Origin of the sequence: Pontibacter anaerobius, from assembly GCF_026241195.1 — a bacterium.
In the GTDB taxonomy this organism is placed as follows: Bacteria; Bacteroidota; Bacteroidia; order Cytophagales; family Hymenobacteraceae; genus Pontibacter; species Pontibacter anaerobius.
This window is the reverse complement of sequence record NZ_JAPFQO010000015.1, coordinates 57,672-104,005: the sequence shown is the minus strand read 5'-3', so window position 1 is coordinate 104,005 and position 46,334 is coordinate 57,672. Positions and strand designations below refer to the sequence as shown.

The following is a 46,334-nucleotide window of genomic DNA, read 5'->3' as shown; positions in this document are numbered from 1 at the left end:
CTTTAGTGGCCTTTGATGCCGCCCAGCCCTAAAAAAGCCTGAAAGACACGCCACTTTAAAACCTGAAAATAATCCCAATCACGGCCAACTTCTGGATATACGTCACTATGACGTTTATCCAACCAACGGTAGTCGGATAAACGTAACCGGACTAACGAATATACTATATATTGGCAATAGTATAAAAGTGAATTTGCAGCTTCCTTAAAAACAAAAGCGGCTGACCTATAAAGAGCCAGCCGCTGCTAATAAAAACAATATACTTTAAATAAGCTTAGTGCGCCTGCAAACACTCGTGTAGGATTTCGGAGAAGCGGTAGACTTCCTCGAAGCTGTTGTAGAGCGGTGTAGGCGCCACCCGGATTACGTTCGGCTCGCGGTAATCCACTATAATGCCGGCCTCCATCAGCATGTTAAACAGTTTGCGGGCATCCTTCTTCACGAGCAGCGATATCTGGCAACCACGGGCATTCGGATCGCGAGGGGTAATCATCTCCATCACATCCTTTCCGGCGTGCACATCATCAATCAGGTACTCCAGGTAGCCGGTTAGCTTTAGGCTTTTGGCGCGCAGGTTGTCCATGCCGGCCTCGTCAAACAGCTCAAGCGAGGCGCGGTGTATGGCAAACGGTATGATCTGTCCATTGCTTACCTGCCAGCCTTCGGCGCCCTGCATCGGGATAAAGCCCTTCTTCATCTGGAATCGTGCCTGGGCGTCGTGGCCCCACCAGCCAGCAAAACGCGGCAGGTCCGGGTTGTTGCCGTGGCGCTCATGCACAAACACCCCGGAAGTGCCGCCCGGGCCAGAGTTCAGGTATTTGTAAGTGCACCACACGGCAAAGTCTACGCCCCAGTCATGCATTTTAAGCGGAGCGTTACCCGCCGCATGCGCCAGGTCGAAGCCTACTAGGGCACCAACCTCGTGGCCGGCTTTGGTAATGGCCTCCATATCAAACACCTGGCCGGTGTAGTAGTTTATGCCACCCATCATCACCAGCGCCAGCTCCTCGCCGTGTTCTTTTATATTTGCCAGGATATCCTCGGTGCGCAGCGTGTGCTCGCCCTCGCGCGGGAACAGCTCCACCACAGCCTCATCCGGGTTATAGCCATGGAAGCGCGTTTGCGACTCCAGCGCATACTGGTCTGAAGGGAACGCGCCGCCCTCGGTGATGATCTTAAAACGCTTGCCCTCCGGGCGGTAAAACGATACCAGCATCAGGTGCAGGTTCACGGTGAGCTGGTTCATGATCACCACTTCGCTTTCTTTGGCGCCCACCACGCGGGCAGCAGCAGGAGTTAGCAACCTATGGTAGTCAAACCAAGGCTCTTCGCCTTTAAAATGGCCCTCTACAGCCAGGTTCGCCCATTTATACATCTCATTGTCGATGTACATCTGCGCCGATTTAGGCTGCATGCCCAAGGAGTTGCCGCAGAAGTAAATGGCGTCCTGGCCGTTTACCTGCGGAAAATGAAAGCGCTCTCTGAAGTGGTAAAGTGGGTCTTGTCTGTCTTGTTCCTGCGCAAAGGCAAGTGTGTTTTGATAGTTCATGGTGTTGTGCGGGTGTGCTTTATACTTTAAGCCGCCGGGGCAGCTATAAATTGCTTTGTGCTGCTAAGATAAGCATTTGAAGGGATTATGCGCAGTGGGAGAGAGGCAAGCTTAAGCTGTTGCAGCCCAACAAAAAAGCCCGGCCAAAGTATGGCCGGGCTTGCTGTAAGTATAAACGCGCTTAAAACTCTGCGTTCTGCGGCGTTCTCGGGAAAGGAATCACATCGCGGATGTTGCCCATGCCGGTAACGAACTGTACCATGCGCTCAAAGCCAAGGCCAAAGCCAGCATGCGGGCAGCCACCGAAACGGCGGGTATCCAGGTACCACCACAGGTCCTCTTCGTGTATGCCAACGCCTTTCATGCGCTCAACAAGTATGTCGATACGCTCCTCACGCTGCGAACCTCCCACGATCTCGCCGATGCCCGGGGCAAGTATGTCCATGGCGGCCACGGTTTTGCCATCGTCGTTCAGGCGCATGTAGAAGGCCTTGATGTCTTTCGGGTAATCGGTTACGATCACCGGCTTCTTGAAGTGCTTCTCCACCAGGTAGCGCTCATGCTCGCTCTGCAGGTCAATGCCCCAGCTCACCTCGTACTGGAATTTCTTCTTCTTGTAGTGGTTTGAGTTCAGCAGAATGTCGATGGCTTCGGTGTAGGTAACACGCTCAAAATCGTTATTCACCACAAACTCCAGCTTCTCCAGCAGCGTCATCTCCTGGCGCTCGTTCTGCGGCTTGCTCTTGTCTTCCTCTACCAAACGCTGGCCCAGGAACTCAATGTCCTCGCGGTTATGCTCCAGCGCGTAGCGGATGATGTACTTGATAAATTCCTCGGCCAGGTCGGCGTTCATTTTCAGGTCGTAGAAAGCCATTTCCGGCTCAATCATCCAGAACTCGGCCAGGTGGCGCGTGGTGTTGGAGTTCTCAGCACGGAAAGTTGGTCCGAAAGTATAAATATCGCTGAAGGCCATGGCCGCCAGTTCGCCCTCCAGCTGCCCCGATACCGTCAGGTTGGTGGCTTTGCCGAAGAAATCCTCCTCATAGTTTACCTGCCCGTTCTCAGCAAGCGGCGGGTTGATCGGGTCCAAAGTGGTTACGCGGAACATCTCACCGGCACCCTCCGCATCCGATGCGGTAATGATCGGCGTGTGCATGTACACGAAGCCCTTCTCGTTGAAGAACCTGTGCACGGCAAATGCCAGGGAGTTGCGCACGCGGAACACGGCGCCGAACGTGTTGGTACGGAAACGCAGGTGCGCGATCTCACGCAAAAACTCCAGCGAGTGCGCCTTCTTCTGCAGCGGGTACGTCTCCGGGTCGGCCTTGCCCAGCACCTCTATACTTGTAGCCTGAATTTCGAAAGCCTGTCCCTTGCCCTGCGAGGCAACCAACTCGCCGGTTACGGCAATGGCAGCACCCGTGGTCACATCTTTCAGGGCTTCCTCGCTAAACTTCTCAGCGTCGGCTACTACCTGTAAATTATTTATCGTGGAGCCGTCGTTCACGGCGATAAAGCTCACATACTTATTCCCGCGCTTCGTGCGCACCCAGCCTTTCAGCAATACCTCTTTGCCTACCTCGGCCCCCTTTAGCAGATCTTTAACTTTTGTGCGTTGCATGTGTATGGTTGTTGTTACCTTACCCTGAAGGTACAGTTTATCCTCTAAAAATATAAATTAAAAATGATGCGGCAGTCTGCTACCCTTATACTTCTGGCTGCGGCCCGCCGGCTATACTTTAAAGCAGCAAAGTGGCGTTCTCTGCAAGTATGGCGGCAGCCACGGCTTTGTACTTTGGCCTGGCGAAAAGTGCTGCCATACTTGTAAAAGCATTGCGCTTAGGCCCTGCTACTTGCGATTTTTCGAAAATCCCTCAAAGTAACGATATTTTAACCTTTTTTGTAAATGCGAGTAAAATTATCCTAAATTTGGAAGTGCACAGAAAGGCACTGATTTTTCTCTGAAAACTATGCAGCGACTCGATTTAAGACAACTTTTATCCCAGAAGCTATCGCCGCAGCAGATACAATTTATCAAGCTGCTGCAGATACCTACTGCTGAGTTGGAGATGCGCATAAAAGAAGAGCTGGAGATAAACCCCGCCCTGGAAGAAGGCCGCGAGGAGCCCGCCGAAGAGTATAGCGAGTCTGATGAGTATGAGGAGGAGTATGGTAAGGATGATGACATCGACCTGAACGACTACCTAAATGATGACGAGGTGAGCGGCTATAAAATGCAGGGCGACCGTGGCGGTGATGATGAGGATAAGGAAATGCCTATCGCCATGACCTCTACCCTCACCGACTCGCTGCTGGACCAGCTGGGCTTCCTAGACCTGGACGACAAGCAGTATAACATAGGCATGCAGCTCATCGGCAGCATCGACCACGACGGCTATATCCGCCGTGACCTGCGCTCCATTGCCAACGACCTGGCCTTCTCGCAGAACATCGAGACCACTGAGGAGGAGATAGAGCAGGTGCTGCACCTGATCCAGACCTTCGACCCGGCCGGTATCGCCGCCCGCGACCTGCCCGAGTGCCTTTTGCTGCAGCTCGAGCGCCGCGAGCAGGATGCCACCACCATACTTGCCGAGCGCATTATCCGGCAGGCCTTCGATGAATTCACCAAAAAGCATTACCAGAAGATACAGAGCAAGTTCAATGTGTCGGAGGAGGAGCTGAAGCGCGCCATTGATGCCATCACAAGGCTGAACCCGAAGCCGGGCGGTGCCGGTGCCAGCCTGACACGCGTGCAGTACATCATCCCCGATTTTATACTTACCAACAACAACGGCCAGCTGGAGCTTTCGCTTAACTCGCGCAACGCCCCGGACCTGCGCATCAGCCGCTCCTACGCCGACATGTTCGACGCCTATGACAAATCGGATAAGAAGGACAAGAAACTGAAGGAGACGGTGACGTTTGTAAAGCAGAAGCTGGATGCGGCCAAGTGGTTTATAGATGCCATCCGCCAGCGCCAGAACACGCTGCTGCGCACCATGGAGGCCATTATCAAGTACCAGCACGACTTCTTTTTGGAGGGCGATGAAAGTGAGTTGCGCCCGATGATCCTGAAGGATATTGCCGAGGAGATCGGCATGGACATCAGTACCGTGAGCCGCGTGGCCAACAGCAAGGCCGTGCAGACGGAGTTCGGCATTTACCCGCTTAAGTATTTCTTCTCAGAAGGCATCGCCACCGATTCCGGCGAGGACGCCAGCAGCCGCGAGGTGAAGCATATCCTCAAAGAGATCATCGACAATGAGAACAAGCGCAAGCCGCTCTCCGACGAGAAGATTGAGAAACTGCTGAACGAGAAAGGCTACAACATTGCCCGCCGCACCGTGGCCAAGTACAGAGAGCAGCTGAACATACCAGTGGCCCGCTTACGTAAAGAACTGTAGCTTTAATTGCTAAATTGTTGGAGGGTTGAATTGTTTATTTTGGGGCAAGATGCGTGCAGATTGCGACTGAATACTTTTTAATTCTCTAACGCTATAACTTTCTAACTCTTTAACTGCTCTGTGAATCGTTCGCTCGCGAAAGCCCTATCGGTAGTATTTCACCCGCTGCTGCTGCCCACCTACCTTTTCGCCATTATACTTTACTACATGCCCGTATCCACGCTAACGTTGCCTATGCATGTGCGCTGGGTGGTGCTGGCCATGATCTTCTTCACCACCTTTGTGCTGCCTGCCGCAGGGGCCTTTGCCATGGTGCGCCTCGGCTACCTCGATTCTATGGAGATGGACAGGCGGGAGCAGCGTGGTTTTCCGCTACTGTTCACAGCTGTTTGTTACGCCGCCACCTCTTACCTGTTTTACCGGGAGCCTGCCTACGATGCCGTGTTCTACTTTGTGATGGGCATTATTGCCGCCTCGGTGTTTCTGGCCTTCGCAATATCGCAGTTCTGGAAGATTAGCGCGCATAGCATTGGCTTAGGCGGCACCCTGGGGCTGCTGCTGGTGCTGCATCAGCTAGCTCCAGAGGCCATGCTGATTTACCCGATCATTGCTGTTGTTTTTGTGGCGGGCGCAGTAATGTCGGCGCGTCTGGCGCTGCAGGCCCATACCCCCGCCCAGGTATACGCGGGCTTCGGAAGCGGCCTGCTACTGGCCCTTGGCTCATCGGTGGCGCTGTACTAAGACCTCGCGGCGTCCGAAGGTCCCGCCAGTGTCTGGTCGCAGTACCGGGTCCATCCACCCCTGCCCCCTTCTTTGTCGAGGGCCCCTACCCCAAAACAGGAGAGGGAGTCCGGTTCAAGTGGTATAGCGATGGCTATCGAAAACTGATCCCAGTCTGTCCGTTGAGCGCCTTTGGAGTTTTTCCGGTGACGAGCGGCAGCGAGGCATTGCGACGCAGGAGCAAAGGAAAAGCTCCCAGCGCGATGCGAGAAGACGAGCCCTCCCGGGCTGGAGGGAGCCAAGGCTGGAGATGAAACGATAGGCAAGCAAGACTGAGGATCAGCAGCAGCTAGCAAGGATAGCTTGGCTCAGGTTGCAGAAAGCAGCGACTAGACGAGGCAAGTATAAGTATGCGGACTAGGAAGTCCGCGGCAGAAAGGTTCCGGACAAGGATGTCCGGAACAGCGGGATAAAGTATAAATCGACAAGTATAAAAGTATAGCCAAAGCACATGTATGGCTTTTTAAGCCAGTTGCGTTACAAACTCAACACTATAAAAAGACACAAGTCTGATGACTTGCGCCAGAAAGGGGGAGTATAAACCGACAAGTATAATCCTCTAACACAACAACAATACCAGCCAATGCCGCGCGCCCCTTTACTCTTACCCCCATAATCAATACCTTTACTTACTGATCAAAACTAACCTTAGAACACATGAACTACGAGTGCCTTTTATATGAAGTGCAGGATGGCGTGGCCACCATTACGCTGAACCGTCCCGATGTTTTCAATGCCTTCAATGACCAGCAGAGTTACGACTTGCAGGATGCCCTGAAGCAGGTAAGCCGCGATGAGAATGTGCGGGTGGTGGTGCTGACCGGCGCCGGCAGGGCCTTCTGCTCCGGCCAGGACCTGAAAGCCATCGCCAGCGCCAGCAAGCGCGACCTGTCCGAATCGCTGGAGAAGCGCTATAACCCCATCATACGCGCCATGCGCAACCTGCCTAAGCCCATCATCTGCAAACTGAACGGTGTGGCGGCCGGTGCCGGCTGTTCTCTGGCGCTGGCCTGCGATATGGTAGTGGCCAGCACGGCGGCAAGTATGATCGAGGTATTCGTAAACGTGGGCCTGGTGCTGGATTCCGGTTCGTCGTTCTTCCTGCCGCGCGTGGTGGGCTCCTTGAAGGCTTTTGAACTGAGCACGCTGGGGAGCAAAGTATCGGCAGAGGAGGCGCTGCAGCTGGGCATGGTGAACAAGGTGGTGGCCCCGGAGGAACTGGATGCCGCCGTGGCCGAACTGGCCGCTCGTTATGCCACTGGCCCAACCAAAGCCATTGGCCTGATGAAGAAGATGCTGAATAAGTCCTTCAACTCTACTTTAGATGAAATGCTGGACTACGAGGCCTATTGCCAGAAAATAGCCGGCAACTCCGAAGACTATAAAGAGGGCGTGACGGCCTTTAACGAGAAGCGCAAACCCCAGTTTAAGGGGGCGTAGGTCTAACAGAAATTATACTTGTACAAGAGCCGGGCACCGCGTCCGGCTCTTTTTATTTATACTTTGTTAAACATTCTTCAGACTTACAGGCAGGCATCACGTATAACTAATTTAATTATTTTTATGTATTTTTAAATTTAGCTGTAATGATTATGCCCCGAATGCTACGCCTACTGCTGATGTGTTGTCTGATGTTGCTGGTGTTGCCTGCAAAGGCTCAAACCGCTTGCAGCGATTACCAGCTGCTGCGCGAAAACGCAAAGTATGAATTGCTGAGCTATAACCAAAGAGACAAACAAACCGGCCGCATGACCTATAACGTGACCAACGTAGACCGCTCTGGCGACAAGGTGGAGGCCACCATCCACAGCCAGGTGTATGACGATAAGGGTAAGCTTGCCACCGAGGGCGACTTTAAGGTAGGGTGTGAAAACGGAAGCATCTGGATGGACATGAACTCCCTGATGAACCAAAACCAAATGGGGGCACAACAGAATATGGAGATGACCATGGAAGGCGACAAAATGCTTTACCCAACCGGCCTGCAGGCGGGGCAGAAGCTGGAAGACGGCACCATAACCATGGAGATGAAAGACAAAGGCAGCGGGCAAAATATGATGACCATGGTGATGAAAGTGACAGACCGCACCGTGGAGGGCAAGGAAAGTATAAAAGTGCCGGCTGGTACTTATGAAAGCTATAAAATAAGATACAACACCGAAATGGAGAACCGGGCCATGGGCATGAAAATGCCGGGCATGCGCATGGAGACAGTAGAGTATTATGTGCCAGAAGTAGGCATGGTGCGCACCGAGACCTATCGCAACGGCAAACTGATGTCGTACACGGTGCTCAGTAAGATAGAGTAGTTGCCTTAGTCCATAGTTCACGTAAAAGCGGCGGCCCTGCACAGGACGCCGCTTTTGTTATTAAAGTATAGTAAGCTCCTAAAAGGAGTACCCGGCAGAGATGTTAAGCTGCGGCGAAGGCACAATAAAGATGGCGGAGTTCCGCTCGGCCACCAGCGCATGCCCGATAATGTTCTCCGTCAGCAAGTCGTCGGCACCTTTGGCCATTGCCACTTTCAGGCGGGCGCCTAAGGCCGCTGAAACTTCCATGGTAAACCCCTTACCCAGCATAAACTGGCTACCCAGTTGGTAATTCAGTTCCAGGGAGTTCTGGTACAGGCGTCCCACCGTGCTGCTGCCGGGGTCCTCGAAAGCTGTATTAAAAACGCCCTCCTCAAACACCATAAAACGGTACCCGAACAGCGGCCCATGGAAGAAACCGAGTGGCACCCCATCATGCTTCTTAGAAGTGTAGTAACGCTGGCTCATACGCATATGCACCCCGCCTGCCTTCACATCGTCAGGCAAAAAATCATCGCTCTTAAAGTACCCGCGGTACACATAGCTAATGCCAAACTCATTGGATATCCGCTCGGTGCGCATCTTCTCGTAAGAAAAGTATACCTCGCCGATCTGCAGCGGGTGCAGCTTTATAATGCGTTGCTGGGCAATATCTGTGGTGTACGTAGTGTCGCTGGCGTCCTGTGCAAAGGCTTGGGTAAATGGCAGCGCCAGCAGCAGCACCAGCCAGGTAATTCCGAAAACATACTTGCTTTTTCTCATGGCATGCTTATTTTGGTTGAGCTTAACAAAGTGGGTAAGAGGAGTATCTGCAATGATTTACATATAGTAGTATATTTATGTTTCATCTTTAAAAGATTAATTTTGTATGCGCGCAAGTATGCTTTTAAATATGCTTCTAACCAGTTGTTAAGGCTTTTAATAACTCCGTTTCTTGTAAGGCGTATACAATTTCTGGTAAAAGGTCAACACGTAACTCTACACACTATAACTATGAAAAAAATTGTTTCAACAGGACTGATATCCGGTGCCTTTTTATTTGGCGTAGTGGCTTGTAACCAACAGGAGGGCGCAGTAGAGGAGGCCCAGGAAACAAACGAGGCGATGGCCGAGGATACTGAAATGGAAGACCAGGCCCAGGAACTGTCTGACTTTATGACCAAGGCGGCCAGCGGCGGCATGATGGAGGTGGAACTAGGTAAAATGGCTCAGGAAAAAGCGCAGAACCAGCAGGTAAAAGATTTTGGCTCCAGAATGGTGACAGACCATAGCAAAGTGAATGAGGAGCTGAAGGCGCTGGCGCAGCAAAAGAACATTACCTTGCCCGACAGCATGGGCCAGGACCACATGGACAATGTAAAGGAGCTGCAGGATAAAACAGGCGCTGAGTTTGACCAAGCGTACATGGAATTGATGGTAAGCGACCACGAGGAAGATGTAAAGGCTTTTGAGGATGCCTCGAACAACCTGGAGGATGCCGAAGTGAAAGCTTTCGCTTCTAAAACCCTGACCGCCCTGCGCGAACACTTGCAGCAAGCTGAGCAGATAGACAGCACCCTGCAGGCAAAGCAATAAACACAGCGGTACAGCTGGTTTTCATAAAGTATCTGTAAGTCTTATCTTGCAGGTGCTTTACATATTAAACTGAAAATCTATGAGAAAGAGTATACGGAACGTTTTTGCCCTAATTGCATTGGTTTTTGTTACCGCCTGTGGCCCCGACGACAGCATTAGCCAAGCTGCCGAACAAAGTGTGGAGCAGTTTAAGGCTGCCGGAGTGAAGGAAGATATGGAGAATGACGCCTTGTTTGCTGCCGAAGCGGCAAGCGCAAGTATGCTGCAGGTGCAGTTAGGCGAGGCGGCCGAAGGCAAGGCTGTTAGCCCGGAGGTGAAGGGGCTGGCGCAGGAGATGGTTACGGCACACCAGAACATCCTGAACGACCTGCGTGATGTGGCGGAGCAAAGTAACTTTGTGTTGCCATCTACCTTAGGGGAATCTCACCACGAGGTTTACCAGGAGATAACCGATAAATCAGGCATTACCTTTGACCTGGCTTACCTGAAAAGTATAGCGGATCAGAACAAAAACATGGTAGACCGCTACAGCGATATGGCTAAGAACGGGCAGGTAATGGAACTGAAGCAGTACGCCAGCAAGCAGGTGCCGCTCCTGAAGCAACACCAGCAGGTACTGGAGAGGCTGCAGGATTCCCTGGACGAGCTATAAGTATAAAACCCCGCTCCCAATGTATAGGAGCGGGGTTTTATACTTTATCTGGAAGTATAGTGCTTAGCTTTTCGGAGCCTCCTCACTATTCTCATGGTAATGGCTGGTTTGCAGCTCCTCCTTCAGGAAGCGCGAAGTATAGCCTTTGCCTGCCGCGGCCACCTCTTCCGGTGTTCCGGACGCCACAATCGTACCGCCACCCTCGCCACCTTCCGGGCCAATATCGATGATCCAGTCGGCCACTTTTATCAGATCCAGGTTGTGCTCGATGATGAGAACCGAGTTGCCCTTGTCTGTGAGCTTGTGCAGTACCTCGGTCAGGTGCTCGATGTCCTGGAAGTGCAGGCCGGTGGTAGGCTCATCCAGAATGTAAAGTGTTTGGCCGGTATCTTTTTTCGATAGCTCGGTTGCCAGCTTCACGCGCTGCGCCTCACCGCCGGATAGGGTAGTGGCCTGCTGGCCAAGCGTGATGTAGCCCAGGCCCACCTCGTTCAGGGTCTGGATCTTGCGCAGGATGCGTGGTTGGCTCTCGAAGAACTCTACGGCCTGCTCCACGGTCATGTCCAGCACATCAGTTATACTTTTGCCTTTAAAGCGCACCTCCAGCGTTTCCCGGTTATAGCGTTTGCCCTTACATACTTCGCAGGGCACGTACACATCCGGCAGAAAGTTCATCTCGATGGTACGCATGCCCGCACCCTCACAGGCCTCGCAGCGTCCGCCCTTCACGTTAAACGAGAAACGGCCCGGCGAGTAACCCCTGATTTTCGCCTCCGGCAGCTGCGCAAACAAACTGCGAATATCGGTAAACACGCCGGTATAGGTGGCTGGGTTAGAGCGTGGCGTGCGGCCAATCGGCGACTGGTCCACCTCGATCACCTTGTCTATTTTATCCAGCCCTTCTATACTTTTGTAAGGCAGCGGCTCGCGTTTGGCCCTGAAAAAGTGCGTGTTAAGTATAGGGTACAGCGTATCGTGGATCAGGGAGGATTTTCCGCTGCCCGACACGCCGGTTACACAGATCATTTTGCCCAGCGGCAGCTCCAGCGCCACGTTTTTCAGGTTATGGCCAGTTGCCCCGATCAGCCTTAGCACTTCTCCGGTGCCCGGGCGCTTTACACGCGGCACGGGAATGCCGCGGCGGTTGCTCAGGAAGTTGGCAGTGGTGGTGCCGGCCTTCATCATCTCTTCCGGCGTGCCGGCTGTCACCACCTGCCCGCCGTGTATACCTGCCCCAGGGCCAATATCCACCACGTAGTCTGCCTGCATGATCATATCCTTATCGTGCTCTACCACAATGATGGAGTTGCCCAGGTCGCGGAGGTCTTTCAGGGCGTTGATGAGTCTTTCGTTGTCGCGCTGGTGCAGGCCTATACTTGGCTCATCCATGATGTATAAAACCCCCACCAGCTGCGTGCCGATCTGCGTGGCCAAACGGATGCGCTGGCTCTCGCCACCGGACAGCGTGCGCACCGGGCGGTGCAGGCTCAGGTAGTCCAGGCCCACATCCAGCAGAAAGCCGATGCGTTTGCGGATCTCCTTGAGTAGTTCCCGGGCAATCACGTTCTGGCGCTCGCTCAGGCGTTCCTCGAGCCCCTCAAACCAGGCAGCTAGCTTGTTTATGTCCAGAACGGAGAGTTCTCCGATGTTTTTGTTGTCAATCTTGAAATGCAGCGACTCCTTTTTGAGACGGTAGCCGTTGCACTCCGGGCAGGTGTTGGTCTGGGTAAAGTCCTCTACCCAGCTGCGGATATTGTCAGAGTCAGACTCCATCTGGTTTTTGAGGAAGTTGATGATGCCTTCAAACTCCACGATGTAATTGCCCTTTTTGGTCTTCACCTCCAGGTCTTCCTCCAGGCCGTAGAGCAGCACCTGCAGTACTTCCTCGGGCAGGTCTTTTATCGGCGTAGCCACCGATACTTTGAAGTGCTTGAACAGCGCCTCGATCTGCTTAAAGATCCAGATGTCACGGTACTCGCCCAGCGGGGCAATGCCGCCGCGGCGTATGCTCAGGTCTTTATCCGGTATCACCGATTCCTCTGTGATTTCCTGCACCTCTCCCAGGCCGTTACACACCGGGCAGGCACCGTAAGGTGAGTTAAAGGAGAAAGAGTTTGGAGCCGGGTCGTCGTAGGCAATGCCGGTGGCCGGGTCCATGAGGTGGCGCGAGAAGAAGTGCGTTTTATCGGCGTCCGCATCAAGTATGAGCACGGTGCCTTTGCCGTGCGTCAGCGCATTCTGGATAGAGCTGGACAAGCGGTACCTGTCTTCCTCCTTCACCACGATCTTGTCGATCACGATCTCGATGTCGTGGATCTTATACCTGTCCACCTGCATCTTCGGCTCAATCTCCACCAACTCTCCGTCAACGCGGGCGCGTATAAAACCCATCTTCCGGATCTGCTGAAACAGCTCGCGGTAGTGGCCTTTACGTCCCTTCACCACCGGCGCCAGCACCACAATGCGCTTGCCGTCGAAGTGCTCCAGGATGTGGCTCACGATTTGGTCGTCGCTCTGGCGCACCATTTTCTCGCCTGTTACATAGCTGTAAGCCTCTGCGGTACGCGCCCAGAGCAGGCGCATAAAGTCGTAGATCTCGGTGATAGTGCCTACCGTGGAGCGAGGGTTGCGGCTGGTGGTCTTCTGCTCAATGGAGATAACCGGCGAGAGGCCTTCGATCTTGTCCACATCAGGGCGTTCCAGGCCGCCCATAAATGAGCGGGCGTAAGCCGAGAAAGTTTCCATGTAGCGGCGCTGCCCCTCGGCATAGATCGTATCAAAAGCCAGTGAGGATTTGCCCGAGCCGCTGATGCCGGTAAACACCACCAGCTTGTAGCGCGGCAGCTTAATAGAGATGTTCTTCAGGTTATGTTCGCGGGCACCGTATACTTCAATCTGCTGGGCTTCCCCGTTCTGGGAGAAGGCAGTGGCAGCGGTGCCGGTCGTGGTTTCTTGCGCTTGGTTAAAAGCCATTCAGGAATGCTTGATTTTAAATAGCAAAGGTACAAAAATATCAGCGCTTTGCCGTTGCGGCGCGCCAACCTATCTTAACAGAAATACGGGGTAAATGGTTTAGCGTATGGTGGCTATACTTTAGTCTGTGTTGCCGTAGCTGGAGGCCTGTTTTTCGTGCAGCTCGTCGTGCAGATGGCTGGTATGGGCGTAACCCTCACGTTGGGCCTTGATAACCTTTTGCTTCTGGAAGTACCTGTAAAAACTGTAAATGGTCAGGGCGACTCCCACAGGCATCATAATAATGCCGATAACCTCCATATACAAGTGCTGCGAGAGTTTAACCGCTGCAAAACCGCCACCTATAATAGCAATCGCTGTGCGCAGGTAAGCCATCAGGGTGCGCTCGTTGGCGAAGATGGTGCGCTGCATGGCCATCTGGGCGCGTATCTCGGTGTTCTTCCTCTCCTGCTTCTTCAGCTGCTTTTTCAGTTTTCTTATCTCTTCCTGTTCTGAGGCCGACATAGTGGTGTTTTTTGCAGGAATATACGGAGGATGCACGACAGGGTATGGGCAATGCCTAGACCAGGCCATCTACGCCGTCGTCTTTGTACTTTTCTGAACTGGCATGTGCCCGCTCGTGCTCGTGGCTGGTAGGGCAGTAATCCTGATGGTGCCCTTCAATGATTTTTTGCTTGTACCTGTACCTTAGAAAGCTGTAGATGGCCAGAATAACACCAACAGGTATAAGTATGGAGCCGATAACCTCCAGGTAAAGGTCATCCGAGAGTTTGATTGCAAAGAAACCTCCCACAGACACTGTCATAGCCGTGCGCAGGTAGGCCATCAGGGTGCGCTCGTTGGCGAAGATGGTGCGCTGCATGGCCATCTGGGCGCGTATCTCGGTGTTCTTCTTCTCCTGCACCTTCAGCTTTTTTTTCAGCTTCTTTATCTTCTCTGTATCCGGGCTCAGCATATTAGTTTATACGAATGCCATACTGATGGGGATAATAGACAAGGGTATTTATGGCCTGGGGCAAGGTAGCCGGGGCGGTAAAAGTACAAAGTGGCTGGTGGCGCTGCTGGTGAGGAAATGCTGTAACGGCAGTCCTTCCTTTTATATGGTAGAATCGATGAAAAAAATATTCATTTAAGGATATACGCCTGATTGAGATGAGATAATATCTGTATATATTGCTTTGTGCATAAAGGCGTTCAAAACAGGGTGCTAGCACAGTGTCTCCGCATCAAACCAACTACTACCAATAACCTGATGAACCGATTTTGTCTCTTTGCCATACTTGTTGTAGGGCTGCTTATGGCTGCAGCCGGTGCGCAGGCACAGCAGAATCCAGACAAGCTCGTTACCGCTACCTATAACAAGGTGCCGCTGCGGACTGTTCTGTCAGGTTTGCAGGAGCGGCACGGGCTAAGAATATTTTACCAGGAAGAGTGGCTGGATAACGTAGCGGTATCACAGTCCTTCCAGGACGCCCCGCTGCCTTCAGCACTCTGCAAGATCCTGGCCCCCGCACAGCTGTTCCCTATCTTTTACGACCGGCAGACAGTGGTGCTGGTGCCAAGGCTAAGCTCTGATGCAGACGACGACGACTCAGCAGGCAATGTTGCCTTAGCGGAGTCTGCTGCTTCGAAATCAACAGCCAGGATGGTAACCCTGAGCGGCCACGTGCGCGAGGCCAAAACCAAGGAGCCGGGGATAGGTGCTACAGTGCTGATAGAAGAGTTGAAAAAAGGCACTGTTACAGATGCAAAAGGGTACTACACTTTCTCCGTTCCGGCTGGAAACTATACTTTAGAGGTGAGAACCGTGGGCATGGTAACCGACAGGCGCAAACTGAAACTGCAGCAGAGCAGGATCGTGGATGTAGAGCTCTTTGAAGTGACAAAAGAGCTGCGCGAGGTAGAAGTATCGGCTGTGGCGCCCGACCAGAACGTGAAGAGCCTGGACATGGGGGTTGCCCGACTCAGCATAAGAGATGTGAAAACGGTGCCGGCTTTCCTGGGTGAAGTGGATGTGGTGCGGAGCGTGCTGGCCATGCCGGGCGTAACGACAGTAGGCGAGGGGGCTACCGGCTTCAACGTGCGCGGCGGCAGCATAGACCAAAACCTGATCCTGCAGGACGATGCGCCTCTGTTCAATTCTTCGCACCTGTTCGGTTTTTTCTCTGTCTTCAATCCTGACATGGTGAAAGACGTGACACTCTACCGCGGCGGTATCTCTTCGAGGTATGGCGGGCGCGTATCATCGGTGCTGGACGTGAAAATGAAGGATGGCAACAAGCAAGCTCCTGTTGTTAGTGGTGGCATCGGGCTGTTGTCCAGCAGGCTGATGGTGGAGGGCCCTATCGTGAAGGACAAAGCCTCGTTTGTATTGGGAGGCAGAGGGGCATACCCGAAACTGTTGCTAAGGTATGTGCCGGATAAATCGGTGCGGGAAAGCGATGCATACTTCTACGATTTCAATGCGAAGCTGAGCTATGTGCTCAGCGAGAAAGACCAGCTTACGGTATCCGGCTACCTGAGCCGCGACAGTTTCAGATTTGGGGCCGACACCACTTATGCCTGGGGTACGGCCACCGGCACGGTAAAGTGGAACCATACTTTCAATAACAAGCTGCTCTCAACAGTTACGGCTGTGGCCGGAGACTACAAGTATGGCGTAAGCGCTGAAACGGCCCCCTACAACTACTCCCTGGATTCTAACATCAGGTACAAGCTTCTGCAGGCCGACCTGGGCTACGAGCCTTCTGCTCAGCATAAATTAGGCTTGGGGTTCGCGGTTACCTCGTACAATCTTAATCCTGGAGTGCTTAAACCTGGGTCAGAGCAGTCCAGCCTGGCGCACATCAGCATGCCCTCGGAAAAATCCCTGGAAACAGCTGTGTACCTGGACCATGAGTACACGATAAGTCCGGGCATATCGGTTTCCTACGGGTTGCGCTACTCCTCCTACTTTAACCTGGGGCCTGGTGATGTATATGTGTACAACCCGGAGGTGCCGAGGCGTGCCTCCAGCATCATCGATACGCTGCAGTTTGCTGACGGAGAGCTGATTAAGCGATACAACTACCTGGAGCCCAGGGCTGCCCTGCGTGTGGCGCTGGGCGAGAACAGCTCCGTCAAGCTGGGGTATAACCGCATGGTGCAGTACATCCACCTGATCTCCAACACAGCGGCGGCCTCCCCAGTGGATATCTGGAAAGCCAGCAACCCCTACCTGAAGCCGCAGGTTGGCGACCAGGTGGCGCTGGGCCTTTTCCAGAACCTGGAGGAAAACAGCATAGAGCTATCGGCGGAGGGCTACTACAAGAAAATGCACAACCTGGTGGAGTACAAGGACGGGGCGCGCCTGCTGCTGAACAACACGCTGGACGCAGATCTGTTGCCGGGCGACGGGAAGGCCTATGGCCTGGAGCTGATGGTTCGCAGGAAAGGGAAGAAGCTTACAGGCTGGGCCAGCTATACTTTCTCACGGTCGTTACGGCAGGTTAACGGGCCAACGGAGGAGGAAAAGATCAACAAAGGCAGTTTCTTCCCATCCAATTACGATAAACCCCACGACTTTACCATGGTGCTGAACCAGCAGCTGAGCCGACTGATAAGCCTCTCCGCTAACTTTACCTACAGCACGGGCAGGCCCATTACCTATCCGGAGTCCGTCTCCAAAATCGGTGGGCTGCTGATGGTAAACTACAGCGAGCGCAACCAGCACCGCATCCCGGACTATCACCGCCTGGATGTAGCCCTCACCATTGATGGCACCAACAAGCGCAACGTGAACAAGATAAGCAGTTGGACATTCTCTGTGTACAACCTCTATGGGCGCAAAAACCCATACTCCGTGTTCTTTAAGCCAATCTATGGCGGCACCATACCGCAGGCGTACAGGCTTTCTGTAATCGGGTCAGCTGTGCCGGCCATCACTTACAACTTTAAGATAACAAGATAATGCGGGAGAGAATGAAACGGAAGAACTGGCTTTGGGCGCTGGTGCTAACGGTGCTAGCCCTGCCAGCATGCGTAGAGCCTTTTGAACTTGAGACAGGTTCCGAAAGAAAATCGCTTGTGGTGGACGGCATGATCACAGACCAGAACAGGCCAGACCTGAACAAGGTAGCGCTCTCCTGGACTGCGCCCTTTAACGGAGACGACAAGACTGTGCTGACGCAGCCGGTTTACGGGGCAGAGGTGATGGTCAAGGATGCCCGGAACAATAATATGTTGCTAACCGAAGGCGAATACGGTGTTTATACTTTGCCTGAGAGTGAGTTCAAGGCCCAAATTGGGGAGAGCTATACTTTATACATCCGGCTGCCAGACGGGCGGGAGTATGAATCTAGGCCGGAGTTGCTGGTGCCGGTGCCACCTATCCAAGACATTAAGTATGAGTTCAGAGAGTTCATCAACGTGGTGGAGAATGCGGCAGGCGCCCTTGTGGAGAAAAGAACCGTGGGCTTTGATGTGAAAGTGCAGACACGGGACCTGGAGGAGCGTGGTAACTTCTACCGCTGGGACACGGAGGGCGTGTTCGAGTACTTTTCAGACACCGAGGATCGCATAGATTATTATACAAAAAAGCCACTTCCGGGCTTATGCTGGTCTAACAAAGGCAGTATCAACACGAAGATTGCCACCGCCGATGACCGCCTGGTGAACGGAAGGCTCTTTGAGCATGCCATAGTTGTGGTTCCGGCTGATATCCCTACTAAGTACCGCGTAAAGGTCCGGCAGTATTCGCTTACGGCAGAGGCTTACGAGTTCTGGCGCCTCTTTAATGAGCAGCAGTCCAGTGTGGGCAGCATCTTCGATCCGCCTCCGGCCCAGATTAGGGGAAATCTGTTCAGTACAACTAATCCGGAGGAGCAGGTGATAGGCTATTTCGGGGCCTCATCCCTGACAGAGCGTTACATCGTGATCCCGCGTTACCTCTATGCACCCTTTCCGGGCCTGACATACACTGTTCCGAAGGGCGATTGTCGCTATCTGGGCTTGTACCCTAACGTAACAGACCAACGGCCGAAAGGATTCTAATGGCTTCCTTCACCCAATCCTTCATCCTGACTCTTAAACAAACAATGCGAGCTACACTAAAACAGCTTATACTTTTACTGCTGCCCCTACTAAGTCTGACGGCCAAGGCGCAGCAGGCATCCGGGGTGCAGCAAGTGCAAGTGCTTTTGGCTGACGAGCAGGTAAGGGTGGTGCACAGCCAGCCATACTATGCCGCAGGCGAGCGCCTTTGGTTTAAAGCCTTCCTGAATAAAAGCTCATCAACACCCCCCAGCAGGGCTTTGTATGTAGAGCTGCTGGATAAGCAGGAGAAGCTTATACTTAGGCAGCGGCTCATGCTGACGGCAGGCGTGGCTTCCGGCGATATATTGCTTCCGGAAAACCTTCCTTCAGGTGCTTATACGTTGCTTGCCACCACTAATTGGATTCGGAACTACAGCAAAGGCCAACAGTATCGCGAGCAGCTTTTAATCGTGAATGCGCGCGAAGTGCAGGGATTGCGGGGTGAGCTAACAAGCCAGGAAAATAAGCCGATGCATGTGCAATTCTTCCCGGAGGGAGGCAGTCTGGTGGCCGGTGTCGATTCTAAAATGACGGTTGCCGTTACAAACATGGCAGGTGTTGGGCAGGTGGCCAGCGGAAGTATAACAAGCTCAGAAGGCGATACAGTGGCCTCTTTCAGGACAGATGATACCGGGCTGGCTTTGCTGAGATTTAAACCGGAGGGGCAGGAGCAATACCAGGTGCAGGTACAGGCACAGGGCTACTCACCAAAACAAGTAAATTTTCCTGAAAGCAAACAAAACGGTTTAGCGCTGGCGGTGGAGAGGCAAGCGGAAGATGAACTGCTGGTAAGGGTCACTAATCCCTCCTCCTGGCGTTATACTTTGGTGGCAGAGGCTGGTGGTAAAGTATACTTTTCAAAGCAGGGTAACTCCAGTGAAGTCGTGGTGGTGCCTTGGCAGGCCAAAGCAGGGGAGGCGGTGAGGCTGCTACTGCTCAACCCGGGAGGTTTAGTCGAGGCAGAGCAAAAGGTACTGAGGCATCAGGGTGCAGCTACGCTAAGTATAACTCCTGACAGGCAGCAATATAGCCCAAGGCAGTTGGTAACTGTGGCCATCCAGGCGGCTAACGGACCAGGAAAACCTGCTGAAGCAGACTTGGCAGTGGCTGTTACAAGTATAAAACCCGGCTTTGCGATGCCGCTGGCGACACATTCTGCTGCCTGGGGCGGTGCAGAAGACGGACAGGCGTTTGTGTCTGTTCCGGACCATGAGCTCTGGGAAAGGTTAGTGTCTGGTAAAACGGATATGGTTTACAGTCATGAATCCCTGGTGGATGCATTTGTAAAAGAGGGCATTGACGAACCGTATGAGGGCACCGACTTCAGCACTGCAATTGATACAGCCTTTGTACAGGCACTCCCCGAGAGTGTGGTAAACTATGCGCTGCAGCATCAGAACAGAGAAAGAGTGAACGAGGCCTATGGGCTGACAGAGCCTCATGCCACCGCGCCGGTTGCAACGCTTCCCGCAGACAGGGTTTACAGGCTGGACGAATACGTGACTTTTAACAGTGTAGAGGAAGCTATACGGGAGGCAACCACCAACCTGAGACTCAGCAAAAAGAAGGATCGCTATGTGGTGCGGCTGCTTTACGTGAGGCCTGGGGTCAAAAGGATGATGAAAGGGGAGCCCATTTACCTTATAGATGGCGTGGTGGTGAAAAGCATGGAGGAAATCCTGGCCCTCGACCTGAATGACATTGCCTCCTTTGAACTGGCCTGGATGGAGGAAAGCCTGTATGCCGGCAACCTGGGCTTTGTGGCAGAAAACGGCATGTTTGCCGTCTATACGAAAAGCGGCGAGGCTAGGGAAAGACTAAAAGAAAAAGGCTATCCCGTACTGTTTGGGCAGTACAACCGTCCTAAAGAATTTGTACCTGCGTCTTTTTCAGAGACAGAAAGTATAAAATCCGCTCCTGATTTCAGGCAGCTAGTTTATTGGGAGCCGCAGCTACAGCTCAACGCCGATGGCACAGCCTCCTTCTCCTTCCTGACCTCTGATGAGACGGGCACATTTGTCATAAAAGTGCAGGGCCAAACCGCCGAAGGTGTGCCAGTGAAAGGAGAAACCGAATTCCAGGTAAGCCTGGTTAAATAAGGAGGGCTGCAAACGCTAATCAAGTATAGCATCCGCTAGAATAAAGAAAGCCCGCTGCCATGGCAGCGGGCTTTCTTGTAAGTATAAAGTATAATTCCCGTTAAAAGTTCGGAGACAGCAGGTACTTGCTGTAGAACTCGTCGATGATCTTCACGGCCTCTGTGGCGTCATCCACGATGTGCACCAGTTCCAGGTCCTCGGCACTGATGTTGGTCTCCATGTTCAGCATCACGTCCTCGATCCACTGGAACAAGCCCTGCCAATAGGAGCGGCCCACCAGCACGATCGGGAAGGCACCGATCTTCTTCGTCTGGATCAGCGTGATTGCCTCAAACAGCTCATCCAAGGTGCCGAAGCCGCCCGGCATCACCACAAAGCCCTGCGCATACTTCACGAACATCACCTTGCGTACAAAGAAGTAGTCGAAGTTAATGAGTTTGTCGGAGTCGATGTAGATGTTGTTGAACTGCTCGAAGGGCAGCTGAATGTTCAGGCCAACAGACTTACCGCCCTCAGAGTGCGCGCCCTTGTTGCCGGCTTCCATAATGCCCGGTCCGCCACCCGTGATCACGCCATAGCCGTGGCGCACCAGTTTGGCGGCGATCTCCTCGGCCATAATGTAGTACTTGTTGTCGGATTTGGTGCGGGCTGAACCGAATACAGAAACGCAGGGACCGATCTTGGCCAGCTTCTCAAAGCCATCTACGAACTCGGCCATTACTTTAAAAATCTGCCAGGAGTCGGCGATCTTGATCTCGTTCCAGTCCTTGTCTACAAAGGCCTGGCGTATTTTCTTGTCCTCCTCAGAGGCTGGGGCAGCCGTGGACTGGCCACTCTCGCGCAGGTCGGTTACCGACCTGGCTTTATTGTCGTTTACATCCGGTTTCAGAATGGTTTGGCCGCTTCCTGTGTTCAGCGACTCGTCGTGCAGCTTGGTTTTGCTCGTTTTTCTAAGCTTTGTCATAATTCTTTCTCGTCATCTTCATCGGAGGCTTTCACCCCCTGTGCCCGGTAAATCGCGGGCACGCTTCATCACATATTAAAAATCAGGGTTGGCCGGGCAGCTCCTGTGAGGGGGAGAAACCGAAGGGCCAAACATGTAAATATAGCTTTATTTTGATCGGATAGCAATAACGGGGTCTAAGTTTGAGGCCATCACGGCAGGTATAATGCCAGACAGCATACCGATAACGGCGGATACGCCGAGGCCAAGTATAATGTTGCCCACCGAGAGCGTAATCTTCATCATGTCCTGCGGGATAAGCGTGAGCAGAAACACCAGCAGGATGCCAATGCCGCCGCCCAGCAGGCTCAGGAACACGGACTCAAACAGGAACTGGAAAAGTATAAAGTAGTTTTTGGCACCCAGCGATTTCTGTATACCGATGATGTTGGTGCGCTCCTTTACTGATACGAACATGATGTTGGCAATGCCAAAGCCGCCCACCAGTATGGCAAAGCCACCGATTACCCAGCCTGCCAGACCAACCACCTGAAAGAAGCCTCCTATAGCTTCCTGGATCATTTCGGGCCTGTTCATGGCAAAGTTGTCCTCGTCGCGGGGGCGAAGGCCACGAATGTTACGCATCAGGCCTCTTGTTTCGTATTCCAGTTCCAGCAGCCCGGGGTCATCTTCCCGGCCCTTCAGGGCGATGGTGGAGCCCATGCCATCGGGGCCCACATCATACATTTTAGAGAAGGTGCTATACGGGATCATACCCATTTGGTCCATGTTAGGCATTCCGAACATGTTCTCGCCCTGTTTCTCTATCACGCCCACAATAGTAAACTTTTGCCCTGCCACCTTCAAGTCTTGCCCGACAGGGTTGCCGAAGGGGAAAAGTGTAGTGGCTACCTCATCGCCTATCACCATCACGTTTCGGGCGGCATCCGCTTCCTGCGGCGTAAAGTAGCGGCCCTCTACAATCGGCACCTCGCTCACCTTTGGGTAATCGTAAGAAACGCCCATAAGATCAGCATCGGAGTAGCTGTTATTGCTCTGCTTAAAGGTGTTGCCTCCCTTGCTGGAGAAGATCGCCACGCCATTGCTGTTGGTGATGTGGCGCTCCAGTTGCCTGAACTCACGCTCTGTAGGCTCCGGCCGCTGAAAGTACTTCCACCACGGATAGCTTCCTCCAGTTGACCAGGGCCACTTCTGCACATAGATCACCTTATCGCCGATAAAACTCATGCTGTCGCGCACGTTGCGCTCCAGGGAGTCTACCAGGGTAAACACCGAGATGATGGCGAAGATACCGATGGTTACGCCTAGCAACGACAGGATGGTGCGCAGCAGGTTGGCGCGCAAAGCCTGCCACGCAAAGCGGAAACTTTCTGCTATCAGGCGGAGGTAGATCATGGTTTTCTTCTTAGGTCAGGTAAAACAGTGGCAAGTAATTTCCTTAAAAGTAAGAATTATTCGGTCAAACTGAGTAAATTTGCGGCTTGATTTTTTGTTTTTTAGTAGGCGGTTGTTTATGAACCTCAGCGGGAGGTTCTACTGTTGTATAACCGGACGTACTGCTACAAGTATAAGAACCAAATACCGTAATATTTGATATATGAAGTTATCTGAATTTAAGTTTGAGCTTCCTGAAAGCTACCTTGCCACACACCCTTCTGAGAACCGCGACGAATCCCGTATGATGGTCGTGCACCGCGATACCGGAAAAATAGAGCACCGCGTTTTTAAAGACATCCTGGAGTATTTTGACGAAGGCGACGTGATGGTGGTGAACGACACCAAGGTATTCCCGGCGCGCCTGTATGGCAACAAGGAAAAGACAGGAGCCAAGATTGAAGTATTCCTGCTGCGCGAGCTTAACAAGGACATTCACCTGTGGGATGTGCTGGTAGACCCGGCCCGTAAGATCCGCGTGGGCAACAAACTATACTTCGGCGACAGCGACCTGGTAGCCGAAGTGATTGACAACACCACTTCGCGTGGCCGTACCATCAAGTTTTTGTTTGATGGCCCGGACGAGGAGTTTTACAAAACCATTAACGACCTGGGCGAAACCCCGCTGCCAAAGTACATCAAGCGCGAGGCTGAGCCGGAGGACCGCGAGCGTTACCAGACGGTGTATGCCAAAAACGTAGGCGCTGTGGCTGCCCCAACGGCTGGCCTGCACTTTACCAAAGAGGTAATGAAGCGCCTGGAGATCAAAGGTGTGGACGTGGAGCCGATCACGCTGCACGTTGGCCTGGGTACTTTCCGCCCGGTGGATGTGGAAGACCTGACCAAGCACAAAATGGACTCGGAGAACTTTATGGTGCCTGCCGCCACTGCCGAGCGCGTAAACAAGGCGCTGGACAGCAAGAAGCGCGTATGCGCCATCGGTACCACTACCATGCGTGCCCTGGAGTCGTCGGTATCAGCTAACAGCCGCCTGAAGGCGAACGAAGGCTGGACAGACCGTTTTATCTTCCCTCCGTACGAGTTCAAGATCGCGAACTGCCTGCTTACCAACTTCCACATGCCTGAGAGCACGCTGCTGATGATGGCTGCTGCTTTCGGCGGGTATGATCTGGTGATGAAGGCGTACGAGGAGGCTGTGAAGGAGAATTACCGCTTCTTTAGCTACGGCGACGTAATGCTGATCCTGTAAGTATAAATTACCTCAAAAAGTATAAAGCCCTGGCCTCAAAAAGCTGGGGCTTTTGCTTTTAACAGGGATTAAGTGTACTCGCTGCCTTTCAGGCGCAAAGTATTGCGGCTCTATATAACTCTAAACTTTCTAACTTTGCAACATGGCACAAACCCCTGAATATGCGATTATAGTAGCTGGCGGCAGCGGCAGCCGCATGCAGCACGAGTTGCCCAAGCAGTTTATAGAAGTAGCGGGAAAGCCCATCCTGATGCGCACCATCGAGCGGTTTTACAAGTATAACCCGCAAATCAGGCTGGTGGTGGTGCTGCCGCAGGAGCAGCTGAACACCTGGCGCAGCCTTTGCCAGAAGCACAATTTTAAGCTGTTCCATATGACCGTGCCAGGAGGGGCTACGCGTTTCAGGTCGGTTAAGAATGGATTGGATGCCGTGATGGGAGAGGGGCTTGTGGCAGTGCACGACGGCGTGCGACCATTTGTGGAGACAGAGACCATTCAGGCTGCTTTTGAGGAGGCCGCGAAGTATGGCAGCGCCGTGGTGGCTGTATCCCCGAAAGACTCTATCCGGGAGCTGACGGAGGAGGGGAGCCGTGCGGTGCCGCGCGCAAAGTATAAACTGGTGCAAACGCCGCAGGTTTTCAGGGCAAGTATACTTCGCAAAGCCTACGAGCAACCTGAGCAGGAGCATTTTACCGATGATGCCTCGGTGGTGGAAAGTATAGGCGAGAAGATTACGCTAGTGGAAGGCAGCTACCGCAACATCAAAATCACCACGCCCGAAGACCTTATACTTGCCGAGGCTTTTGCAAAGCAGGTTTAGGCTCAATATATAGTGGGTTCGGGTGTAGCTGGTATAGCATATGGGAAAAGAGTCTAGCATACTGAGGCCAACCACCCCTTCCTCTCCTTGCCTAAGGCGGGGAGCCTGTAATGACTGACATTGAAGTGTAAGTTCCATAGTTGGGGATGGCTGGCATCAGCAAAAGTATGAACCCACCCCTAGCCCCTCCTCGGAGGGGAATCATACCTCTCCCCAGCCCTCGAGAAAAGGAGAGGGCCCCTACCCCCAAAACAGGAAAGGGAGTTCGGTTCAAGTGGTATAGCGATGGCTATCGAACCGGATACCAGTCTTTGGGTTGAGCGCCTTTGGAGTTTTTCGGTCCCGCGAGAGCGGGATTGCAAAGCGATAGCGAGCAAAGGAAAGCTCCCAGCGCGATGCGGGAAGACGAGCCCTCCCGGGCTGGAGGGAGCCAAGGCCGGAGATGAAACGAGCCGCTCGTAAGGCTGAGGATGAACGGCAGCTAGGAAGGATAGCTTGTTTCAAGCTACAAAAAGCAGCGGCTATGGAAGTATAGACAGCAAAGTATAACTACCCAATGTAGCCAGTAAATCTCTACTGCACCGGCTGCCGCCCCGCCTCCAGAAACGCTTGGTTCTGCAGCACCGTCTCCGGCGAGATAATTTCAAGCATTGGCTCTGGCTTGGAGAGGTTCAGCAGGTAGCCCTCCATGGTCATGAGGTTCTGCAGGTCGTGGGTAATGCAAAGGATGGTTTTGCGGCGCTCACTTACCCAGCTCTGCAGTAGCCCGAATACCTGGTTCTTATAGTATACATCCAGCTGCTGAGTAGGCTCATCAAGCAGGTTAATGTCGGCGTCCTGCAGCATCAGCTGCGCCAGCCACACCAGCTGCTGCTCGCCGCCGGAGAGGGTGGTAAAATCGTGGTCTATGAGGTGGGAGAGTTGCAGCTGCTCCAGCGTATGGGCTGCCAGGGCATAGTCCTCCGAAGTATAATTCTCGAAAAAGCGCTTTTTCCGGAACAGGCCCATCACCACCAGGTCGTGCACCTTAATAGGGAAGTTGACAACGTTTTTCTGGGGGAGGTAAGCTAGCAGGCCCTTGCCCGATGGGTTGGAGAGGTGGCGTAGGTCGTGGTTTTGCACCAACAGCTGCCCCTGGTAATCTATTTTGCCCTGGAAGGCGCGGAAGAGCGTAGTTTTGCCAGCGCCGTTATGGCCGATAATAGCCACAAAGGCAGGGGAAGGTATAGAAAAGCAAAGGTTGCGGATCAGGACCCGCTGGCCATAACCCGCAACCAGATTTTTTACTTCGACGACAGAGTTCAATGAGTAATGATGAATGACTAATGAGTGATCTCTTAAGGTTTCAACCTCAGGGGCAATTACCCATTATTCACTGGTAATTACTAATTTTTAGTACTCATCCTCGTTAAACATGAAATCCTCTTTGGTAGGATAGTCAGGCCAGATCTCCTCGATGCTCTCGTAAGGCTGTCCATCGTCCTCCAGTGCTTGCAGGTTCTCTACAACTTCCATAGGGGCACCAGAGCGGATAGAAAAGTCAATCAGCTCGTCTTTAGTGGCTGGCCAGGGTGCGTCCTCCAGGTATGAAGCTAATTCAAGTGTCCAGTACATAGTATTTTCTCCTTTAACTTATTGGCGTGTGTAAATTGTTCGCAAAAGTATAAATAAAAACAAGAACAAAAATTTTCGATAAAAAATTATTGCTTTTTTGTCGGTTTTTAACAACACAACGCAAATAAAACACAAATGTTCAAAAACTGAAAAATAATTTTAGGCTGCTGTCCTGATGCAATAACACAGGGCGTAAGTAGAAGGGTGTTAAAAAGAAAAGCGCCTTCTGCCACTGCAGAAGGCGCTTTTCTTTAAGTATAGCTTGTCAGGGCAAGGCCTAGCGTGAAATGGCGCTTAGCTGGCTCTGGAACATTTCGATCAGGGCAGTCTTGGTGCCGATCTTTCTGTTGAAGTTTCGGATCTTTCCTTTCAGCATGTTGCGGAAGGCATCGTTGCTAGGCGAGTCGTTCAGTTTGCCCAGGTTCGTCTCCAGCAGCTCCAGTTCATTCCTGTCCGACTTAATAAAGTCTCTCAGGGCATTGATGCGCGCCTGTAGTCCATCGGTTTCCGAGAAGGTCTCGTTGCTGGCCTGCTGGCGCTTCCGGATGTAGTGCTCCAGGCTGCTCATCTCAAACACGCGGTCGCAGGCCTTGATGAAGCGCTCCCAAACCGCATCTGACACTTCCGGGCGTACCGGGCCAACTTTCTTCCACTCGGCCTGCAGCTCCTTGGCGCGCTTTACGGCATCGTTCAGGCTCAGGTCCTGTAGCAACTGCTCGGCTTCTGAGGCAAGCTCCTGCTTTTGCTCATAGTTCTGCTCGTAAAACTGCTCGCGCGAGGCATTCTTCTCTTTCTGTATCTTGCGCTTCAGGCGTTCAAAAAAGTGGTTATGGGCTTTCCGGAAGCTGTTCCAGAGATTCGTCATGGTTTTGCGCGGCAGGTTACCGCCCACTTCCTTCCACTGGTTCTGCAGTTCCTTAAGCTTAGCGGTTGTCTCCTCCCACTCCTCCGAGTTCATGATAGCGTACGACTGGTTGATCAGCTCGCGGTAGCGCTCATAGGCGCGGTTCTGCATGCGTTTCTTATCCTCGAAGAAATTCTTTTTACGCTCGAAGAAGTTCTCTACCGCGTTGCGGAAACGCTCTTCAATCTCGTCGGTAAGCTCTTTCTCCACCGGGCCGGTTTTTATCCAGGCCGTGCGCAGGTCTTTCAGCTTTTCGGTCGCCTCTTTCCAATCGATGCTCTCGCTGTGGGCCTCCGCCTCATTTATCAGTCCGATCTTAATACTGAGGTTCTTCTCGCGGTTCTGCTTAATGGTCTCGTTAATCTCTTCCTCAGCCTTATGCAGGGTGTGGTAGATCTGCTCAAAGTCGCCGAGGGCATCGTAGCTGCCTACCTGCTCCTTCATGTGCAGGACCTTCATCAGGAACGAGCCTTTGTTGTCGGATGTATCGATGCGTTGCAGCAGGTTGTTCACCTTTTCGCTGAACATATCGAAGCGCTTGGCAAAATATACAAGCGAATCATCCTCAGACTCTTTCACTTCGCCTACCTGCCGGGCAGGGTAGGTCATAAAGGGCTTTAGCCATACTTGCTGGTCCTGGGTAAAACCAAACTTCTTGGCTTCTTCCAATAGGTTGTTGTTTTCCATTTTACTGGATTGGGTTATGCGTCGTACGTAATTTCTGGGTAAGGTGTCAGGGGTAAACTAATCTTTGCATACGCAGGCTTGCCTATAGCGTTTGTCATTGCCGGTATAAACCGGCCAGGCGCGCAAAGGCAGCTGGTGCAGCATCAGTAAATGCGATCCTTACCCACACAGTTTTTACAAGTTTAATGATTTCAGCGCACTTTTGTGAAGTGCAAAGACATGAATTTTTGCGATATTTGTAATTACTTACGTTAATAGTAATCAGGGGGATAGGTAACAGATACCATAATCCTACAGGTGGCGCGCAAAAATTCGTGAGATAGTTTAAAAGTATATTAGCAAAACACTACCAGATACAGCATGAGCAACGAAACCATTATCTTTTCAATGGCCGGGGTGAGCAAGATCTACCCACCAAAGAAACAAGTACTTAAAAATATTTACCTCTCCTTTTTCTACGGAGCCAAGATCGGCGTTCTGGGTCTGAACGGCTCGGGTAAATCCAGCTTGCTGAAGATTATAGCAGGCGTGGACAAGGAGTTCCAGGGCGAGGTGGTGTGGTCGCCGGGCTACACCGTGGGCTACCTGGAGCAGGAGCCGCAGCTGGACCCAACCAAAACCGTACGCGAGGTGGTAGAGGAAGGCGTGAGTGAAGTAGTGGGCCTGTTGAAGGAGTTCGACGAGATCAACATGAAGTTCGCCGAGGAGATGACCGACGATGAGATGAACAAACTCATTGAGCGCCAAGGCGAGGTGCAGGAGCGCCTGGACCAGCTGAACGCCTGGGAACTGGACAACCGCCTTGAGCGCGCTATGGATGCCCTGCGCACCCCGCCGGAAGATGCCATCATCGGTAACCTGTCGGGTGGTGAGAAGCGCCGCGTGGCCCTGTGCCGCCTGCTGTTGCAGGAGCCGGATGTGCTGTTGCTTGACGAGCCTACCAACCACCTCGACGCCGAGTCGGTGGACTGGCTGGAGCAGCACCTGCAGCAGTACAAAGGCACTGTTATCGCCGTTACCCACGACCGTTACTTCCTGGACAACGTGGCCGGCTGGATCCTGGAGCTGGACCGTGGCGAGGGTATTCCGTGGAAAGGCAACTACAGCAGCTGGCTGGAGCAGAAATCTACCAGGCTGGCGGCAGAGGAGAAAACCGAGAGCAAGCGCCAGAAGACTCTGCAGCGCGAGCTGGAGTGGGTGAAGATGGCCCCGAAAGCCCGTCATGCTAAATCTAAAGCGCGTATCAGCCAGTACGATAAGCTTGCTGGCGAGGAAGCGGCTAAGAAAGAAGAGAAACTGGAGCTGTTTATTCCTGATGGACCTCGCCTGGGTGCACAGGTTATAGAGGTGAACCATGTAAGCAAGGCCTACGGCGATAAGCTGCTGTTCGAGGACCTGAACTTCGCGCTGCCGCAGGGTGGCATTGTGGGCGTCATCGGCCCGAACGGTGCTGGTAAAACAACTTTGTTTAAGTTAATCACAGGCCAGGAGAAGCCAGACGCCGGAGACTTTACCGTTGGCTCTACCGTTCAGATCTCTTACGTAGACCAGGAGCACGCGCAACTGGACCCGACAAAATCGGTTTTCGAGGTGATATCCGGTGGCACAGAGCACATGATAATGGCCGGTCGCCAGGTGGTGTCCCGCGCGTACGTGAGCAAGTTTAACTTCTCGGGCGGAGACCAGGAGAAGAAGGTGGAGAAGTTATCGGGTGGTGAGCGCAACCGCGTGCACCTGGCCATGACGCTGAAAGAAGGCGGTAACCTGTTGCTGCTCGACGAGCCTACCAACGACCTGGACGTGAACGCGATCCGGGCGCTGGAGGATGCACTGGAGAACTTTGCCGGTTGTGCCGTAATCATCTCGCACGACCGCTGGTTCCTGGACAGAATTTGTACCCATATCCTGGCATTTGAGGGAGACTCTCAGGTATACTGGTTTGAGGGTAACTACACCGAGTATGAGGAGAACAAGAAGAAGCGCATGGGCGATGTGGAGCCCAAGCGCATCCGTTATAAGAAGCTGGTGTAGCCACCAGGTTTAACCAAGTTCAGTTTTGAGCCCCCGTTGCTAACAAAGCAGCGGGGGCTTATTTTTTAGTAAATTGTAGGCGTAACTGCCTGAAGTGGTGTGTCTTAAGAGGATTTTTGTAAAATATTTTCAAATTTTTTTTTTGCACTATTTGAGAAGAAAACTTGCTTTAATCTTGTGTCTGGTAATTAAGGAGTTGCAGTATTTGAAGCACCCCGGTTAGTGGTAAAGTGTAACTTGAGAGAAATAACATACAATAATTTGCATATTAAATTTATCTGATATTTATTTGTACCGTCTTCTAAAGATAATTGCAATATGCTTTTACTGTAGTGGATTTAAACTTGCATCTCACCTAAAATCAAAACTAAACCTTTAAACAATTACAAAGTCATGAAAAAAGTTGTACTGAATGATTCTCTGGTAAACGTAATCGTAGCTACTTATTTTATTATCGGCGGTGTTATAAGCCACATGGTACTTTAAGTTTACCAACACAGTACTATACAAGAAGGGGCTGCAATCTGATGGGGATGCAGCCCCTTTTCTTTTATCGGGTAACCGGAGAATTAGGATCAGGCTAAAAATGATTAAGTTTGCCGTAAACCTGCCTCTAGTTCTCGCGCAGGAAGTATTAAAGTCCTGTAAAGTATGATTCGGTTCCTGAGCCACGAGCAGATAGACAAGACCAAGTGGGATGCCTGCATTACGGCCTCTGCCGATAACATGGTATATGCGCTGTCGTGGTTCTTAGATGTGGTGTCGGCGGGGTGGCAGGCATTTGTGGAGGAGCAGGAGGGGACTTACGTAACGGTGATGCCGTTGCCAGGCATACTTAAAATGGGCTTCCCGTACCTGAGCCAGCCTTACCACACGCACCAGCTGGGTGTTTTTACCACCGCCCGCAGTAGCGAGGGGGTGCGGGAGCAAATGCTGGAGCGCACCTTAAAACACTATAAGTTTATCCACAGCTACCGCTTTAACATGAGCGACACAGCTCACCTGGAGAAGCTGCAGGATACGTATGAGCTGGTGGCAAGGTATACCCGTTACCTCAAATTAAACAAGCCATACCCCGAGCTTTACAAGAACTATACCCGCGACCGCAAAATGAACCTTAAGCGGGCAAAGCGTGCTAACCTGAGCATGTTTGAGAGCGACGACATTGAACCGCTGATCCAGCATTTTAAAAAGCATATCGAGCATAAGGTAGTGGGCGGTGTATCGGAGCATACATACCAGATGCTGCGCGATCTGTTTGGGGTGATGAAGGAGCGGGGCGTGGCGCAGCTGATTTATACTACCTCCGGCGATGAGGTGAACGCCGGCTGCCTGTTCTTCAAGTATAACAACGTCATCAGCTATGCCTTTAACTCCGCAGATAGCGAAGGGCGTGTGGCCAACGGCCGTACCCTGGTGCTCGACGAGATTATCCGGCAGCACGCGGGCACCGACTATACCCTGGACTTTGAGAGCCCGATGATTGAGCAGATAGAGCACTTCTACGCCAGCTTCGGGGCACACCGGGTAAAGTACTTCGCCCTGCGCCACAACGCGCTGCCGCTGTATGTCAAGATCATCCGTAATATCCGCATGAAAGTATACCGCACCTTCTTTTCGACTGGTGTGGCTGAGGAAGTATAAACCCCGCACACGTGCCGCAGCTACTCCAGCATAAAGAGATCGACAAAGCCGCCTGGGATGCCTGTGTGGAAGCCTCGGGGCAGCGGCAGGTGTATGCGCTGTCGTGGTACCTGGACGTGGTGTCGCCGGGGTGGCAGGCGGTGGTGGAGCAGGAGAGAGGCATTTACACTTGCGTGATGCCGTTGCCGGTGCGCCGCAAGTTCGGAATATTATACTTACAGCAGCCGCTGTTCTGCCAGCAGCTGGGCATTTATTCGCGGCAGGAGCTGAGACAGGAACAGGCAGTGGCGTTTCAGGCTATCGTGCAGCGAAATTTTAAGTACGCACCAGGCTATGCCTTTTGCACCGGCAACTCAAGTTCCCTGCAACGTATGGCCGATCCGCAATTTCATACTTTGTACACGCTCTACCTGGGCCTTAACAAGCCGTACGGGCAGCTTTGGAAAGGCTACACCCGCGACCGCAAGTATAACCTGAACAAGGCCCGACGCGAGAACCTGCGCCTCATCCAAAGCCAGGACATTGAGCCGCTCATCCGCCTGTTCCGGCAAAATATAGAGCACAAAGTATACGGAGGGGTGGATGAGGCGGCCTACGACATGCTGCACCGGTTATACACGGCCTGTGTGGAAAAGAGTGTGGCAGAGCTGGTTTATACTTTGGATGAACTTGGCAGGGTAGTGGCGGGCGGCCTGTTCCTGTATTACGGCGGTTACATCATCTACATTTTTAATGCGGCCGATGCCAGCGGCAGAAAGCGCAACGGCCGCACCCTCATCCTGGACCACATCATCCAGCAGAACGCCAACACAGATCAAATACTGGACTTCGAGAGTCCCATGATTGAAAGTATAGCGGGATTTTACCAGAGCTTCGGGTCGGTGCCGGTACCTTTTTTTGAGTGGGAGTACAACCTGCTGCCACAGCCACTCAGGCTGCTGAAGCAGGTACGGCGGCAGGTACTGCTAAGGCTGTTGCCATGCCAAAAAAGGGGATAGAGAGGGTTGCAACTTCTGCAGCAGCAATTATCCTTTAAAAATCCACTTTTAAAGTGCTTAACACTTAGAAAATCAATATGTTATGAGTTAACATTTGAGGCCGATAAGGCGTATAGTATATAAAGTCAAATTCATAACTGAACTTTATATGTGAAAATTTTACGCTCATTATCATGAAAAATGCTTACAAAGACCAGGAATCTCTGGCTTACCTGATTATAGCCGCTTACTTTGCGGTAGCCGGTACCATTGCCGTGCTGGTAAGCTACTAAAAACGCTCCTCTAAACGAAAAAAGGCCATACGCAAGTATGGCCTTTATACTTTATAACTATTACTGCTATTTCACCTTCTCAAAGTCAAGCTCGTCGAAGTGGAAGTCAGGGTTGTCGGAGTCGATGCGCATCTGGCTTATACTTCCGTCCGCGCCGGTCAGGAAGCGCACGTTGGTAGGGTGCAGCAGGGCAAAGTCATTCTTCCAGTCGAGGTTGAAGATATCGTGCTCCCAGAAGCTGAGCGTACCGTTTAGGGCAGGGGCCGGCTCCAGTTGCAGGTGCAGTTTGCCATCCGTTAAAGTAACCCTGGCGTTGCCGTACAACTGGCTGTGGTAGGTGCCGGTGTAGTCTGCCAGGTTGCGGGTGGGCTTGCTCTTTTTCTTCTTCTTTTCTTTCGGTGCTTTGGAGGCGGCTTCTGCCTCAGCCTTGCGGGCTTCTGAGGCTCTGTCGAGGTAAAACCGGCTCCAGTCGCGGCCATTCTTTACCTCCAGAAACTGGTCGAGGGTATAGTTGGCGAGTGGCGTCATGATGCTGCTCATGCTGTTGGTCAGTACCACTACGCCCAGGTTCTCCTCTGGCACCAGCACGGTGCGGCTGTTCATGCCTTCGTGGCCGCCGCCGTGGTAAACCAGTTTGCGCCCTTCGTAGTCGCTCACGAACCAGCCCAGGCCCGCGCCTGCAAAATGGGTGGACGGCACCATCTCCTCTGCCTGCTTTGAAACCGGGAAGGGGTTGTGCATGGTCCACATGTTGCGGCTGGCCTCCTCGCTGAAGATCTCTTTGCCTTTATACTTGCCGCGGTTCAGTTGCAGGCGCATCCACTGGGCCTGCTCGTTTACGCTGGTAAAGATACCTGCGGCCGGGTTCCAGTTGTCCCAGGCGGTGAGGGTGGTGGCGTATGGCTTTTTGTTCGCGTCGAAGCCGTGCGGCGAGGCTACGTTCTGCACTCCCTTCAGGTCGTTTACCGAAGTATGGGAGCGGTTCATGCCCAGCGGCTGAAAAAAGGTGTCTTTGATGTAGTCCTCCCAGGTCTTACCACTGACTTTCTCGATGACCTCTCCGGCGGTTATGAACATCAGGTTAGAGTAGCCATAGCCGTTGCGGAAACTATACACGGGCTCCAGGTAGCGCATGCGCTCGATGATCTCGGGGCGGCTGTAGGTGGTGTTGTACCAGAGCAAATCGCCGCTGAAGGTTTTGAACCCCACGCGGTGGCTCAGCAGGTCCTCTATCGTCAGGTTCTCCGTCACGAACGGGTCGTAAAGCTGCAGGTAGGGCACATACTTCTTCACCTTGTCGTCCCATTTTATTTTGCCCTGATCCACCAAGGTAGCCAGTGCGGCGGCGGTGTAGGCTTTTGAGTTGGAGGCGATGCCGAAAAGGGTGTTGGCGTCTACCTGGCCCCCTTTCTTATTGTCGAGTAGGCCGTAGCCTTTGGCAAAGATCACAGAGTCGTTTTTCACGATGGCGATGGCCATGCCCGGCACGTCCCATTCTTTAAGCGCTTTTTGGTAGTAGGCGTCCAGTTTCTGGAGGCTGGCGGCTGTGTTTTGTTGTGCCCGGGCCTGCGGCAGCACCAGCAGCGCCAAAAGCAACAGGAGCACTAGCCGGAACTGCTTCGTTGTATGTTGGTTGATCATGTTAAAGTAACGTATGGATAGTTTGTAATGCAGCAATATACTTATATTTGAACGGATAGCGAAGCTTTAGCAGCGAGGCAGCCACTGAGAGTTGCCCATACGTTCATATGTCATCAGAAACAAACCTACCATACTATGTTTGGGCGGACAATTGACCTCGGATTAGGGAGGAAGTACACGGGCAAAACTAAGCGCCTCATTAACAAAGACGGCTCGTTCAATATTGTAAAACGGGGCCGGGAAATGCGCCTGTACGACACTTACCAGTACCTAAGCCGTGTTTCTACAGAGCGCCTGGCACTTTTTATACTTGCTACTTACCTGCTCATCAACCTTCTGTTTGCCTTTGTGTATGTATGGTGCGGGGTGGAGAACTTACGAGGCACTGATCCTTCGCTGTATCCTTTCCTAAACGCTTTCTTCTTTAGTGTGCAAACCTTCACAACGGTGGGCTACGGGGTGATGGCGCCGCAGGGGCTGGCCGTTAACCTGGTTGTAACGCTGGAGTCGCTGTTAGGGTGGGTGGGCTTCGCCATTATTGCCGGTGTGGTCTTCAGTCGCTTCTCCAAACCCAACGTACGTATCCTGTACAGCAATAATGCGGTCATCACACCCGGTAATGGCGTCAACAGGCTGCAGTTTCGGCTTGCTAACAAGCGCAACAATGTGCTGATGGAGATGGAGGCGAGGGTTATGCTGATGATGCAGGACGTGCACTACGACCGCCACTACTATAACCTGAAGCTGGAGCAGTCTTCGCTGCACTTTTTCCCGCTGGACTGGACCCTTGCGCACCAGATAGACCAGGACAGTCCGCTCTACAACATCGGCCAGCAGCAACTGGAAGAGCGGAGAGCCGAAGTGCTGATCTCAATAAAGGGCTTCGATGAGACGTTTGGCCAGGTCATCCACTCCCGCTTCTCCTACACGTTCGATGAGATCCTGTGGAATGCTCGGTTCAAGAAAGCCTATGATACCGATGCGGAAGGAGAGATTATACTTAACCTGACCAGGTTACACGAAACAGAGCGGATAAATTAGTTATTGCCTTCTTCCCGCGGTTTATGTGTGCCCTGTTCATACTCCTTCCGCTCCATTTCCAGGCGCTGCTGCTCTTCGGCGGAGAGGCTAGCCAGTTTGCGGAGGTCGGGCTGGCCTGCATCAACCCAGGCGGTGTACCAGTAACTGGCAACGGTGCGTATGGCTAGGCGCATCTGTCGCTCCACCTGCCCGTTTAGCTTTTTGCTGTAGGCCTCCGAAAAGGTTCGGGAATAAACGCGGGTGGTCAGGTTGTTCCGCACCTCAAAGCCATACTTCTTCTCCTCGTCAAACTCCTGCGTCAGCTGCCGCTCAAAGTATAATACTGAGTCCAGGGCGGTGTGAGCGGAGGCTACCAGGTCCCAAGCCCTTAGCTGTGGCTGCTCTATGTAGTTGGCCTGCCCTACAAAAAAGTCGTAGTTATCGGAGAAGAGCTCTGGCAGGCGCGTTTCCCAGAAAGCGTGGATGCCCCGCTGGCCCGTTAGCTGGCCGTTGTAGTTCCGGGTAGTGTGCAGCGGCACGCAGGCATCGGCAATGTAGTGGCCCATTTCGGTGGAGAGGCGCAGGATGCGGTCTGCGTTGCGCTCTTTAAAGGCCTGGGTGAGTTGGAACTTCATCAGATTAATGTGCCAGGGCACAATGCCGTAGGCCTGCAACGTATCCTCGCTGTACATCTCCACGGCTTGCTGCCAGAAGCGGGGCAAAGTATACAGGGCGCTGTCGCCGTACACGTCCAGGTCAATGTAATGGCGCGGGGCCTCGCCCTCCACGGCGTAGCGGCGCTTGTCGGGGTTCACGGCATTCTCGGTAATGTAGCGGATGTGCTTTTTGTAGAAGCCCACCATCTCGGGCGGCAGCGAGAACACGGCCAGCCGGTTAATGCGCTGGTGCGCAAAAAAGCCCCAGGTATAGCCGTTGAGCGGCAGCAGCAGGGTGAGCACCAAAAGTGTAAACCTAAGTGGGGTAGCCATACCTGCTGTGTACGCACCCACGCGAAAGACGATAGCATAGCAAGTATAAAGTTCTGCTATACTTATGGTTTTCAGGTGTTCGGGGGAGATAGACTGCACTAGCTAATAAAATGACAAACTTTTGTTTGTAGCCAGGCAATATAAGTTGTGAATCCTTCGTATAACCCTATCTTTGCGTACCATCGTCTATTCTTAAAACGATTCACCGATCAAGATGCACACCCTCGATTTCTTCAACCACGTTCCTGAAAACATCATCATTGTGACACCTGATATGCATGTGTTGGCAGCAACAGAAACTTACCTGGAAACAACCGGGCGCAGGCGTGAGGATATTCTCGGGAAACATTTCCTGCTGGAGGCTTTCCCCAATAGCGAGGTGCCTTACGAGGAGAACCCGGTAAAGCTATCCATAGATAAGGCCATTGAGACCAGGCAGGTAGATTACCTGGATGTAATCCGCTATGACATTGCCAAACCCGCAGAAGAGGGCGGAGGCTACAGTGAGCGGTACTGGGAAGCTTCGCATACGCCGGTGCTGGATGAAGCCGGGCAGATACGTTACATCATTCAGAACACACACGACGTAACAGAAAGGGAGAAAGCCAGAAGGGAGCAGGCCATGACCGAGGAGAAGTTCCGGTTTCTGACAGATGCCGTTCCGCAACTGATCTTTACGATGGATGTGGAGGGCAAGCTTACCTACATGAACAAGCGCTGGGCAGATTATACCGGCATCCCGGTGGAAGACACGCTGCAAGGCAACGGATGGGAGCAGGCTATTCATCCGGACGATTTGCAGCTTGTCCGGAAGAGGATGAATGAAGTCCTCCCGAGAGGGGAAGAGTTTCAGCTAGAGCTTCGCATCCGCAACAAGTATGGCATGTACAGGTGGTTCCTGACAAAGAGCCTGCCGATGAAAGACGAGAACGGCAACACCCTGCTGTGGGTGGGCAGCTCCTCGGATGTGCAGGACGCTAAGCAGCTGGTGCAGGAGTTACTGGAGAGTAACGAGCAGATGTCGGAGTTAGCCGATCAGGTGCAGAAAGCCTACACAAAAGCCGAAGTAGAGCGCCGTACCCTGGAGCGCCTTATTATGAAGGCGCCTGTCTTCTTCTGCATCCTGCGTGGGCCCGAACACCGCTACGAGTTAATAAATGAAAAGTATAAGCAGTTGCTGCCGCAGAAGGAACTGCTCGGCAAAGCCGTGGAGGAAGTATTGCCGGAACTCCGGGAGCAGGGCTTTATACATATCCTGGATGAAGTATACAGTACAGGCAAAGAGTATGTGGCAGAGGGCATATCCGTCAACCTCGACCGCTATAACACAGGGGAGCTGGAGGAGATGCACCTAACTTTTATCTATCAGGCTATCTACGATGAGCAGCACCAGATTAACGGCATTATGGTCTGTGGGTATGATGTAACAGAGCAGGCAGGGGAAAAAAGAGACTAAGATATCAATTGTCCGAACAAACAACACGTTAACGCGCTTTACCAAAACATGAACCAAGCCCAGGTAGATTTTCAGCAACTTCGGATTAAACACATCCTGTTTAAGTCGAAGGTGCGTTCTGTCGTTTACGGCGGGAGGAAAGATGAGGCTTTCTTCTCGCGGAGCGGGCCTTTGGGCTTATGGTTTAGCGCAATAGGCAGGAGCAGGTATGCCAGCCTGCCCGAAATGCAGGAACTGCTAAGGGTGCAGCAGGACCTGGACTCGGCCGCGGATCAGCTGTTTCGCCTGTACGGGAGCGGCAAAATTGAGGAGGCACTGGCCGGGCTGCAAAAAATTGAAGAACGATCCGTGAAGTTCCTGGAGCTGCTCTCAAAGCTTGAAGAAAGAGTATCTGTTTCAGGGGATTACCTGATATAGCCCCTTCCTGCGATCATAACATGCTTAATGCATTTCTTATAAGGCTGCTACGCCACCTCTTGGCCGAGACCCGGGCAACTTCTTCTTTATTATGATTGCCTCCGTGGCATCTCTACACCGCATAACCTGGAAACGGTACCGCTTACAATTGGCCTTATCGGTATTGGTACCCTGCTATCGTGTTTGCTGGGCTGGTGTACAGCATCATTACACTGCGCAGCACCCAGGCTCAGGATGAGGTGATCACCGTGTCTAAAAACCCCTTAGAATTCCACAGCTCGACAGGAGCTAACAAATGTTCAGCCAGATAAATCTAATCAATCTATATTTACGTAAAATTTTTATGCGTTAGATGCAATTTTAGAATTGTAGGCTAAAGTCTGGAACACATTCTAATTATCAACAGTAACCGAACACAAAATGAGACAAACTATTTTTCCTGTTATTGCGATGGTGTTTCTACTGGCTTGTAATGATGCCGAGAAGACTGTAGAACAGAATGCAGAAAGTAACCAAATGCCTGTTGCCCAAACTGCAATAGACACGGCAGAGGCCAGGCAGGAGCTAAATGCAATGGCTGATGAGATGCACAGCTTATTTAAGAAAAAGGACATTGCCTTTGTTGACAAGTTTATGGCTAAGGATGGTATCTATCTGGGTACTGATCCAAATGAAATACTGAATTTTGATGACTTAAGAGCTTATGAACAACAACTGTTCAGTGACACGGCGATGAACATTCCGGACTATAAGATCTCGCGCCGGGAGATAGTCATTAATGGGCCATCCGCCATCATTATTGATCAGTACTTCTTTCCTGATATCAGCGAAAAGGTTATGCTAAGAAACATTAGCCACGCCCGGCATGAAGACGGTAAATGGGTGTTTGACATGTTTTCCTGGAATTTTATACCTAAAAACGAAGACGTTCCGAAAATTAATCAGGCGCTCTAGCTATCATTTCTTAATACTGCCGTTCACAACGTCTGGCTCGTTACGTCAGCTGCACCCACTCCAGCTATACTTTATTTTTTTGCAAACGGCGCCAAGGTCGTCACCTTCTGCACCCTTCACATTCCTTTGTGTATGGTGGATTGAATGCATTAACTCAATAACCAAACATACTTATTTTGGCCTTCGCCTTTCATTTGCTTTGGATAAGTATATTGTGCAGCACTAACGTATAGCACTATGCAAATAGAAATCAGGCAGGAGCAGCCTGCAGACCGAAGCGAGGTGTATGAGTTGAACAGAGCTGCATTCGGGCAAGACAATGAAGCCAGGCTGGTAGATCTGCTGCGGGAAAGCAAGGCTTTTATTCCGGAGCTTTCAGTGGTGGCCACGGCAGCGGGTGCAGTAGTCGGTCATATCCTGTTCACTAAAATCAGTATTGTTGATGATGAGGGATGCGAGTTTGAAAGTCTGGCCCTGGCGCCCATGGCCGTTAAACCTGCTCTTCAGAGGCAGGGCATAGGCGGGCAATTGGTAAAGTATGGCCTCGGCAAAGCAAAAGCGCTCGGCTCCAGCTCTATGATTGTGCTGAGCCACGAAGGCTAATAACCGAAGTTCGGCTTTACCCCAGCGGCTAAATGGCGCATAAGTCCTCCTTTTGAAGCGCCGGAGAATGTGTTTTTGGTCATTGAACTGGTGGAAGGAGGCCTGGAGGGAGTGACAGGAACAGTGCGGTACCCGAAGGCGTTTGAGCAAGTATAAACCGGACTGCCATAAAGTATAAAAGGCGCCTGCTATACTTACAGCAGGCGCCTTTTATACTTTTGCAAGGCTATACTTTAGCGCCTCTTGGCCATGCTCGGGAAACGCATTTTATAATCTGCGTCTACCTCGCCTTTCGATATTTTAGCCAACTTGTTTTTGATCAGTCGCTTCTTCAGGCCAGACAGGTAATCGGTGAATAGGATACCCTCTACGTGGTCATACTCGTGCTGGATCACGCGGGCTGTCATGCCATCGTAGGTGTCTGTGTGCTCGTTCCACTCCTCGTCGAAGTAGCGGATAACGATGCGCTCCGGGCGGTAAACCACCTCACGTACGCCAGGTATGCTCAGGCAGCCTTCCTCAAAGCCCCACTCTTCGCCGTCTTCTTCTATAATCTCCGGGTTAATAAAGGCCTTTTTTACGCCCTTGCCCTGGTCTTCGTCGTCCATCATCGGCTCCGAGTCGATCACGAATAGGCGGATGCCCTTGCTGATCTGCGGAGCGGCCAGGCCTACGCCGTGCGCGTGGTACATGGTGGCGTACATATCTTCAACAAGCTCTTTCAGCTCCGGAAAATCCTTCGGAATGTCCTGCGCCGGCTCTTTCAGTACCGGGTCTCCGTAGGCGGTAATTGGGTAAATCATATATTTCTGCTTTCTAAATACGACTGTAAAATAATCACGGCGCTTATGCGGTCTACCGTGGCCTTGTCCTGACGGGCCTTCTTCTTCAGTCCGCCGGCCAGCATGGTCTGCTGCGCGATCTTGGAGGTAAAGCGCTCGTCCACCAGGTACACCGGTATGGCCGGAAACTCCTTCTGCAACCTGCGCTGGAAACCCACCACATGCTGCGTATTGTCGGTGGCCTCGCCGGAAAGGCGCTTAGGCATCCCCAGCACAAACGCCTCCACAGGCTCGCGCTGCACATAAGCCTTCAGGTAAGACAACACATCCTGGGCATGAACGGTTTCTAAGGGGCTCGCGATTATCTGGAGCGTGTCCGTAGCGGCCAGCCCCACCCGCTTTGTTCCGTAGTCAATCCCTAAAATTCTGCCCATAGTATTACAAAGGTAAGAATTTTAACGGTTGGTTGATAATTGTCGTCTGAACCACAGGGCAAAGGGTTTATACTTTATAACTCAAGTTGCGAGATGCAAGGTTCATGAGTTCTCAGCTGTTAGATTGAACCCACCCCTACCCCCTCCGAGGAGGGGAATTTTTACTCGTGCATGTAATTCCCCTCCTCGGAGGGGTTAGGGGTGGGTAATAGATTACCAGAAAAAAGTATCATGCAACTTGAGTTTTACAGGCATCATAGCCAAAGTATGATTGGTCTGCTGCAGGCGACAGGTATAAATTACAGCTTAAACTCCAGCGTAACATAGTAGTTGCGGGCATCCGAAGGGATAATGCCCGGGCCCGGGTAGCCGGTGGCACGGCGCGTAAAGTAACGGTTATCTGTCAGGTTGTTGATGCCCGACTCCAGCGTGAAACGCTTGTACGTATAGCTGCCCGAAAGGTCCATCACCCAATAAGCCGGAATCACACCCACTACTGCCGTTGGCTCCAGTTTACTGTTTTCTGCATCAGTATACTGTTGGGCAGTGTAGCTATACTGGTAGGCAAGCTTAAAGTTGTTGCGCTTAAACGACAGGCCCGTTTTAGCGATTACTGCTGGCGCCAACTCCACCTCGTTGCCATCTATGGCTTTTTCGGGGCTGCTATACTTTGTGTTTACCAGCGTCACATTTGAGAAGGCCGAAAGGCTGGTCGGGTGGTCTGCACCAAAGTATAGTTTCAGCAGGTCGGCTTCGATGAAAGTCTCCAGGCCGATGTTGCGCGAGTCGCCGACATTGGTGCGGATACGGTCTGTGGTGCCTTCAATATTCTTAAAGTTGATACGGTCCTGATAGGCCAGGTAAAACAAGCTGGCATCGTAGTTCAGTACTCCGCTGATGTTGCCCCTTAAGCCGAGGTCGGCGCTGTAGCCGCTTTCGTCTTTCAGGTTCTGGTCCACGAATTGGTTTGGGTTAACCACGCGCATGTCGTTGAAGTTGATGGCGCGGTAGTTCTGCGAGAAGTTGCCGTATACTTCCATCTGCTCGCTTGGCTTATAGCTCAGGCCAACGCCCAGCAACAGCACGTTACGGGAGCTTTCGCGCTTTTCCGGCACTACTTCATCATAGATGACATTACCCGCCTGGTCAGGTACCACGTTGCGGTAGCTACCATCGGCATTAGTATTGATCCACTCGTAGCGTACGCCCGGGGTTATGCTTAGCTTTGGAGTAATGTTGAAGATGTTCTCGGCAAACAGGGCTATGTTCTGGCTCAGGTAATCGTAGTTGGATTCATTCGGCGCGCCTGTTTCGGAGTAGAACCTGAAGTCAGCGTCAGCAGCAACAGACCCGTCTCCCTGCTTCTGGTCTGTAAAACCACGGTAATAGCGGGCTCCCACCAGCAGCGTTGAGAAGGACTTGCCCAGGTCGTAGCGGTGTATCAGGCGCGTTTCGTTGCCTATGTTGTTGAACTGGTCTTGCAGCAGGGTGCGTGGGGCAGCCAGGTCATCCGGGCGACTAATTTTGCCCATATAGCCCAGTGCATCGCGCTGCGCCAGCAAACCAAAGTTGCGGATGTTCAGCTTCGTGCGCTCGCTCAGGCGGTAGTCCAGTGTCAGGGCCATCAGGTTCCAGTTCACCTTAAACCAGTTGCGGTCGCGAATGGATTGCTGTGCATCCTGGTTAAATGCAAGATCTGTTAAGCCACCCGGCTGCTGCGCCAGGTAGTCCATGTAAGTATAATCGAAGCCGATTTCCAACCTCTCGGTTGGCTTGTAGTGCACGGAGCTAAAGGCGGTATGTGCATCAAAGCCGGAGTTGTCGCGCCAGCCGTCGCCGCGCTTGTACTGGTAAAAGCCGTAATAATGGAACTTGCCTTTGCTGCCGCCGATGCTGTTAAAAGAATTAAAAAGGCCCCATGAGCCGGCTGTCTGGCGGGTGGTTAGCTCAAACGGTTTATCCTCCGGGCCCTCCTTCATCACAAAATTGATCATGCCGCCGAACTGTGTGCCATACTGCAAAGAGGCCGCACCGCGTACTACCTCGATTCGGTCAAGCGCTTCGGTAGGCGGAGTGTAGTAGCTTTCCGGGTAACCCAGCGCATCGGCCGAGATATCGTAGCCATTCTGGCGGGTGTTGAAGTTGGAGGTACGGTTCGGGCTGAGACCACGGCCTCCGATACCCAACTGCAGACCGGCACCGTCGCTTTCCCAGATGTTGAGACCGGCCACCTTGGCGAAAACCTGACGGCTGTTGTTGGTGGCTTTGTTGGCCGTAATGTCATTCAGTACCACCACCTCGCTTTTCTTGCCTTCGTAAATCGCGGCTCCTTCCACCGAATTCAGGCGGGTAATGCCAAAGGTCTTCTCCTGCTGGCCCTTCACGTTCACCTCGCGCAGCTGTCCCTCCAGCTGCTTCAGCGAGAAATCAAGTATAACGTTGTCGTTGCTGATGGTTACCTGCTGCGTAGCCGAGCCCCAGCCCACGCTGTAGGCCGTTAAAGTATAAACGCCTGGATTTAAGTTGCTGATGGTATAGTTGCCCCTGGCATCAGCCTTAAAAAGGGAGCCCGTGTTGGTGAGCAGCACCTCGGCCTGTGGCACCGGCTGCTGCGTAGCGGTACTGGTAACTTTACCAGAGATAGAGAAGGTTTGGGCCAGTGCAGCCAGCGAGCTGCAGAACACCAGAACGATAGTTAGCGTTACGCGCATTTTAGTTTATTTCTGCCCCACGGCCTCTTGTGGCGGAGCGACTTGTTCTAAAGGTAATATCCAGGGCTTCGGCAGGAAGCTGTCTTTTTCGGCCGCTAAGTTAACGGTTGGATCGATAAGAAGCTTGCTGCTGCGGCCATTCATACTTACATACACCTCGGCACGCACCTGCGCACCGGGTATGCCACGGGAGGCAAAGTCCTGCTGCAGCATATGGGCAAACTGCAGGAGCATGTCGGGTTGGGTGGCCATTTGTTTTTCCTGGGTGATGGTCAGGTAATCACGGTTGTTGATCTCTATTTCGTGGCCACTTTCTGGGTCGCGCACAAAGAAGAAGGCGGTTCCGGTCTTTTCCATCAGCATCACACGCCACGAGAAGCGGTAGCCCTGCTCGGTCCAGAAGAGCGGGCCGGGGTAAAATATAAAGCGCCACGGCACCAGCACCTGCAGCACAAAGTATACCGCCAGTAAATTCAGCAGCAGCGGCTGTGCAGATACCTCCGCAAACTTCGGGAAAGCAGGGGTACGTACTTTGGCTACACTTCTGAGCCCGTTCAGCACCTTCTCATGGAAGCCCTCGGAGAAGAAGATCAGGGTACTCACCATCATGATGTAAGGGAACATGCCGATCTGGAACAGCACCGCCGTAAGCACATGAAACACGATAACCGTGAAGTATGCCAACGGCCTGCTCTTGCGCCAGCTCAGGAAAAACGGGATGGTAAGGTCATAAAAGGCGCCGAACCAGCAGAACAGGTACGCTACCCATACCTCGTCGAGCAGCGGTCCGATAAGCGGCAGGTGCGTGTGGGCCGGCAGCCAGTAGCGCAGCGGCATGGCCTCCAGCAACCAATCCGGGTTAAGTTTTGCCACACCCGCATAAAAATATACTAGCCCCAGCTGTAACTGGAAAATCAGCACCGCCCAGCGCGGCACGTGGCTCACCCAGGTATGCGGCCTGCGCAGCACATCCAGTGAAAAATGCCTGTGCGCCGGCACCAGCACCAGCAGCAGGGCCACTATACTTACAAAGTAGTAGTGGTTAAGATAATTAGTTTTGTCGATGAGCTCGACGTAGGTAAAGCTGAGGAAGAACAGCAGCGCCGAGAGGCGGTAAAACAGCCCCAGCATCATGCCCAGCGCAGCCAAAGCCATCAGTATAAACAACGCATACATGCCTGTTTCGCCCAATGGCTGCACCCACTCAAAGCCGTAGTAGCTAAAGTATACCTTGGGCTGCACGTACAGCTCCGTTACCCAGCCTTTGGCCATAAACCGGATAATGCTTGCCAGCATCATTCCGCCAAAAATAATGCGGAAAGCCGCCAACGGGGCCGCGGAAGCAGGTGCAGTAAGGTATGGCTTTAGCTTCTGGAGCATGAGTTTATACTTGCTTTTATACTTTCTGCGGCCTGTATTACTTTAGCAGTGTAGCCGCAGAAAGCTATTCTTTAATCGCCGTCGTTATCGTTGTAAGAGATGGTAACACCAAGTGCAGCTGGCATATCGGTCTTTGTGAGTACGATGAGTTTCTGCAGCTCGTCATATACTTTCATAACGGCAGCTGGCTGCGAAATTACCGCCTCTGACAACGGACCCTGTATGGCGTTGGCAGCAGCAAGTGCGGCATCAAACTGGGCCTCAATGGCATCGGATAGCAAACCGTTCTGGTAAGGAGCCTTCACGTGGTCCAGGTAATCGTCTAAGCCGGGGCCGTTGGTGCCGTCTGCCGCCAGGCCCATAAAAATGGCCTTTTCGGCACGGATGTTCTGCTTTAGCAGCTCCAGCGAGTTTTGGCTGTAGTAAGCCTCTACCTTGTCCGGCAGCGCGTTCCCGATGGTATACTTGCCGGCCGGTGTGCCCACTTTGTAACGCTTTGTGATGTCTATATCGGAGTTGAGCCCGTTTACCAGGTTGCCTACCGCGCTACCCACCGCTGTGCCCGGCGAGTTCTTGAACGTGGCGGCATAGTCGCCGCTGGTCCAGCCATTGTACACGGCGGCCGTGCGCTGCTTTACCAGGCTGCTCACATCCTGCAGGTACTTTTTGCGGTTGGCAGCGTTGGCATCGGAAGTATAAAGTGCCACTACTTCGGCATCGGTAGCATTGGTGTACAACAGGTAATCCAGGGCCGGAAACCCGATGGCAGACATATTGGCGGTCGTTTGCAGGTCGTAAGAGCCTGAGGCAATGTTGTTTTCGATCTGGCTGGTGGTGGTAGGGTACTTGTTCAGGCGCTCGCGCAGCATCTGCTCCTCGGCGGGGCCAAACTCATATACGCTCACTTCCTGCCAGGTCCTGTAAGCCTCCAAGTAAGCCGTGCGTGCCGTTG

At 52.5% G+C, this 46,334-nt stretch carries 37 protein-coding genes (1 of these 37 only partly in view); 19 read left to right on the top strand and 18 right to left on the bottom strand.

Annotated elements, in window-relative coordinates; translation table 11 throughout:
• Window positions 1–274 precede the first annotated feature (274 nt).
• Both kynU and asnS read right to left on the bottom strand, forming a co-directional pair.
• A complete protein-coding gene (kynU, locus tag OO017_RS19240; protein ID WP_266054334.1) occupies window positions 275–1,549 on the bottom strand; it encodes a kynureninase in 1,275 nt (424 codons plus the stop codon).
• 181 nt (window positions 1,550–1,730) lie between these two features.
• Window positions 1,731–3,170, bottom strand: coding sequence for an asparagine--tRNA ligase (gene asnS, locus OO017_RS19235; protein WP_266054333.1), 1,440 nt, complete (start codon window positions 3,168–3,170; stop codon window positions 1,731–1,733).
• Between the two features lie 349 nt (window positions 3,171–3,519).
• Between asnS and rpoN the strand changes: the two genes are divergently transcribed.
• The 4 genes from rpoN (at window position 3,520) to OO017_RS19215 (ending at window position 8,045) form a co-directional block, all read left to right on the top strand.
• Window positions 3,520–4,956: an RNA polymerase factor sigma-54 gene (gene rpoN, locus OO017_RS19230; RefSeq protein ID WP_266054332.1), complete on the top strand. Its 1,437-nt coding sequence runs from the start codon at window positions 3,520–3,522 to the stop codon at window positions 4,954–4,956.
• 120 nt (window positions 4,957–5,076) lie between these two features.
• Entirely contained in the window at window positions 5,077–5,697 is a 621-nt protein-coding gene (locus OO017_RS19225) for a hypothetical protein (RefSeq protein ID WP_266054331.1), read from the top strand.
• Between the two features lie 696 nt (window positions 5,698–6,393).
• Window positions 6,394–7,176, top strand: coding sequence for an enoyl-CoA hydratase-related protein (locus OO017_RS19220; protein ID WP_266054330.1), 783 nt, complete (start codon window positions 6,394–6,396; stop codon window positions 7,174–7,176).
• 161 nt (window positions 7,177–7,337) lie between these two features.
• On the top strand, window positions 7,338–8,045 hold the full coding sequence (locus OO017_RS19215; RefSeq protein ID WP_266054329.1) for a TapB family protein: 708 nt from the start codon (window positions 7,338–7,340) through the stop codon (window positions 8,043–8,045).
• 78 nt (window positions 8,046–8,123) lie between these two features.
• On the opposite strand, the gene OO017_RS19210 is transcribed toward OO017_RS19215, so the two are convergent.
• Window positions 8,124–8,807, bottom strand: coding sequence for an ABC transporter ATP-binding protein (locus OO017_RS19210; protein ID WP_266054328.1), 684 nt, complete (start codon window positions 8,805–8,807; stop codon window positions 8,124–8,126).
• 231 nt (window positions 8,808–9,038) lie between these two features.
• Here OO017_RS19210 and OO017_RS19205 point away from each other — a divergent pair, with 231 nt between their 5' ends.
• Complete coding sequence (locus OO017_RS19205; RefSeq protein ID WP_266054327.1) at window positions 9,039–9,620, top strand: DUF4142 domain-containing protein; 582 nt, start codon at window positions 9,039–9,041, stop codon at window positions 9,618–9,620.
• Between the two features lie 79 nt (window positions 9,621–9,699).
• Complete coding sequence (locus OO017_RS19200) at window positions 9,700–10,272, top strand: DUF4142 domain-containing protein (RefSeq protein WP_266054326.1); 573 nt, start codon at window positions 9,700–9,702, stop codon at window positions 10,270–10,272.
• Window positions 10,273–10,335: 63 nt separating this feature from the next.
• On the opposite strand, the gene uvrA is transcribed toward OO017_RS19200, so the two are convergent.
• The 3 genes from uvrA to OO017_RS19185 form a co-directional block, all read right to left on the bottom strand.
• Window positions 10,336–13,245 (bottom strand): excinuclease ABC subunit UvrA, encoded by a 2,910-nt coding sequence (uvrA, locus tag OO017_RS19195; RefSeq protein ID WP_266054325.1) that lies wholly within the window; start codon window positions 13,243–13,245, stop codon window positions 10,336–10,338.
• Between the two features lie 120 nt (window positions 13,246–13,365).
• Window positions 13,366–13,749 carry a YidH family protein gene (locus OO017_RS19190; RefSeq protein WP_266054324.1) on the bottom strand — a complete coding sequence of 128 codons (384 nt, stop codon included), beginning with the start codon at window positions 13,747–13,749 and terminating at the stop codon, window positions 13,366–13,368.
• Window positions 13,750–13,804: 55 nt separating this feature from the next.
• Window positions 13,805–14,200, bottom strand: coding sequence for a DUF202 domain-containing protein (locus OO017_RS19185; RefSeq protein WP_266054323.1), 396 nt, complete (start codon window positions 14,198–14,200; stop codon window positions 13,805–13,807).
• A gap of 297 nt (window positions 14,201–14,497) precedes the next feature.
• On the opposite strand from OO017_RS19185, the gene OO017_RS19180 reads away from it, so the two are divergent.
• From OO017_RS19180 to OO017_RS19170, 3 genes are read left to right on the top strand one after another with little or no spacing between them, the layout of a single operon-like run.
• A complete protein-coding gene (locus tag OO017_RS19180; protein ID WP_266054322.1) occupies window positions 14,498–17,194 on the top strand; it encodes a TonB-dependent receptor in 2,697 nt (898 codons plus the stop codon).
• 11 nt (window positions 17,195–17,205) lie between these two features.
• Window positions 17,206–18,276: a DUF4249 domain-containing protein gene (locus OO017_RS19175; protein ID WP_266054321.1), complete on the top strand. Its 1,071-nt coding sequence runs from the start codon at window positions 17,206–17,208 to the stop codon at window positions 18,274–18,276.
• A 44-nt stretch (window positions 18,277–18,320) separates the two neighbouring features.
• Window positions 18,321–20,417 (top strand): hypothetical protein, encoded by a 2,097-nt coding sequence (locus OO017_RS19170; protein ID WP_266054320.1) that lies wholly within the window; start codon window positions 18,321–18,323, stop codon window positions 20,415–20,417.
• Window positions 20,418–20,517: 100 nt separating this feature from the next.
• Here the strand turns inward: OO017_RS19170 and OO017_RS19165 are convergent, their stop codons facing one another.
• A complete protein-coding gene (locus OO017_RS19165; protein ID WP_266054319.1) occupies window positions 20,518–21,381 on the bottom strand; it encodes an LOG family protein in 864 nt (287 codons plus the stop codon).
• Window positions 21,382–21,528: 147 nt separating this feature from the next.
• A complete protein-coding gene (locus tag OO017_RS19160; protein ID WP_266054318.1) occupies window positions 21,529–22,776 on the bottom strand; it encodes an ABC transporter permease in 1,248 nt (415 codons plus the stop codon).
• A gap of 202 nt (window positions 22,777–22,978) precedes the next feature.
• Here OO017_RS19160 and queA point away from each other — a divergent pair, with 202 nt between their 5' ends.
• Window positions 22,979–24,025 carry a tRNA preQ1(34) S-adenosylmethionine ribosyltransferase-isomerase QueA gene (queA, locus tag OO017_RS19155; RefSeq protein WP_266054317.1) on the top strand — a complete coding sequence of 349 codons (1,047 nt, stop codon included), beginning with the start codon at window positions 22,979–22,981 and terminating at the stop codon, window positions 24,023–24,025.
• 142 nt (window positions 24,026–24,167) lie between these two features.
• Window positions 24,168–24,845, top strand: coding sequence for a 2-C-methyl-D-erythritol 4-phosphate cytidylyltransferase (locus OO017_RS19150; protein WP_266054316.1), 678 nt, complete (start codon window positions 24,168–24,170; stop codon window positions 24,843–24,845).
• Between the two features lie 573 nt (window positions 24,846–25,418).
• Here OO017_RS19150 and OO017_RS19145 read toward each other — a convergent pair.
• The 3 genes from OO017_RS19145 to OO017_RS19135 form a co-directional block, all read right to left on the bottom strand.
• The gene (locus tag OO017_RS19145; protein ID WP_266054315.1) at window positions 25,419–26,150 is read right to left on the bottom strand and encodes an ABC transporter ATP-binding protein; all 732 of its coding nucleotides are present in this window, start codon (window positions 26,148–26,150) and stop codon (window positions 25,419–25,421) included.
• 87 nt (window positions 26,151–26,237) lie between these two features.
• Window positions 26,238–26,459 (bottom strand): DUF2795 domain-containing protein, encoded by a 222-nt coding sequence (locus OO017_RS19140; RefSeq protein WP_073851278.1) that lies wholly within the window; start codon window positions 26,457–26,459, stop codon window positions 26,238–26,240.
• 277 nt (window positions 26,460–26,736) lie between these two features.
• Window positions 26,737–28,050, bottom strand: coding sequence for a DUF349 domain-containing protein (locus OO017_RS19135; protein ID WP_266054314.1), 1,314 nt, complete (start codon window positions 28,048–28,050; stop codon window positions 26,737–26,739).
• Window positions 28,051–28,410: 360 nt separating this feature from the next.
• On the opposite strand from OO017_RS19135, the gene ettA reads away from it, so the two are divergent.
• The 3 genes from ettA to OO017_RS20065 all read left to right on the top strand — a co-directional run bounded on the left by ettA (window position 28,411) and on the right by OO017_RS20065 (window position 32,723).
• Window positions 28,411–30,081, top strand: a complete 1,671-nt coding sequence (ettA, locus tag OO017_RS19130) for an energy-dependent translational throttle protein EttA (protein ID WP_266054313.1) — start codon at window positions 28,411–28,413, stop codon at window positions 30,079–30,081.
• A 651-nt stretch (window positions 30,082–30,732) separates the two neighbouring features.
• Complete coding sequence (locus tag OO017_RS19125) at window positions 30,733–31,725, top strand: GNAT family N-acetyltransferase (protein WP_266054312.1); 993 nt, start codon at window positions 30,733–30,735, stop codon at window positions 31,723–31,725.
• An 11-nt stretch (window positions 31,726–31,736) separates the two neighbouring features.
• Window positions 31,737–32,723, top strand: coding sequence for a GNAT family N-acetyltransferase (locus OO017_RS20065; protein ID WP_266054311.1), 987 nt, complete (start codon window positions 31,737–31,739; stop codon window positions 32,721–32,723).
• Between the two features lie 338 nt (window positions 32,724–33,061).
• Here the strand turns inward: OO017_RS20065 and OO017_RS19115 are convergent, their stop codons facing one another.
• Window positions 33,062–34,636 (bottom strand): serine hydrolase, encoded by a 1,575-nt coding sequence (locus OO017_RS19115; protein ID WP_266054310.1) that lies wholly within the window; start codon window positions 34,634–34,636, stop codon window positions 33,062–33,064.
• 135 nt (window positions 34,637–34,771) lie between these two features.
• Between OO017_RS19115 and OO017_RS19110 the strand changes: the two genes are divergently transcribed.
• Window positions 34,772–35,677, top strand: coding sequence for an ion channel (locus OO017_RS19110; RefSeq protein WP_266054309.1), 906 nt, complete (start codon window positions 34,772–34,774; stop codon window positions 35,675–35,677).
• Here the strand turns inward: OO017_RS19110 and OO017_RS19105 are convergent.
• Window positions 35,674–36,645 (bottom strand): zinc dependent phospholipase C family protein, encoded by a 972-nt coding sequence (locus OO017_RS19105; protein WP_266054308.1) that lies wholly within the window; start codon window positions 36,643–36,645, stop codon window positions 35,674–35,676. The two genes, OO017_RS19110 and OO017_RS19105, sit on opposite strands and share 4 nt — an antisense overlap.
• A gap of 214 nt (window positions 36,646–36,859) precedes the next feature.
• On the opposite strand from OO017_RS19105, the gene OO017_RS19100 reads away from it, so the two are divergent.
• The 4 genes from OO017_RS19100 (at window position 36,860) to OO017_RS19085 (ending at window position 40,075) form a co-directional block, all read left to right on the top strand.
• On the top strand, window positions 36,860–38,101 hold the full coding sequence (locus tag OO017_RS19100; RefSeq protein WP_266054307.1) for a PAS domain-containing protein: 1,242 nt from the start codon (window positions 36,860–36,862) through the stop codon (window positions 38,099–38,101).
• Window positions 38,102–38,149: 48 nt separating this feature from the next.
• Window positions 38,150–38,518, top strand: a complete 369-nt coding sequence (locus OO017_RS19095) for a histidine kinase (RefSeq protein ID WP_266054306.1) — start codon at window positions 38,150–38,152, stop codon at window positions 38,516–38,518.
• A gap of 420 nt (window positions 38,519–38,938) precedes the next feature.
• The gene (locus OO017_RS19090; protein ID WP_266054305.1) at window positions 38,939–39,472 is read left to right on the top strand and encodes a nuclear transport factor 2 family protein; all 534 of its coding nucleotides are present in this window, start codon (window positions 38,939–38,941) and stop codon (window positions 39,470–39,472) included.
• A 237-nt stretch (window positions 39,473–39,709) separates the two neighbouring features.
• Entirely contained in the window at window positions 39,710–40,075 is a 366-nt protein-coding gene (locus OO017_RS19085; protein ID WP_266054304.1) for a GNAT family N-acetyltransferase, read from the top strand.
• Between the two features lie 233 nt (window positions 40,076–40,308).
• Here OO017_RS19085 and def read toward each other — a convergent pair whose 3' ends face one another.
• The 5 genes from def to OO017_RS19060 form a co-directional block, all read right to left on the bottom strand.
• Window positions 40,309–40,878, bottom strand: coding sequence for a peptide deformylase (def, locus tag OO017_RS19080; protein ID WP_266054303.1), 570 nt, complete (start codon window positions 40,876–40,878; stop codon window positions 40,309–40,311).
• A complete protein-coding gene (gene ruvX / locus OO017_RS19075; protein ID WP_266054302.1) occupies window positions 40,875–41,291 on the bottom strand; it encodes a Holliday junction resolvase RuvX in 417 nt (138 codons plus the stop codon). The genes def and ruvX overlap by 4 nt, the downstream gene beginning before the upstream one ends.
• Before the next feature lie 299 nt (window positions 41,292–41,590).
• Window positions 41,591–44,002 carry a TonB-dependent receptor gene (locus OO017_RS19070; protein ID WP_266054301.1) on the bottom strand — a complete coding sequence of 804 codons (2,412 nt, stop codon included), beginning with the start codon at window positions 44,000–44,002 and terminating at the stop codon, window positions 41,591–41,593.
• A gap of 6 nt (window positions 44,003–44,008) precedes the next feature.
• Window positions 44,009–45,382 (bottom strand): HTTM domain-containing protein, encoded by a 1,374-nt coding sequence (locus OO017_RS19065; protein WP_266054300.1) that lies wholly within the window; start codon window positions 45,380–45,382, stop codon window positions 44,009–44,011.
• 71 nt (window positions 45,383–45,453) lie between these two features.
• Window positions 45,454–46,334 carry the 3' portion of an imelysin family protein gene (locus OO017_RS19060; RefSeq protein WP_266054299.1) on the bottom strand. It continues 235 nt past the right edge of the window, so 881 of the gene's 1,116 nt are visible here — the last part of the coding sequence; the start codon falls outside the window, past its right edge — the gene reads right to left on this strand; it ends in the stop codon at window positions 45,454–45,456.

What these genes read in the sequence shown, in the direction of transcription:
- OO017_RS19175 (WP_266054321.1), top strand. Translation starts at nt 17,206, where the DNA reads ATGAAACGGAAGAACTGGCTTTGGGCGCTGGTGCTAACGGTGCTAGCC.
- queA (WP_266054317.1), top strand. Translation starts at nt 22,979, where the DNA reads ATGAAGTTATCTGAATTTAAGTTTGAGCTTCCTGAAAGCTACCTTGCC.
- asnS (WP_266054333.1), bottom strand. Translation starts at nt 3,170, where the DNA reads ATGCAACGCACAAAAGTTAAAGATCTGCTAAAGGGGGCCGAGGTAGGC.
- OO017_RS19215 (WP_266054329.1), top strand. Translation starts at nt 7,338, where the DNA reads ATGCTACGCCTACTGCTGATGTGTTGTCTGATGTTGCTGGTGTTGCCT.
- OO017_RS19150 (WP_266054316.1), top strand. Translation starts at nt 24,168, where the DNA reads ATGGCACAAACCCCTGAATATGCGATTATAGTAGCTGGCGGCAGCGGC.
- OO017_RS19110 (WP_266054309.1), top strand. Translation starts at nt 34,772, where the DNA reads ATGTTTGGGCGGACAATTGACCTCGGATTAGGGAGGAAGTACACGGGC.
- OO017_RS19070 (WP_266054301.1), bottom strand. Translation starts at nt 44,002, where the DNA reads ATGCGCGTAACGCTAACTATCGTTCTGGTGTTCTGCAGCTCGCTGGCT.
- def (WP_266054303.1), bottom strand. Translation starts at nt 40,878, where the DNA reads ATGATTTACCCAATTACCGCCTACGGAGACCCGGTACTGAAAGAGCCG.
- kynU (WP_266054334.1), bottom strand. Translation starts at nt 1,549, where the DNA reads ATGAACTATCAAAACACACTTGCCTTTGCGCAGGAACAAGACAGACAA.
- OO017_RS19140 (WP_073851278.1), bottom strand. Translation starts at nt 26,459, where the DNA reads ATGTACTGGACACTTGAATTAGCTTCATACCTGGAGGACGCACCCTGG.
- OO017_RS19090 (WP_266054305.1), top strand. Translation starts at nt 38,939, where the DNA reads ATGAGACAAACTATTTTTCCTGTTATTGCGATGGTGTTTCTACTGGCT.
- OO017_RS19135 (WP_266054314.1), bottom strand. Translation starts at nt 28,050, where the DNA reads ATGGAAAACAACAACCTATTGGAAGAAGCCAAGAAGTTTGGTTTTACC.
- OO017_RS19170 (WP_266054320.1), top strand. Translation starts at nt 18,321, where the DNA reads ATGCGAGCTACACTAAAACAGCTTATACTTTTACTGCTGCCCCTACTA.
- OO017_RS19065 (WP_266054300.1), bottom strand. Translation starts at nt 45,382, where the DNA reads ATGCTCCAGAAGCTAAAGCCATACCTTACTGCACCTGCTTCCGCGGCC.
- OO017_RS19180 (WP_266054322.1), top strand. Translation starts at nt 14,498, where the DNA reads ATGAACCGATTTTGTCTCTTTGCCATACTTGTTGTAGGGCTGCTTATG.
- OO017_RS19095 (WP_266054306.1), top strand. Translation starts at nt 38,150, where the DNA reads ATGAACCAAGCCCAGGTAGATTTTCAGCAACTTCGGATTAAACACATC.
- OO017_RS19190 (WP_266054324.1), bottom strand. Translation starts at nt 13,749, where the DNA reads ATGTCGGCCTCAGAACAGGAAGAGATAAGAAAACTGAAAAAGCAGCTG.
- OO017_RS19125 (WP_266054312.1), top strand. Translation starts at nt 30,733, where the DNA reads ATGATTCGGTTCCTGAGCCACGAGCAGATAGACAAGACCAAGTGGGAT.
- OO017_RS19200 (WP_266054326.1), top strand. Translation starts at nt 9,700, where the DNA reads ATGAGAAAGAGTATACGGAACGTTTTTGCCCTAATTGCATTGGTTTTT.
- uvrA (WP_266054325.1), bottom strand. Translation starts at nt 13,245, where the DNA reads ATGGCTTTTAACCAAGCGCAAGAAACCACGACCGGCACCGCTGCCACT.
- OO017_RS19115 (WP_266054310.1), bottom strand. Translation starts at nt 34,636, where the DNA reads ATGATCAACCAACATACAACGAAGCAGTTCCGGCTAGTGCTCCTGTTG.
- ettA (WP_266054313.1), top strand. Translation starts at nt 28,411, where the DNA reads ATGAGCAACGAAACCATTATCTTTTCAATGGCCGGGGTGAGCAAGATC.
- OO017_RS19205 (WP_266054327.1), top strand. Translation starts at nt 9,039, where the DNA reads ATGAAAAAAATTGTTTCAACAGGACTGATATCCGGTGCCTTTTTATTT.
- OO017_RS19105 (WP_266054308.1), bottom strand. Translation starts at nt 36,645, where the DNA reads ATGGCTACCCCACTTAGGTTTACACTTTTGGTGCTCACCCTGCTGCTG.
- ruvX (WP_266054302.1), bottom strand. Translation starts at nt 41,291, where the DNA reads ATGGGCAGAATTTTAGGGATTGACTACGGAACAAAGCGGGTGGGGCTG.
- OO017_RS19185 (WP_266054323.1), bottom strand. Translation starts at nt 14,200, where the DNA reads ATGCTGAGCCCGGATACAGAGAAGATAAAGAAGCTGAAAAAAAAGCTG.
- OO017_RS19160 (WP_266054318.1), bottom strand. Translation starts at nt 22,776, where the DNA reads ATGATCTACCTCCGCCTGATAGCAGAAAGTTTCCGCTTTGCGTGGCAG.
- OO017_RS19100 (WP_266054307.1), top strand. Translation starts at nt 36,860, where the DNA reads ATGCACACCCTCGATTTCTTCAACCACGTTCCTGAAAACATCATCATT.
- OO017_RS19210 (WP_266054328.1), bottom strand. Translation starts at nt 8,807, where the DNA reads ATGAGAAAAAGCAAGTATGTTTTCGGAATTACCTGGCTGGTGCTGCTG.
- rpoN (WP_266054332.1), top strand. Translation starts at nt 3,520, where the DNA reads ATGCAGCGACTCGATTTAAGACAACTTTTATCCCAGAAGCTATCGCCG.
- OO017_RS19085 (WP_266054304.1), top strand. Translation starts at nt 39,710, where the DNA reads ATGCAAATAGAAATCAGGCAGGAGCAGCCTGCAGACCGAAGCGAGGTG.
- OO017_RS19220 (WP_266054330.1), top strand. Translation starts at nt 6,394, where the DNA reads ATGAACTACGAGTGCCTTTTATATGAAGTGCAGGATGGCGTGGCCACC.
- OO017_RS19165 (WP_266054319.1), bottom strand. Translation starts at nt 21,381, where the DNA reads ATGACAAAGCTTAGAAAAACGAGCAAAACCAAGCTGCACGACGAGTCG.